We start from the raw sequence: 57,671 nt of genomic DNA, 5'->3' as shown, positions 1-57,671 counted from the left end.
GTACAACTTTCGCTGTGTTATCCCCCTGTAAGGGACAGGTTGCTCACGCGTTACTCACCCGTCCGCCGCTAGAACATTACATCTTCAAATTCATCCGAAGACTTCATATCTGTCGCAATGTCCCCGCTCGACTTGCATGTGTTAGGCACGCCGCCAGCGTTCGTCCTGAGCCAGGATCAAACTCTTCCGTTTAATCCTTAAACATCTTTCGATGTTAAACTCTTTGGAATCTTCGCTGTCTTTTTCCTTATTGCGCGTTATTATCTCTGTATCGTTTTCAAGGTTCGCTTCGCTCTTTTCTTGCGGTCTCCCGCAAGCGAGCTTGGATAGAATATCAAACGGCAAGGCCTTTGTCAAGCACTTTTTGGAGGTTTTTTTGAAAAAAATTAAGGCAAATCAACGCTTCCGGACGATGCGTGATTTGTCTTGGTGAATGTTCGTGTTTTTGGCCAAAACGACCGGCTTTCTTCCATTAATAATTCACTTGTTGTTCGGATACAATAGCGACCCCGTCACAGTTCCATCAGAACCGCCCGGCAGGGAGCGCCATCCGACCCTCCGAGATTCAGCGGAGCGGCATTCAGCAGGTAGATTCCCTCCTCCACTGCTCCCAGGCGGATCCCCTCCAGCAGGACAATCTCTGCGCCCAGCATAATCAGGTGCACGTTCATGGGTGCGTCCAGCGGCCCGACGGTCTGGGATTCATTGCCGAAGAGCAGGATGCCTGCCCCGGCAAAAACCTTCGCCGCTTCCTCCGTCATAACGGCCGGACCCTTCACCAGGATCCGCTTCGCAGCCTCCGCATCCAGGCTCCGGGCCTTCTGCAGGATCACTTCCGCGTCCGCCGCCGTAATGTCTCCCTGATGTTCCGTCACGTATGCCTTGCCGATGAACCGTTCCAGGTCCACCTGGTCAATGGTTTTGCCCTCATTCAGGAAATGATACGGGGCATCCACATGCGTCCCGTTATGCGCGCACATCTGAAAAGCCGTCAGGTTGCAGATGGCACCGTCCGCAATCCGGAGCTTGACCTGCCGTTCCGGAGACGGATCCCCGGGATATACGCAGCAGGTAAACAGTTCCTGGGTGATATCATAGATCTTCATCCGTATGTCTTCCTTCATATATAGAATAGTCGGTCCGCTTTCCCGTCCTTCTGAATTTCTCCGTACGCCCCGCGTTTCCCTTGTCCGGACAGAAAAACGCCCGCCGGAGCATCACTGCTCCGCACGGGCGTTTGTTTTCAGTTACGGGAATTGATCAGGCAGCGGCCTTCTTCTCCGCTCTTTTGCGCTGCAGCCTGGAGACCACGATGGCGCAGGAAGCATCGCCGGTGATGTTCACCACGGTACGGCCCATATCAAAGATTCGGTCCACACCGGCCACCAGCGCAATACCTTCCACCGGCAGGCCTACGGACTGAAGCACCATGGCCAGCATGACCATGCCGGCGCCGGGAACGCCCGCGGTGCCGATGGAGGCCAACGTCGCCGTCAGCACGATGGTCAGCATCTGGGAGAAAGTCAGGCTGATGCCAAAGCAGGAAGCGATGAACACCGCGCACACACCCTGGTAGATGGCGGTACCGTCCATGTTGATGGTTGCGCCCAGGGGCAGGACGAAGGAGGATACTTCCTTATCCGCACCCAGCTTCTCGCAGCACTCCATGTTCAGCGGGAGGGTACCCACAGAAGAAGCGGAAGAGAAAGCCATCATGATGGCAGGCAGCATGCCCTTGAAGAACTTCACCGGGCCGACGCCGCCCAAAGCCTTGACCGACGCGGAATAAACCACGACCGCATGAACAATGTAGCACAGATAAGCCACCAGCAGCACCTTCGCCAGGGAACCGAGCACCGCCGGACCGTTCTCGGCCACCACCGGGCAGAGCAGGCAGAACACACCAATCGGGGAAAGCTTCAGGATCATCTCCATGGCCTTCATGCAGATATCGTTGCACACATCCACAGCCTTGAACTCCATGTCAAAGCGGTGTCCGATCAGGATCAGCGCAAACCCGATAAACAGCGCGGACACAATGATCTGCAGCATGTTCGCGTCCACAAACGGTTTGATAAAGTTGGAGGGGAAGATGCCTACCAGCGTATCCATAAAATTGACGGATGTCGCCGCCGGCTCATAGGACAATTCAGCCGTGGACAGCACCGGGAAAATTCCTTTCAGCAGGTTGGCAAAGAGCAGGCCGATCGCCACCGCGAAGGCTGTGGTGCACAGGTAGTACAGCATGGTGCTTCCGCCGACTACGCCGACCTTTTTGATGTCCCGAATGGATACCACACCCGCCATGATGGAGAAGAAAACCAGCGGACAGACAATCCACTTGATCAGGTTCAGGAAAATCGTACCGAAGGGTTTGATGTAGGTCTTCGCAAAATCCGGATTACCCGTCAGTGCGATACCTGCGCCGATCGCCAGGATCAGCGCGATGAAAATCTGTGTGGATAGAGCCAGTTTCTTCCTTTTTTCCATGGGCAACTTCCTCCTGTGTATTTGGGAAACACAGATTCTTTTGCCCGTTTACCTGCCAGTGGCTTTTTCACCGTTCTCTTCGCACAGGTTTATTGCTTTAGCGTATTAAAGTTTTGAAACCTGCGGTTTGATCCCGACAAAAAACCATATGGCATCTGACGGACTTATTGAATCAGTTTTCCCTTTTATTTATCTGTTATCCGGGTCAACGCAGCCCGGATCAACAACCTCAGTAACTATAGCTCCCCCAAGACATATATCTCCATCATAAAGCACCGCGCTCTGGCCGGGAGTCACCGCCCGCTGGGGCACAAGGGAATGCAGCAGGAGCCTGCCCTCCCTCAGCGTGGCCTCCACCGGCTGATCCGGCTGGCGGTAACGGTAGCGGGCCGTACAGGTGATGGTTTCGCCTTCCTTCATCGGGGCTTCCCCGACCCAGGTCACATCTTCCGCAACGCTCTGCGTACTGTAAAGCATGGGATGATCTTCTCCCTGGGCTACCAGCAGCCGGTTCTTCTCCAGGTCCTTGCCGATGACAAACCAGCTGCGGCCGTCTCCCCGGCCGCCGATGCCCAGCCCGCGGCGCTGGCCGAGGGTATAGTACATCAGGCCGTCATGCCGTCCGACCACTTCGCCCTCCGGCGACACCATATCGCCGGGCTGCGCCGGAAGGTATTCTGAGAGGAACTTCTTGAAATTCCGTTCCCCGATAAAACACACGCCCGTGGAATCCTTCTTTTTACTGACCGGCAGGCCCCGATCCTCCGCGATCTTCCGCACCTGCTCCTTGGTCATGCCGCCCACCGGGAAAATGGCTTTCTTCAGTTGTTCCGCATGGACCATATAAAGGAAATAGCTCTGGTCCTTGTTGGGATCCGATCCCTTCAGCAGCTGCCCCGCTTCATTGGTGCGGACGAAGTGTCCGGTCGCCATGCGGGTTGCCCCCAGCGTCATGGCAAAATCCAGGAAAGCCCTGAACTTGATTTCCCGGTTGCACAGCACGTCCGGATTCGGCGTCCTGCCCGCCCGGTATTCCTTCAGGAAATAGGAAAAGACCCGGTCCCAGTATTCTTTGGCAAAGTTGACGCTGTAATACGGAATACCGATCAGGTCGCAGACATCCCGCACGTCCCGCCAGTCCTCTTCGGCTGTGCAGGTGCCGTTGATGTCCTCTTCCTCCCAGTTTTTCATAAAGACGCCCACAACATCGTAACCCTGCTCCTTCAGAAGCAGGGCCGCTACGGAGGAATCCACGCCTCCGCTCATGCCGACTACGATGCGTTCGCTCACTTTTCGTTCTCCATCAGACGGGTCAGTACCTTTTCCTGTATCTCCGCTGCAATTTCATCCCGGGATTTGGTCGCATCCACGACCACAAAGCGTTCCGGATCACGGGCAATCAGCTCATGATAGCCGTCCTCCACCCGGGCATGGAAGCTGTCCGCTTCCATTTCCATCCGGTCCGGCTCGCTGGCCGCGCAGCGGCGCCGCAGCGCCTCCCGGTGATTGATATCCAGGTATACCGTCAGGTCCGGCAGGGTATTCTCCACCGCCGGCGCGTTAATCTGCAGGATCTCATCGATTCCCAGCTGCCTTCCGCCGCCCTGGTAGGCCACGGAGGAATCCAGGAACCGGTCACAGAGCACCACTTTGCCTTCCGTCACCGCCGGAATGATTTTTTCCCGCACGTGCTGGGCACGGGAAGCCGCATAAAGCAGCGCTTCCGTGATATCCGTCATGCCGGTGTTCTCCCGATCCAGCAGGATATCCCGGATCTTTTCCCCGATGGGAGTTCCGCCGGGTTCCCGGGTATGCACCACTTCAAAGCCCCAGCGGTCCAGGGCATCGGAAAGCCGTTCAATCTGGGTTCCCTTGCCGCTGCCGTCCAGTCCTTCCACAGACAGGAAAGCGCCCCGCTCCGGCTTCGCGTCCGGACACAGAATGTCCAGGATTTCCGTCGGCGTATGCGCGATCTTTTCCGCGCCGGTTTCCAGCAGTTCCTGTTCGCTGCCGTAGCCGTAGGTGACCCCCAGGGTATGAACCCCGGCCGCTTTTCCGCCTTCCATATCAAAGCAGCGGTCGCCGATCATCCAGACCTCGCCGTGATTTTCCGGCAGGGCCTCCCGGATCAGGTGTTCCTTTTCCGCCCGGGCGTCTGTCGCGCAGACAACCGTGGAAAGGAAACGGTCAAAGCCAAAGTGCTCCAGGATTTTTCCTGTCGGATAGGCAGGTTTGCCGGTCACGACGCCCAGTTTGGCTCCCTGTTTCCAGAGAGTCCGGAGCATCGTCCGCACGCCGGGATACACCCGGTTTTCATACATGCCGACAGTGGTGTAGCGGGCACGGTAAATCCGCTGCGCCTCCTCCGCCTGTTCCTCGGTCATGCCCAGGAAGGTCCGGAAGGAATACAGAAGCGGCGGCCCGATAAACTTGCGCAGGGTCGCTGCATCCGGTTCCGGAAAGCCCATCTCCTTCACCGCGTGTTTCGCACAGTTCCAGATGCCTTCCTCTGACTGAGTCAGCGTTCCGTCCAGATCGAAAAGGATCCAGGTGTCTTTCAATTCACAATTCATAATTCACAATTCACAATTCTGTATGTCTGCAGAATCAAATGAATTATCATCCTTCAACTCGAATAACGTTCTCTACCTTGCAGATTTCGGGATTCAGCGCCTTCACCACACGCTGCACGGCCTTTTCGGGAGCCATATGAGTGATGATGATCAGGGTCGCCTTTCCATCCGGACCGGCATCCTTCTGCGTCATGGCGGAAACGGAAATCTCTTCCTTCGCCAGCAGGCCGGCCACTTCAGCCAGAACGCCGGGGGCATCCTTGGCCTTCATGCGGATGAAGTACTTGCTGTACCAGTCGTCCGCCACGGGCAGCGGATCCTTGCGCATCACAGGCATGGGATGCACCGCGTTCTGCGCAGCCTGGACAATGTCGCCCACGATAGCGCTGGCAGTCGGAGCGTCACCGGCGCCGCGGCCTTCCAGCATCATGTCCTTGAAGGAATGACCGTAGAGATAAACAGCGTTCAGGGAGCCGTCCACCCGGGCCAGCGGATGATCCGCGGGCAGGAAAGCCGGATGCACACGGGCTTCAATGGAATCGCCGTTGTCCTTGCCGATGGCCAGCAGCTTCAGCACATAGCCCATCTCCCGGCCGAAGGCGATATCTTCGGAATTGACCTTGGTGATACCCTCGCGGTACACATTCTCCACCAGCACCCGGCTGTGGAATGCCAGGGAACCCAGGATGCTCAGTTTGTAGGCCGCGTCATAGCCTTCCACGTCCGCCGTGGGGTTGGGCTCCGCCAGGCCCAGGCGCTGGGCATCCTTCAATACAGTTTCATATTCGGCGCCTTCCGCCGCCATCCGGGTCAGGATATAGTTGGTTGTGCCGTTCACAATACCCATCATCTGTTCGATGTGGTTTGCGATCAGGGGCGTCTGGATCGCGTTGATGATCGGGATCGCGCCGCCGACGCTGGCTTCATAGTACAGGCCGGCACCGGTCTTCTTCGCCATTTCCCGCAGTTCATCAAAATGAAGGGAAAGCGCCATCTTGTTCGCGGTGACAACGGACTTGCCGTTCTCCAGCGCGCGCAGCATCATGGAAGCCGCGGGCTGTTCTCCGCCCAGGAATTCGCAGACGATATCAATTTCCGGATCTTCCAGAATATCGTTCTTTTCTGTGGTCAGCACCTCATCCGGTACTTCCTTGCCCCTGTGGATTTTCTTGTCCAGCACGAGAGCCTTCTTCACCACGAGCTTCACGCCCGTACGCTTGCTGACTTCCCCGCCGAATTCCCGGATCAGGTCCCATACGCCTCCGCCGATGTTTCCCAGTCCAAGCAGTCCCAGCACAACCTCTTTCATTTTCCTTTATCTCCTTCCGTCTGATTCCGTTTCCGTCCGATTTCGTTCATAGATCAGCCGCAGTCCCTTCAGGGTCAGCAGGCCGTCCAGTTTGTCAATAACATTGCTTTCCTCGGCAATCATCAGCGCCATACCACCGGTGGCCACCACGTAGGCATCCTCGCCCAGTTCCTGCCGGATCTTGCGCACAATGTTGCGCACCAGGCCGACATAACCGTAATACATGCCGCTTTGCAGGTTGGTAAGGGTGGACCGTCCGATGACGTTTTCCGGCCGGTTCAGTTCGAACCGCGGCAGCTTCGCGGTGCCGGTAACCAGCGCCTCACTGCTCAGCTTGATACCGGGACAGATGGTACCGCCCAGGAACGAACCTTCCTGATCCACCACACCGAAGGTGGTGGCAGTGCCGAAGTCGATGAAAATGCATGGCCCCCCGTATTCGTCATACGCCGCGACAGCGTTGGCAATCCGGTCGCTGCCGAGCTCCCGGGGATTCTCATATTTGATGTTGATACCGGTTTTGACCCCGGGAGCCACGAACAGCGGTGTCTTGCCGATGTAGTTCAGCAGCATGTGCTCAATCGTGTAGTTGATTGTGGGCACCACGCTGGAAACCACAATGCCTTCCACCACATCCGGGGAGACGCCCTCATGGGCAAACATGGACATCAGGCGTACACCGTATTCGTCCGAAGTGGACGTAATATTGGTGGACATACGCCAGTACTTATACATTTCTTTCCCGTCGAACAGCGCGGTCTTGATATTGGTATTCCCGATGTCCATGGTCAGAATCATGACGGTTTTCTCCTTTTTAAAATCAGATCAGCCGTGCTTTTTTCAGCGCAACGCCCGCGGCGCCGGTAACCACAGCGGCTACGATCATTTCAACCACAGCGTTCACACCCACAGAAGCAACAAGGTAAGCCAGGACGCTTCTGCCGGCCATCGCGTTCTGCATATAGGCGGTCTGGCTGAACAGCAGTACCAGCAGCGTCATAAAGAAGATGGTATTGAAAAGCGCCGCCGCGAAACCGGTGGCCAGGCCCCGCACATACAGAGGAGCCTTCGTCCGGCTGATGCCCCGGTAAACCAGCGCGGCCAGGACGCCCACCAGCACCCGGGAAACAAACCGCTGGATGAACATCAGGCAGGCAAAGCCGAAACCGGGATTGGCAGTCACCAGGGCCACACCCATTCCGCTTACGCCGAAGATGCCGTAGCACTGCAGGAAGCTGATCAGTCCGAAAGCACCGCCGATGATCATGCCTCCGGGCAGCCCCATCGCCATGGCGGCAATGGCCACAGGAATCATGTTGAAGGTGATGGACAGACCCATGGGCATGGGAATGTTCACATAGGCCAGGACGATCAAAACCGCTACCAGCATAGCCAGCAGCGTCATCCTCGCCAGTTTCGTGCGCCTTGTTGTGTTTGTCATAAGAATACCTCCGTTCGGGTTCACTCAGGATACCCGTCGTAAAAATGTATTTCCGCGTTTTCCTGCGTCCGGTGCGTATGCTCCCGGCGCTCAACATATGCGGATGGATTCATTATACAATTTTTTGCCGGATTGTAAAGAAAAGAAGGACTGCCGATACATCAGCAGTCCATACACGCAGCCAGAATATTCCGGCATTTCCGGGTCACCGCGCCCGTTCCCATGTCTGTCACATTCTGGGCCAGGAGGAAGGTAATCCCCTGGTCCGGCAGGTTAGCGAAATAGGTGCCCAGCCAGCCGTCCCAGCCGTACTCGTTCTTAACGGTGAACATCGCCGCCCGGCCCGGATGGTCACAGACCCGCATGAGGCAGCTGTAATTGTATCCGCCCAGGCTGTCCCAGACGTCCTTCCGGACGCTTCCGGTCAGTTGCGGCGTTGTCATATACCGCACCGCCGCCTCGGAAAGGATCCGCCCGCCGGCCGCCTTGCCGCCGTTTATCAGCATATTGGCAAATGCCGCATAATCGTCCAGGGTGGAAACCAGTCCGGCGCCGCCGGACTCGAAAGCCGGTTCCCGGTCATACTGTCCCACAGCCAGGTGAAGGCTGCTGAAGGTTTCCAGGCTGCCGGGCACCCGCTTGTAACAGGTCACCAGCCGGTCCCGTTTTTCCTCCGGCACCCAGAAGGCCGTATCCTTCATCCCCAGGGGCTCAAAAAGCTCCTCCCGGAGGAATTCGCTGAAGCGCTTGCCGGAAGCCGCCTCAATCACCGCGCCCAGGATGTCCGCGCTGGTTCCGTAGCGCCAGCGGGTTCCGGGTTCAAAGGCCAGCGGCTGCTCTCCCAGTCTGTTGCAGAAATCCAGCGTGCTCATTCCGCCGCCGGCGAGAATCTGCGCATGGTTGTCATCAAAGATGCGGGCGGCATACTGTCCCGCCGGATCCGCATCCGGATAGCACAGGCCCGAGGTCATTCCCAGCAGGTCCAGGATCCACGGGCCGCGGATCGCCGGACGGATTGTTCCGTCCGCCTCCACCACCCGGGGATTGGCAAAGCCCGGCAGGTATTGTTCCACCGGCGCCATCAGGTCCAGGATACCCCGGTCCACAAGAATCATCGCAGCGGCCGCCGTCACAGGTTTGGACTGGCTGTACAGGCGGAAAATGGAATCCCGGCGCAGCTGTTTCCCGGCCGCAATATCCGCATATCCTTCCCGGGCATGGCAGAGTTCCTTGCCATTCTTCAAAACCAGCAGGCTGACGCCCGCCGCTTCATGGTTTTCCACAGCTTGCCGCAGGCAGGCGGACAGTCTTTCCTGTAAGCCCATCGTTCCATCCTCCTCATTCAACCGTTTATACCAGCAGCAGGAATCCCTGGGCCAGCGCTACCGCAACGCAGGCGGCCACAGCCACCGTCAGCAGGCTCCGTCCGCGCCAGGCCAGCAGCACTGCCACCGCAACGCCGCAGATGGCCGTGCGCATATCCCCCGTGGAATAAAACACATCCGGAAAAGTCATGGCCCCCAGCACCGCGTAAGGGATATAGGCCAGGAAGGACCGGACAAACCGGCTTTTAATCTCCCGGCGGAACACCGTCAGCGGCAGCATACGGATCAGGTAAGTCACACCGGCTGTAACAGCCAGGTAAGGCAGAAACATATTCCATTTCATGCGGCATCCTCCTCCGCCGGATACCGCCAGGCACCCAGTGCAGCCGCGGCTACGCCGCAGATAATAATCACAAACCCGGAGGAAACCGTATTCAGTCCGGGAATATAATGGAAGCAAAGGCTCAGCGCCACCGCCGCCAGCACCACAAAGCGCACCGGACGGCTCTTCCGTGCCGGAGGCAGGATAATGGCCAGGAACATGCCGTAGATGGCAATGCCCAGCGCCGTGCGGACAAACTCCGGCAGCAACGTTCCGGCAGCGGCACCCAGGAAGGTGCCCAGCGACCAGCCGATCCACGGGGTCAGCATCAGGCCGTAAAGATAATACTTGCCCACCTTTCCCGGCTGGGAAGAGGCGACCGCAAAAATCTCATCCGTATTGGCAAAAGAGAAAATCATGCGCTGGAGCGTACCCATGCTTCCGTCCAGCTTCCGGCTGAGGGACAGGCTCATCAGCGCGTAGCGCAGGTTGATCGTCAGCTGGGTCAGCGCCATCTCCGCCAGGGATGCGCCGCCCACCATCAGCGGTACCGCGGCAATCTGGCCCGCGCTGGTCACGTTGGTCATGGAAATCAGCACCGCCTGCAGCACAGTCAGCCCGTCGCTGACCGCTTTCATGCCAAAGGCAAAAGAAACACTCAGGTATCCCAGGGCAATCGGGATCCCTTGACGGATCCCCTGCCGGAAAACTTTATTCATGCATCCGCCCCCAGCCTGCGGATGCCGTCCTTAGTCACCACCGCATGGAAGTTGGGTACCCGGCCGCAGGGCTCCTGTGCGATCGTGATGGCAGCGCGGATAGCAGCTTCCGCCCGGTCCGCGTCCTCTTCACTGCGGGCATGCAGCACACACAGCGGCGTACCGGCATCCACCCGGTCGCCGATCCGCACCTGCAGCACAAAGCCTACGGAGTAATCCAGTTCATCGTCCACCTTCATCCGTCCGGCTCCCATTGCCTGGGCCGCAAGACCCAGCGCCATGGTATTCATCTGTGAAACCCAGCCGGATGTGCCGCAGGTCACAGGCCGGATTACCTTTGCCTGAGGCAGGCGGGTCACATCGTCGCAGACGGACGGATCGCCGCCCTGGGCCGCGATCATCTGCTTCAGCTTTTCCAGGCCGGCGCCGGAATCAATGGCCTGCTTCATCATGGCCTGTCCGGCTTCCGGCGTTTCCGCCTTTCCGGCCAGGTGCAGCATAAAGCCGCCCAGGGTCAGGGAAACCTCCAGCAGATCCCCGCCGGCACGGCCGGCCAGGATATCGATGGCTTCCTTCACTTCCAGTGCGTTGCCCACATGGGTGCCCAGCGGCTGGTCCATACCGCTGACAAGCGCCACGATGGGCTTTCCGGCCAGTTCGCCGACCCGCACCATGTTCTGCGCCAGCTTCAGGCTGTCCTCCAGGGTATGCATAATCGCGCCGGAACCGGTTTTCACGTCCAGCACGATGGCATCGGAGCCGGCAGCCAGCTTTTTGCTGAGAATGGAAGAAACAATCAGCGGCAGGGAGTCCACAGTAGACGTCACGTCCCGCAGGGCGTACAGGGTTTTGTCCGCGGGCGCCAGATGCCCGGTCTGGCCGACCACGGCCACGCCGATTTCCTTCACCTGGCGGATGAAATCCTCCACGGGCAGGGCAACGCTGAGTCCGGGAATGGACTCCAGCTTATCCAGCGTTCCGCCGGTATGGCCCAGGCCCCGGCCGCTCATCTTTGCCACGGGCGCGCCGCAGGCCGCCACCAGGGGTGCCAGCACCAGCGTGGTGGTATCACCTACACCGCCGGTGGAATGTTTATCCACCTTGATTCCGGGAATCCCGGACAGGTCGGCAATATCCCCGGAGTCGCGCATTGCCAGCGTAAGGTCCGTGGTCTCCTGGTCCGTCATCCCGTTCAGGCGGATGGCCATCAGCAGGGCTGAAAGCTGATAATCCGGTACGGATTTTTCCGCAGCCGCCTGCGCAAAGAAGGTGATCTCCTCCTTTGTCAGCTCCTGCCCGAACTTTTTCTTTTCAATGATTTCCAGCATCGTCATGCGAAAATCCCCCTTTGTTTTCCAGAGAAAGAACAAGCCGATACCCGGCTGCCCGGATATCGGCCTTCATGCCCACTCTCGGGCTGTATATATGCTCATAGCCATTCCAACATTCCGATATCAGGTCATCGGGTACATTGTCATGTTGAGCTATTCATTCTGAATTCTTAATTCTGAATTCTGAATTGACGAATAATGGATTTATTCGTCCTCCTCTTCTTCCGGCAGATCCGCGTTGTGGTACACGTTCTGCACGTCGTCGTTCTCCTCCAGCAGATCCAGCATCTTCTGGATCTTCAGGACGGTGTCCGGATCGGAAACGGCCACGGTGTTCTGCGGAATCTTGGCCACTTCAGCGGAAAGGAATGAAATTCCCTGCTTTTCCAGGTTCTCCCGGACGGTGCTGAAGTCGTTGGGGGCGGTCACGATCTCAAAGACATCGTCATCCACCTTCACGTCTTCCGCGCCGGCTTCCAGGGCGATCATCATCATCTCGTCCTCGTCGCTGCCGGGTTCCCGTTCCACCACGAGCACGCCGCGTTCGTCAAACATGAAACCAACGGAACCGGTGGTGCCCAGGTTTCCGCCATACTTGGCGAAGCAGTGACGCACATCGCTGGCGGTGCGGTTGCGGTTGTCGGAAATGCAGTCCACGATAACCGCGACGCCGCCGGGAGCATAGCCTTCGTAGGTGATCTCTTCGTACACCACGTTGCTCAGCTCACCGCTTGCCTTTTTGATGGAGCGCTGAATGTTATCATTAGGCATATTGTTGGCCTTCGCTTTGGCGATAATATCGCGCAGCTTGCCATTGGACTCCGGATTGGCGCCGCCTTCGCGAACCGCGATGGCGATTTCGCGGCCGATCTTTGTGAAAACCGCTCCGCGCTGCGCGTCTGCCTTGCCCTTTTTAGCCTGAATATTGTGCCACTTGGAATGCCCGGACATCGAATCCCTCCCAGAATCGTACCTCATGTCGGTAAAAAATACATAGCATTATAGCACCGGTGATATAAGCGAGTCAAGCATTACAAGGAAAAGGGGCTTTTCCGCCGCAAAAATGCAGCCTCCCGTATCACAGGAGGCTGCATGAATGACAGCATATTATCCGCGGCGAATGATACTGTGGCGTTCCGGTCCGACGGAAATCCAGCGGATCACGCATCCGACCGCATGCTCAAGCCGGTTGACATAAGCCTTTGCCTCTTCCGGCAGGTCCCACCAGTGACGGACGGTGGAAATATCGCACTTCCAGCCCTTCATGGTCTCATAAACCGGCTCGCAGTCATCCAGTGCGGCGGCAAAAGGCATATCCGTAATCACCTGACCGTTCAGCTTATAACCGACGCACAGCGGGATCTCGTCCAGGTCGCTGAGCATATCCAGCTTCGTCAGCGCCAGTTCCGTGGCCGCCTGAACTTCGGTACCGTACTTGCTTGCCACCAAGTCGATCGGCCCGATACGGACGGTACGTCCGCCTTCCGGTTCATCCTCGCCGCACATCTTGCGGAACGCATCACCCTTCTTGCCTGTATACTCGGTCACGAAAGGACCGTCGCCCAGGCAGGTGGCGTATGCTTTGATGACGCCGATCACCCGGTCAACCTCCACACCGGGAACCCCAGCGCCGATCGGCGCGTAGGAAGCCAGCGTACTGACCGACGTCGTGTAGGGATAGATACCGAAGTCAAGATCCCGCAGGGCGCCGAGCTGAGCCTCAAACAGGATGCGCTTGTGATCGCTTTCCGCTTTGATCAGGTAGTCCCGGGTATTCCTGATAAAGGGCTTGATCTGCTCACTGTATTTATTCAGCCAGGCCATCAGTTCCTTTTCGGAAGCCGGTTTGACGCCGTAAATCTTTTCCAGGGTCAGGTTCTTCCAGGCGCACAGCTCTTTCACATGCTTTTTCAGCCGTTCCGGATAGAATAATTCCCCGGCCAGGATCGTCTTCTTCTGGTTCTTGTCGGAGTAGAAGGGCGCGATACCCTGCTTGGTGGAGCCGTCGTGTTTATCCTTCAGCCGGGCTTCCTCCAGCACGTCAATCTCCCTGTGCCAGGGCAGCAGCAGGGACGCCCGCTCACTGATCATCAGGTTGTCGGGGGTAATCTCGATTCCCTTCTGATCCTCTATTTCCTTGATCAATGTTTCCGGATCCAGCGCAACACCGTTTCCCAGAATGTTGACCACGCCGGGGCGGCATACGCCGGAAGGCAGCAGGTGCAGGTCATATTTGCCGAATTGGTTGATAATTTTATGTCCTGCGTTGGCGCCGCCCTGGAACCTGACAACAATGTCGAAGGCCTCCGCCAGCAGGTCTACCATTCTGCCCTTTCCTTCGTCGCCCCAGTTGATGCCAACGAGTGCGGTACAAGCCATCGTATCATCTCCTCTCGGGTTTTTCCCGTCTGTTCCGGTTCGTATATGCATGCTCAGAAAGCATTTATTCCTGCATGCCCATTGTATCTTTCCGAACCGTACCTGTCAATGTATATAGCGTTCTCACGCTGACCGTCAAAGCACCTTTTTCAGGTATTCCCCGGTATAGGATCCCTTTACCGCAGCCACCTGTTCCGGAGTGCCTTCCGCCACGACGGTACCGCCGCCGCTGCCGCCTTCCGGACCCAGGTCAATGATATGATCCGATACCTTGATCACATCCAGGTTATGCTCGATGACCAGCACCGAGTTTCCGGCGTCCGTCAGCCGCTGAAGCACCTGGATCAGCCGGTCCACGTCCGCCATATGGAGGCCGGTGGTCGGCTCATCCAGCAGGTAAATGGTTTTACCGGTCGCCCTGCGGCTCAGCTCTGTCGCCAGCTTCACGCGCTGGGCTTCACCGCCGGAGAGCGTGGTGGAGGCCTGGCCCAGCTTCATGTAGCCAAGGCCCACGTCATACAGGGTTTCCAGCTTGCGGGTGATCTGGGGATGGTTTTCGAAGAAGCCGAGGGCTTCCTCCACCGTCATATCCAGCACTTCACTGATATTCTTTCCCTGCCAGGTGACTTCCAGGGTCTCCCGGTTATACCGGCGGCCGTGGCAGACGTCACAGGGAACATACAGATCCGGCAGGAAGTGCATCTCAATCCGCTTCATACCGTCTCCCTGGCAGGCCTCGCAGCGGCCGCCCTTGACGTTGAAGGAGAAACGGTTTTCCTTATAGCCCCTGGCCTTGGCTTCCGGGCTGAGGGCAAACAGCTTGCGGATCAGGTCAAACAGGCCGGTATAGGTGGCCGGATTGCTCCGGGGCGTCCGGCCGATGGGGCTCTGGTCGATCATGATGATCTTGTCCAGCAGCTCCAGGCCCTCCATGCTTTCGAAGCGGCCGGGACGCGTCTTGGCCCGGTTCAGCTTCCTGGCAAGGTTCTTATAGATAATCTCATTGACGAGGCTGCTCTTGCCGCTGCCGCTGACACCCGTCACGCAGGTGAGCACGCCCAGCGGAACCCGCACGTCAATATGCTTCAGGTTGTGTTCTTCCGCACCCCGGACCGTCAGCCAGCCCGTGGGCTTCCGCCGTTTCGTCGGTACCGGAATTACCTTTTTCCCGCTCAGGTACTGACCGGTCAGGCTTTCCGGGCAGGCGCGGATATCATCCGCCGTGCCTTCCGCCACAATATAGCCTCCGTGCAGTCCCGCGCCGGGACCCACGTCCACAATCCAGTCCGCGGCCAGCATGGTTTCCTCATCATGCTCAACCACAATCACGGTGTTGCCCAGGTCCCGCATCCTGCGGAGCGTCGCGATCAGTTTCGCGTTATCCCGCTGGTGCAGGCCGATGCTGGGTTCATCCAGAATATACATAACCCCCATCAGGGCGCTGCCGATCTGGGTCGCCAGGCGGATGCGCTGCGCTTCGCCGCCGGAAAGCGTACCCGCGCCGCGGCTGAGGGTCAGGTACTCCAGGCCCACGTCGCACAGGAAGCCCAGCCGGGCGTCAATCTCCTTCAGGATCTGTGCCGCAATAATCCGGTCATTCCCGCTCAGCTCCAGGTTCGCGAAGAACTCCCTGGCCTGCTGGATGCTCATATCGCTGACTTCCGGCAGGCTCTTTCCGCCCACGGTTACCGCCCGGGCTTCCGCCTTCAGGCGCTGCCCGCCGCATTCCGGACAGGTTTCCTCCGCCATGTATTCCTCATAGGCCTGCTTCATGGCGTCTGAGGTGGTTTCCTTGTAGCGCCGCTCAAGCGTGGGGATGATCCCCTCAAAGCTGGTGGTATATTCCCGCATGCCGCGGGCGCCTTCATAGGTAATGCTGATCTTTTCATCCCCGGTGCCGTACAGCAGGGCGTCCATGCCCTCGCCGTTGATCTCCTCCAGGGGCGTATCCAGCGTAAAGCCGTACTTCTTTCCCATGGCGCCGAAGTATTGAGCCGCAATGCCGTTATCTTCCGCGGCATTGAAACCCATCAGGTTCATGGCGCCTTCCCGCAGGGTCACCCGCTCATCCGGGAAAATCGCCTCCCGGCTGATCTTCATCCGGATGCCCAGGCCGCTGCAGGCCGGGCAGGCGCCGTACGGGCTGTTGAAGGAGAACATCCGGGGCTCCAGTTCCTCTATGGACACGCCGCAGTCCGGACAGGCATAGTTCATGCTGTACAGCGTTTCGCCCTTATCCATACAGTCGATGATCACCAGTCCAGCGCCCCGCACGGAAGCGGTTTCCACGTCCTCCGCCAGGCGGTGGCGGAACTCATCCGTATCCCGGCGGATCAGGCGGTCCACCACAATCTCAATGGTATGCTTTTTCTTTTTGTCCAGCTCCGGAGTGTCCTCCAGGTCATACATTTCCCCGTCAATCCGCACACGGACATAACCGCTCTTGCGGGCGGAAGAAAGCAGATCCTTATGCTCCCCCTTGCGTCCGCGGACCAGCGGGCTGAGCACCTGCATCCGGGTCCCCTCCGGCGCGGCGCAGACCGCGTCCACGATTTCATCCACAGACTGCTTCCGGATCTCCCGGCCGCAGACCGGGCAGTGCGGCACACCGATCCGCGCCCAGAGCAGGCGCAGATAGTCGTGCACCTCTGTCACGGTGCCAACCGTGGAACGGGGATTCCGCCCCGTTGTTTTCTGGTCAATGGAAATCGCCGGGCTCAGGCCTTCAATGGCGTCCACGTCCGGTTTGTCCATCTGGCCGAGGAACTGCCGGGCATAGCTGGTCAGGCTCTCCACATAGCGGCGCTGGCCTTCCGCGTATATCGTGTCGAAGGCCAGCGAGCTTTTGCCGCTGCCGCTCAGTCCCGTAATCACAGTCAGCTTATCTCTCGGTATTTGAAGAGAAATGTTCTTCAGGTTGTGCTCACGGGCACCCCTGATCTTCAGAAATTCATTCATGTTTCCCTGTTTCCTGTATATCTTTCAGTCCGTTTGTCCCCGCAGGGCTTACTCCTGTCCGGAGCTTTCCACGGCTTCCCTGTGATGTTTCATTTCTTCTGTATAGAACATCGCTTTGTTTCCGCCGGCATTCTTGGCGGTATACATGGCAATGTCCGCCGCGCGGTACAGATCGTCGTAGGATCGTTCAACCATATCCGTCATCACGATCCCGACGCTGGCTGCCACACGGACAGCGTTTTCACCGGAGCCCACCGTACGGCTGATCTTCTGCACCATCTGTTCGGAACGCTCCAGCACCCATTCCTTGCCGGGAGCGCTCTTCAGATAAATGACGAATTCGTCTCCGCCCAGACGGCTCAGCACGTCAGAGTTGCGGAACATCGCCTTCATATCCGCGGCCACTTCAATCAGTACCTTGTCGCCCATCTGATGGCCCAGCTTGTCATTCACGCTTTTGAAGCCATCCAGGTCCAGCAGCATCATCACGCCGTGTTCATCGGTCTTCAGATGCTCTTCGATCTCCTTCTGCGCTGCCACCCGGGCCGTCAGGCCGGTCAGCAGGTCTGTCTCGGCGGCGCGACGGCTTTCTTCCCTGCCGGTGATCAGCACCACCCTGGCCCGGTTCAGCGTATAGATCGTAATCAGGCTGATCACCAGATACAGGACGGTAAACGCACTGTGAAGCGAATCCTGGACGCCGGCCTGCGCCCGCCAGGAAATCTCCAGTGCGACATAGCCCACAAGCTGAAGCGCACCGATGCGCCAGGCATAGTCAAACATGAATCCGCCCACGATCAGGTGAATACCGATCCAGAAAACATCTGTATCATAACTGACCGCCGACCAGATTGCTGCCGCATACACCGTAATCCCCAGGAGATATCCCGTGATCAGCAGTGACGCGTTCGAGGAAGTTTTGCGGTAGGCACAGACCGCCGCGAGAATCCCGGCAAGCAGCACGCCCAGGAGGAAATACACACCGCCGTGAACCTGGTGGGTCGCATATCCGAAGAAGATCACCGGCGGTGCTCCGATAACAGCAATCGCGCTGATTACACGCAGAGAGCCCCGGTTACTTTTCCCTACAGCATCTGCGTATTTCCTGAATACGTCCAGCTGATATCCATACTGGTTCCAGAATTTCAGCCTTTCCCTCATTGCTGTACACTACCTTCCGGTCTCTCTGTGTCTTCTTATACCAACCTGAGTGCGGGCATGGCATTCAGATCCAGCCCCGCCAGTTCTCCGTTCCTCAGCCTGTAATATGCCGCGCTGCCAATCATGGCTCCGTTATCCGTGCACAGATGCAGCTCCGGCATGAACAGGGAAATCTTCAGATCCTCACACATGGCCGCGGCCATCCGCCGCAGCTCCCGGTTGGCTGATACGCCGCCTGCCAGCGCAAACCCGTTGTAGCCGTCCCGTCCCCGTTCCTCCAGGAGCAGCCTGGCCTTGGCCGTCAGTTCCCGGCAGACCGCCCGGCGGAAGCTGGCTGCCAGGTCCGCCTTCGGCAGGGTTTCTCCCCGCTGTTCCAGCGTATGCACCGTATTCATGAAGGCAGTCTTCAGTCCGCTGAAACTGTAGTCATACCGCCCGTCCGTTTTCGGACTGGGCAGGGTAAACGCTTCCGGATCGCCTTCTTCCGCCAGCTTGTCAATCCGCGGCCCGCCCGGATAAGGCAGTCCCAGCGCCCGGGCAGCCTTGTCAAAAGCCTCTCCCGCCGCGTCGTCCACCGTCTGGCCCAGCAGGCGGTAAGTTCCGTAATCCGATACCTCCACCAGATGGCTGTGACCGCCGGATACCACCAGGCACAGGAAAGGCGGTTCAAGGTCCGGATGGCTCAGGTAATTCGCGCTCACGTGACCTTCAATATGATTGACGCCCACCAGCGGTTTCCCCGCCGCAAAAGCCAGTCCCTTCATGCAGTTGACGCCGGTCAGCAGCGCGCCGACCAGTCCCGGTCCCTTTGTGACCGCCAGGGCGTCCACTTCCTGCAGGCTCATGCCTGCTTCCCGCAGTGCCTGGTCCACGACCCGGTCGCAGGCTTCCATATGGGCCCGGCTGGCAATCTCCGGCACCACACCGCCATAGAGTTCGTGCAGGTCGATCTGGCTGAACACCACATTGCTCAGGATCTTCCGGCCGTTCTCAATTACGGCTGCCGCGGTTTCATCGCAGCTGGTCTCCAGGGAGAGGATGCGGACGGTTTCCTTGTTCTTCAGCTCCTCAGCCTGCAGGCGCGATTTCAATTCATAATTCATCATTCACAATTCATAATGAGAATGCGTCTTTCTCATTATCTTTCCTCGTTCTCTATCCTAAACGCAATCATTGCTCTGGAGTTGTCCGTTTCCGTTATTACTTCTTATTTCTGCATGATGTATGCATTTTCCTGTACAAAAAAGCACAAATCCTGCAGCAAGAATCCAAATCATAATCCGGATACCCAGCGAAACAAAGAAATGGACCGGCATCAGCCGGATCAGCAGGTCCGTCCGTGGGTCCAGGAGCCAGCCCTCATTGGTAAAGGCCACCCGGTGGAACGTAATAAACAGGCCGTCAAAATTCACCAGCGCCCATACCGCGATACCGGCAACCAGCACCCCTGCCGCGCAAAGCCCTGTCAGCATTCCGCCGGCAAATGCTTTCCAACTCCGAAGCAGGATGCCGATGCCGGCCAGCAGCAGTGCCGCCGCACCGGTGATCCACCGCAGCGTTCCTGCCAGGCCGATCAGTCCCCGGCAGTCCGCCATATGGTCCGCTTCATGCGCCTGAAAGCCGATATATCCGCGGTCGTCCGCGTCCGTCCAGATATACTGGAAGTTCTCTTCCTGTCCGGTCAGGTAGGCGGCTGTCATCCGCCCGACTCCCGGGTATTCCTTCTCCGGAAGACCCGTTGTTTCCGGCGGCGCATGACGGAGCATCTCCCGCGAAAGCAGATCTCCGTCCCCGGCAATACCGTACACCGCTGCCGCCAGCGTAAACAGGATCACTGCCCATACAAGCAGGAATCCGCACAGCCGGGCGGCAGCGGTTTTCATGAATCCATGGTTCATTGGTTTGATTACTGCATCTTCAGGTATGCAGTGACAAAGCCTTCCAGGTTTCCGTTCATCACGTCGTCAATGTTGCCGCTCTCGTAGTTGGTGCGGTGATCCTTGACCATGGTATAGGGCTGGAATACGTAGGAGCGGATCTGGCTGCCCCATTCGATCTTCTTCATCTCGCCCTTGATGTCCGCCATCTGCTGTTCCTTTTCACGTTCCTTCAGTTCCAGCAGCTTGGCCTTCAGCATTTTCATACAGGTGGCACGGTTCTGCACCTGGTCACGTTCAGTCTGGCAGGCAACCACGATAGTCACGTCGTCCTTGACGTACGTCATACGAACAGCGGAACTGGTCTTGTTAACGTTCTGTCCGCCGGCGCCGGAAGAATGGTAGGTATCCACCCGCACATACTTCATATCAACCTTGATTTCGTCGCCGTCATCCTCAATCATCGGCGCCACGTCCAGGCTGGAGAAACTGGTATGCCGCCGGGCGTTGGCGTCGAAGGGGCTGATGCGCACCAGCCGGTGCACGCCCTTCTCTCCGCGGAGATAACCGTAGGCATGATCCCCGCTGACCTCAAAGGTCACGCTCTTGATGCCCGCCTCGTCTCCATCCAGCAGGTCCAGCAGCTTCACCTCAAAGCCCATCCGCTCACAATAGCGGGTGTACATCCGGTAAAGCATCTGGGTCCAGTCCTGGGCCTCGGTTCCGCCGGCTCCGGCGTGAAGGCTCAGCACGGCGTCATTGTCGTCATAGTCGCCCCGCATCAGGGTTTCCAGCTCCAGCGCGTCCGCCTTTTCCTTCAGGCTGGCCAGTTCCGTACCGATCTCCTGGACCATTTCCTCGTCGTTTTCTTCCTTGGCCAGCTCCATCATCGTATCGATATCATCGGCAGTGCTCAGCAGGCCTTCATAATGAGCCAGCTTGTTCTTCAGGTGGCCCAGCTTCTGGTTCACCCGGGTGGAGCGCTCTGTATCGTTCCAGAATTCCGGCTGGTTCATTTCCTCGGTCAGCTCATCGATCTGCTCTTTCATATGATCGATATGCAGCGCCTCTCCGGCAGCCAGGATGCTCTTCCGGATCCCCGTAATATCCTGTGCGTATTGTTCAAGTTCCAACATAATTTACACCTCCGGCAAAAATCAATTCATAATTCAGAATTCAGAATTCAGAATTATGAGTGTCTTTCCTGATAACAGCAGTTCCTGTCTACCTTCTTGTATTCCACATATGAATAATCCCCTGTTCTCCGTGTTTGTCCGGATATCGCACAATTCATTATGAATTATGAATTGTGAATTATGAATTCAAAATGAGGCGTCAGCCTTCATTTTTCAGCATGCAGCAGTTCTTGTACTTTTTGCCGCTGCCGCAGGGGCAGGGATCGTTCCGGCCGATCTTTTCAGAGGGCTTGACCCTTCTCGGCTGCCGGGGACCGTCGCCGGCCATCCGGGCTTCGGTGGGCTTTGCGGTCTGCACCCGTTCCGGCGTGACCTCCACCTTGGTCTGGTAGACCCGGCGAACCGTATCCTCCCGGATCAGGTGGTTCAGTTCCTCAAACATATGGCCGGATTCAATCTGGTATTCCGTAACGGGATTCTTGCCGCTGTACGCACGGTATCCGATACCGTCCCGCAGCTGATCCATGGCGTCGATATGATCCATCCAGCGGGTGTCCACGCTGCGCAGCAGCATAACCCGCTCCAGCTCACGCATATCCACATGGATGCTGTCCATGAGCTGCTCCCGCTCTTCATAGAACTTCCGGGCATCTTCCTTCAGGGCTTCGATGAAAGCATTCCGGTCTTCCTGCTCCATGGCAATGGCGCGGTTGGCTTCCAGCGCGCCGTGATGGCAGCACAGGTTTTCCAGGTAGTTGGTGGCTTCCTTCCACTCCCATTCAGCAGGTTCTTCCCCGTTCATCCAGCGTCCTGCCGCAAAGTCGATCACATGATCCGTCATGCGCTGGATGCTGTCCCGCACATTCTCGCCCATGAGCACCCGGCGGCGCTGTCCGTAGATGATTCCGCGCTGGCGGTTCATCACGTCGTCATACTCCAGCACGTGCTTACGGGTCTCATAGTTCCGGCTTTCAATCCGCTTCTGGGCGTTCTCAATCTGCTTGGTCAGCAGGCCGGCAGTCAGCGGTTCGTCATCCTTCAGCCCCAGCCGGTCCACCATGACGCCGATCCGTTCGCTGCCGAACAGGCGCATCAGGTCATCCTCCAGGCTGATAAAGAACTGGGTGGAACCCGGGTCGCCCTGACGGGCGCAGCGGCCGCGCAGCTGGTTGTCAATCCGGCGGCTTTCATGGCGTTCCGTACCAATGATATGCAGGCCGCCGGTCTGCAGCACCCGCTCGTGCTCCCGGTCCGTATCCACCTTGAAGCGCTCATAGTGCTCCTGATAGCGCTTCCGCGCTTCCAACACCTCGTCACTCACATGCTCGTTGTGGCCGACGGCTTCCTCGATGATCTCCTCGTCCACACCCTCCTGCCGGAGCGCGCGGCGGGCCAGGTAATCGGGGTTGCCGCCCAGGGAAATATCGGTACCGCGGCCGGCCATGTTGGTGGCGATGGTCACAGCGCCCCAGTGACCGGCCTGGGCCACGATTTCAGCTTCCTTGGCGTGGTTCTTCGCGTTCAGCACTTCATGGGGAATGCCCTTGCGCTTCAGCATGTCGCTGAGCAGTTCGCTGACTTCCACGCTGATGGTACCGACCAGCAGCGGTTGTCCCTTGGCGTGGTATTCCTCAATGCTCGCCACAACCGCGTTGTATTTTGCAGCCTTGTTCTTGTAGACCATGTCTTCCTGGTCCACACGGATATTCGGCCGGTTGGTGGGGATCTCCACAACATCCAGCGCGTAGATGCCCTGGAATTCCGTTTCTTCCGTCTTCGCCGTACCGGTCATACCGGACAGCTTCTTGTACATACGGAAATAGTTCTGGAAGGTGATGGTGGCCAGGGTCTTGCTTTCCCGCTCCACCTTCACATGCTCCTTGGCCTCAATGGCCTGGTGCAAACCCTCGGAGTAGCGGCGGCCGATCATCAGGCGGCCGGTGAATTCATCCACGATGATAACCTGGCCGTTCTGCACCACATAGTCCACATCCCGCTTCATCAGGTTATGGGCACGCAGGGCGCAGTGCACATGGTGGTTCAGCTCGCTGTTGTCCGGATCGTTGATGTTCTCGATGCCAAAGGCTTTTTCCACCTTCTGGGCGCCTTCATCCGTCAGGGTAACGACCTTTTTCTTTTCTTCCACTTCAAAGTGGACGCCGGGCTTCATGGTGCGGATGACCGCGTCCACCCGGTCATAGAGCTCCGTGCTCTTCTCACCCTGGCCGGAGATGATCAGCGGCGTACGGGCTTCATCGATCAGGATGGAGTCAACTTCGTCCACGATGGCGAAAGCGTGGCCCCGCTGCACCAGGTTGTCCTGGCGGATGACCATGTTGTCCCGCAGGTAGTCAAAGCCCAGCTCGTTATTCGTTCCGTAGGTAATATCGCAGGCATAGGCCGCACGGCGTTCTTCCGGCTCCAGGTCGTGCACGATCAGGCCGACGCTCAGGCCCAGGAAGCGGTACACCTTGCCCATCCACTCACTGTCGCGGCGGGCCAGGTAGTCGTTCACCGTCACCACATGGACGCCTTCGCCGCACAGGGCGTTCAGGTAAGCCGGCATGGTGGCCACCAGGGTTTTACCTTCACCGGTTTTCATTTCCGCGATCCGGCCCTGGTGCAGCACGATGCCGCCCAGCACCTGTACCCGGAAGGGGCGCATTCCCAGCACGCGGTCCGCAGCCTCGCGGACGGTGGCAAAAGCTTCCGGGAGAATGTCGTCTTCGGTTTCGCCGTTCTGCAGCCGCTGTCTGAATTCAGCGGTCTTCGCCTGCAGCTGTTCATCGGTCAGCGCGCGGTATTCCTCCTCCAGCGCCATGACCGCCTGTACGGGTTTTTCCAGTTTCTTTAACTGGGCATCGTTTCCCGATCCCATGATCTTCTTCAAAAAATCAAGCATTGATAACTCCTTCACTGCCCGTTCAAACGGGCAAAGCATTACAGGTTAGTATACCACCTCCAGCCCTTGTGACGCAAGCTTGTCCCACCGCATTTTCCCTGTTCCAGGGCGCACAAAAAAAGCCGGAGCCTTTTACAGCTCCGGCATGTTCAGCTTTTTATCCTTATTCCTGTTTGCGGCCCCGGCGGCGGCGTGTTCCAACCGCTTCTTCCGCGGCCTTTTTCACTTCCTCAACCGCTTCCTCAGCCGTTTCGGCAGCTGCTTCAGCCGTTTCAGCCACTGCTTCTTTTGCTTCTTCAGCCGCTTCCTCAACGGTTTCGGTTACGACTTCCGCCGCTTCCTCCGTCTTGTCGGAATACAGCTTGCGGAGGGTTTCGGCCATCAGCTCACTGCTCTGGACCGTGTTCTCCACTTCTTCCTTCGCCTCGGGCTTTTCCTCCTCGGCAGCAGGCTTTTCTTCTTCGGTTCCGCCGTTGGAGATCTCACTCCGCTTGCCGCGCTTCGGCGCCGTGCTGTAATCACGGTAGTTGGCGCCGTCCAGATGGTCCATGGCCTTCTTGGATTCGCTCCGGCTCTTACCGCGGCGAACCGCACCGATCAGCAGCAGGATCAGCAGGATACCGGCAACCGCCGCGAAGATCCACTTGGCTCCGTCAGCCAGCGTTTCCGCCTGGCCCAGCCATTCGGGTTCGGGCTGGTCGGTCGGCAGCGGCTCTTCCGCGGGCTTGGGCGGTGTCACCTGCGGCGGCTCGGTCGGCGCAGGCGTCTGCTCCACATAATTGATGACAATATCGTTGCTGTTGAAGGTCAGCACCTGGTCCAGCTGGTCCTTGCAGGAAGCAACAAACCGGAAGGTGCCGGAAGTCATTTTGTCAGTCAGGTTGGCGTCCACATCCCGGATAAAGGAGGCGCTCTGTCCGGCGGGAATGCTGGCAAAGCTGTAGAGCGTGACGTCTCCGGACTTGACGGAGATGTTCTTCACTTCCACGGCGCTGTCATTATGTACGGTCACGGAGAAACGGACGGTGCCGGGACGCTTGTAGATCACGTCGCGGTCAGCCTCAGCTTCCACCCTCAGGGCAATCAGCTGTGACGGATCCATGGCGGTAATCTTGATCCGGCCGGTGGCTGTTTCCACGCCCTTGCCGGTGCTCTCATCCGCCTTGACGGTGAACTGCAGCTCCTGGGTTTCGGTCACGGTCACTTCTTTTTCCAGGGTAAGGTCTTTGCCGGCCTTCACTTCCTGGTTTTCAAACACGGTGCCCAGGATCGGGTCCGTTACGGTCACGTTGGTAAAGTCCAGCGTGCCGGAATTCTTCAGCGTCAGGGTCAGCTTGACGGTATCGCCGGGCGCTCCGCCCTTCTTGTCCGCCTTCAGCGTGGCGGAAAGCTTCACTTCACCGTACTTGATCGTGGTGCTTTCAACCTTCTTGGTGTAGCTTTTGCCGCCGGCCTTGAAGGAGATAGTCGCCGCGCTGGTAATATCCTTTGTCCCCATGGTGGTGGTAAAGGTATAGTTTTCCGTCGCGCCGACAGCAATGGATGCGATGGTTCCGGACTTGGCGGAAACACCGGCATTCTCCTTGATGTTCACGGAGGTAACTTCCACGTCGCCGGAGTTGGTCACCTCATAGGTAACGCTGACTTCCTGTCCCTTCTGGGCGGTGGTGGGCGTAATCGTCCTCTTGACGGTAATCTGCGGATCAGTGCCGAGATTGGTTACGTCCTTGGAGAAATTCAGCTTGTGAGCCTTCAGGGTGGGTTCTCCGTCATCGCCGGCCGGGCCGTCATAGGCGGAATACCGTACGGAGAAGGTCACCTTGCCGGCGTCCAGCTCTTCCTGGGTCACATCCCAGTCGCCGGTCCAGCGCTTGCTCTTTCCGACAGAAAGCGTCGGGGAACCGAAGTCCTCGATCTTGCTGCCGTCCGGAAAATACAGCGTCACCGGGGCAGGCAGATCCCCGTCCCCGATATTGGTTACCGTGATGGAAACAGTGATTGTTTCCGGTCCGGATAATTTATATTTGCTGAATTCCATGGAGACCTTGATTGGTCTATCCGCTGCCAGCGCAACAGACGCGCAGAGTAAAACCAGCACGACCCCCAGCGCCAGTGCAAGGAATAAACGTTTCCTGTTCATATTGTCTCGGAGCGTAGAACTCCTTCCTCCTTCCCCCGCCGGAAAACCCGCCGGACGTGTCAATATGGATGGATACAGGATATCTACAATATTTTATCGGGAAAGCTCAGGACTGTCAAGAATACAAAGAACGAACAAAAAACAGGCTTTCTGTGCTTTACTCGCCAAAAATCTAGTGTATAATGTTCGATACAAAGTAAAGGCGCTTTGTTACATTAGTATATAAGGAGGAAACCCACATGAAGAAGCTTATCGCTATGGTCCTCGCCCTTATGCTGGCACTGTCTGTCTGCTCCGCCTTTGCTGAAGAGGCAGTCACCCTGAAGATTGCCCATATCGGACCGACCACCGGTGCCGCCGCCCTGTACGGCCTGGCCACCCAGCACGGTGCCGAAATCGCCGTGGATGAAATCAATGCCGCAGGCGGCAAATTCACCATTGAACTGATTAACGAAGATGATGAGCACAACGTTGAAAAGGTTATCAACGCCTACAACGCCGCGCTGGACGCTGGTGCTCAGATGATCCTGGGATCCACCACCTCCAAGCCCTGCGAAGCCGCCGGTGCCCAGGGATACACCGACCGTGTATTCTTCCTGACCCCCTCCGCTTCCTCCACCGCTGTTATCGAGGATAAGGACAACGTCTTCCAGGTTTGCTTCACCGACCCGAACCAGGGCTCCGCTTCCGCGCAGTACATTGCCGATCACAAGCTGGGCACCAAGGTCGCCGTGATCTACAACAACGCCGACGTATACTCCACCGGTATCCGCGACACCTTCGTGAAGACGGGCGCTGAGCTGGGTCTGGAAATCGTCAGCGAAGAAACCTTCACCGATGAAACCACGGACTTCACCGTTCAGGTTGGCAAGGCCCAGGAAGCCGGCGCTGAAATCGTCTTCCTGCCCATGTACTACACCCCCGCTTCCCTGATCCTGAAGACCGCTGCCGACAAGAACTACAAGCCGATCTTCTTCGGCGTGGACGGCATGGACGGCATCCTGAGCGTGGAAGGCTTCGACACCTCCCTGGCGGAAGGCGTCATGCTGCTGACCCCCTTCGTTGCCACCTCTGAAGACGAGAAGGTCAAGAGCTTCGTTGCCAAGTATCAGGAGAAGTTCAACGAGACCCCCATCCAGTTCGCGGCGGATGCTTATGACGGCATCTATATCCTGGTTGCTGCCGCTGAAAAAGCCGGCATCACCTCCGATATGGCTCCCGAAGATGCCTGCGACCTGCTGATTGAGGCTATGAAGGAAATCGAAGTTACCGGTCTGACCGGCACCATGACCTGGGACGAGTCCGGCGCTGTTACCAAGACGCCTATGGCTGCTACCATCGTCAACGGTGTGTACGTCTTCGAAGACTGATTCCCCGGTCACCTTTTCGCGAACCGGTCCTCTTCTGGACCGGTTTCGCTTGTTCTGGCCCATTCCGAAATCCGTATCTGAACCTTTTACCAGTACTCTTTCCTGAGAGGAAAATATCTGTATGATTTTTCTGGATAATCTGATTAACGGCCTCAGCCTGGGCAGCATCTATGCCATCATCGCCCTGGGCTATACCATGGTCTACGGCATCGCCAAGATGCTGAACTTCGCCCATGGCGATGTCATCATGGTCGGCGCCTATATCGCTTTCTGCGGCCTGCAGTACTGGGGCATCCCCCCGGTCCTCGCGTTCCTGCTGGCCATGCTGGTCTGCACCATCCTGGGCATCACCATCGAAGGGCTGGCTTACCGGCCCCTCCGCCAGGCTACGTCCCTGGCGGTGCTGATCACCGCCATCGGCATGAGCTACCTGCTGCAGAACATCGCGCTGATGATCTGGGGCGCCAACCCCAAGTCCTTCCCCACCACCTTCATCAACAGCACTTCGCTGCACCTGGGGAAGATCAACATTTCCTCCGCAACCCTGATCACCATCCTGGTCAGCATCGTCATCATGGTCTTGCTGACCCTGTTTACCTCCAAAACCAAGCTGGGCAAAGCCATGCGCTGTGTTTCGGAGGACCGGGGTGCGGCTGAACTGATGGGCATCAATGTGAACCGGACCATTTCCCTCACCTTTGCCATCGGTTCCGCGCTGGCTGCCATCGCCGGCATCCTGCTGTGCTCCTCCTATCCCATCCTGCAGCCCACCACCGGTTCCATGCCGGGTATCAAAGCCTTCACCGCCGCCGTATTCGGCGGAATCGGCTCCATCCCCGGCGCCATGCTGGGCGGCGTACTGCTTGGAATCATCGAGATTTTCGGCAAAGCCTATATTTCAACCGAGCTGGGAGACGCCATCGTCTTCGCCGTGCTGATCATCGTGCTGCTGTTCAAGCCGGCCGGACTGCTGGGCAAGCCCATGCGTGAGAAAGTGTGAGGTGAGGAAAATGACAAAAGCAAAACGCAAACGCCTCATCTACAACCTGATCACCTTCGCTCTGGTCATCGGTGCTTTCCTGATCCTCCAGAACATGATCGCCACCAAATCAATCAGCCGTTCCCTGAAGGGACAGCTGGTTCCGATCTGCTCCTGGATCGTGATGGCCGTTTCCCTGAACCTGGTCATCGGCTTCTCCGGAGAATTAAGCCTCGGCCATGCCGGCTTCATGAGCATCGGTGCCTATACGGGCGCCATCGTCAGCGGTTGGCTCCTGGCTGCCTTTGATATGCAGGATACCACCCTGCGGCTTGTTCTGGCCATTGTGGCCGGCGGCATCCTTGCCGGTATTTTCGGCGTGCTGATCGGCATTCCCGTTCTCCGGCTCCGGGGCGACTACCTGGCCATCGTTACCCTGGCCTTCGGTGAAATCATCCGGAACCTGGTGAACGTTCTGTATGTGGGGACTGCCGACGGGAAACTGCGGTTCTCCTTCCTGAACAAGAACCTGCCCGAGAACGTCACCATGCTGGTGGACGGCGCCAAGGGCGCGGTCAAGATCAAGCCGATTTCCACCTTCACCGTGGGCTTTGTCCTGATCATGATCACCCTGATTGTGGTGCTGAACCTGGTCAACTCCCGCGCCGGCCGTGCCATCCAGGCTACCCGGGACAACCGGATCGCCGCCGAATCCATGGGCGTTTCCGTGACCCGCTACAAGATGATGGCTTTCGTGACCGCGGCGGTGCTGGCCGGCATGGCAGGCGCCCTCTACGGACTGAACTCCTCCACCGTGGTTCCCACGCAGTTCACCTTCAACCAGTCCATCAACGTGCTGGTCTTCGTGGTGCTGGGCGGCCTGGGCAATGTACTGGGCTCCATCATCTCCGCCACCTTCCTGACCGTGCTGCCGGAAGTCCTGCGTGAGTTCGCGGATTACCGCATGCTGGTATACGCGGTGGTGCTGATCCTGGTGATGATCTTCACCAACAACCCGACCACCCGCGCGATCGCCAACCGGCTTTTCGCGCCGATCAAAAATCTGTTCCACGGAAAACACAAGGAATCCGTCGGAGGAGGTGACGCCAAATGACAGAGGTTAAGAGACATCGTTCCGATACCAAAATGGTTCCGGTTCCTTCTCATTCCATCGTTCCGGAGCGGGACATCAATGAGATCCCGGTGCTGGAAACCCGTCATCTGGGCATTGAGTTCGGCGGCCTGAAAGCCGTGGACGACTTCAACATCACCATCGGTAAAACCGAAATCGCCGGCCTGATCGGCCCCAACGGCGCTGGCAAGACCACGGTCTTCAACCTGCTGACCAAGGTGTACGAGCCCACCAGCGGCGCCGTGCTCATCGACGGCAAGGACCTGCACGGCATGAGCATCGTACAGGCTTCCCGGCTGGGCATCGCCCGTACCTTCCAGAACATCCGCCTGTTTGACAAGATGACTGTGGAAGAGAACGTGCGCATCGGCCTGCACAACCAGATCAAATATGATATGTTCAGCGGCATCCTGCGGCTGCCCCGTTACTGGAAGCAGGAAAAGCGCCAGCATGAGCGGGCCATGGAGCTGCTCGACATCTTCGGCATGCAGGACCTGGCGGATGAAGTATCCGGCAGCCTGCCCTACGGCGCCCAGCGCCGCCTGGAGATTGTCCGCGCCCTGGCCACAGACCCGAAGCTGCTGCTGCTGGACGAGCCTGCCGCGGGCATGAACCCCCATGAAACAGAAGAACTGATGGAGAATATCGCCAAGATCCGGGATCAGTTCCAGATCGCAATTCTCCTGATCGAGCATGACATGAGCCTGGTCATGGGCGTGTGCGAAGGCATCTGCGTCCTGAACTTCGGCAAGATCATCGCCAAAGGTACAGCCGATGAAATCCAGGCCAACCCGGACGTCATCGAAGCCTACCTGGGCAAAAAGAGGGAGGGCGGAAAATGAGCGAAATCAAAAATCAGGATCTGCCCCTGCTGAAGGTCAAGGACCTGCATGTATATTACGGCGCCATCCATGCGGTAAAGGGCATCAGCCTGGAAGTGCATGAGGGCGAAATCGTAACCCTGATTGGCGCCAACGGTGCCGGAAAGTCCACCACCCTGAATACCATTGCCGGACTGCTGAAACCCCGTCAGGGCTCCATTGTTCTGGGCGGCGTCCCCGTGGACGGCACCGGCGCCTCCAAAATGGTTTTCAAGGGCCTCAGCCTTTGTCCCGAAGGCCGGCGCATTTTCCAGCACATGACCGTACGGGAAAACCTGGAGATGGGCGCCTACAGCCGTCCCAATGAAGAAATCGAAGCCTCCCTGGAGGACGTGTTCCGCCGTTTCCCCCGCCTGAAAGAGCGGGAAAAGCAGATCGGCGGCACCCTGTCCGGCGGTGAGCAGCAGATGCTGGCCATGGCCCGCGCACTGATGAGCAAGCCGAAGCTGATGATGCTGGACGAGCCTTCCATGGGTCTCGCCCCGATCCTGGTGGACCAGATCTTCGATATCATCCAGGAGCTGCATGAATCCGGCGTAACCATCCTGCTGGTGGAACAGAACGCCCAGATGGCGCTTTCCGTGGCGGACCGCGCCTATGTGCTGGAGACCGGCCGGATCGCCATGTCCGGCGACGCCTCCGAACTCCTGCAGAACGACGACGTCCAGAAAGCTTACCTCGGAAACTGAAAAAAAGATACAGAAAGACCCTGCCGCGGCAGGGTCTTTTTATATGTCTTAGTTCTGCTCCGTATCATCCACAGGCGGAGCGTCAAACAGGGTATCCATGCTCAGCTGTCCGGGGGAATCCTCCGGGCCCGGATCCGGGGTATACCTCGGCCGGGAAACCGTGCGCCGTGTCCGCTGTTCCGCGGGAATCACCAGGGAGGACGGCAGCTTCACCTTCCGCTTCTTGCCCAGCTTTTCCCGGGTTATGCTCATCACATCATCCCAGATAAAGGGCGTGCAGGCCGCAGCGATCCGTACCCACCAAGCCGGCGCGTAATACAGGATCATACACTTCTCCGGCCACAGCTGCACCCGGGCAACATCCTTCCACGCCAGGTGCTTTTCACTCAGCTTCAGCACAAGGCCGCTGCTTCCCTGGGCAGCGTTCCGCATCTGCGCCGGGGAGCGCAGCCGGGCAATCAGCTTGACCGGCGTGGGATTGGGCAGGTAGTGGATTTCATGAATCCCGCGGTTGTCCGCCACAAAGTCCGCCAGCTCTTTTCCCTGCAGGAGCAGAGCAGCAAACACCAGCAGCACAATCGCCCCCAGTAGGCTCAGCAGCACTGCCGGAAAGCCGGAAACCAGCATCTTCTCAACCGCGGCGACGCCACCGGAGATCCCCTCCGCCGCCAGCACCAGCAGCAGGATAAACAGCGCCGCAGGCAGGAGCACCCGCATCAGCGCGTTCCAGCACATCCAGTCCTTCACCGGGGTACGCTCCACGCACCAGGCAGCATGAGCCGCGTTTTTCCCCAGGCGGCTGCCGCAGAAGGGGCAGATTTCCCCCGCGTCCACTTCCCTGGCGCATTTCTTGCAATAGGCTGTCAGTGCCATTCTTTCCTCTCCGTTCCGGTTGATACAGATATTGTATCCTTTCCCGGTACGGTTTTCAAGGCGAACAAAAACACATCTTCAGCCCGTGAAAAAACCGGCTGTACCGCAGCACAGCCGGTCGGATTCCCCAAAGAATACCTTCAGCGCTTTGTGTATTTAATTCCGTTCTCCTCACAGTACTGCATCGCGGCGGAACCGTCAGATACAACGCAGAGCAGCTCATCACAGCCGCCGAAAGCATCCCTTCCGATGGAAGCCAGGCTGTCCGGCAGGGAAAGAATGGACAGGCTTCCGCAATTGTAGAACGCCCTGCTGCCGATGCTTGTCAACCCTTCCGGAAGGACAACGGTTTTCAGGCTGGTGCAGCCGTTGAAGGTGCCGTTTTCAATTGCCGTCACCTTTTCCGGAATCACCACGGACTTCAGGCTTTTACAGCCATTGAACGCTCCGTTTTCCAAAGAAACCAGCTCTTCCGGCAGGACGACCGATTCCAGGGCAGAACAATCTTTGAAGGCCCTGTTTCCGACAACGGTCACACCCTTCGGAATTTCAATCTGTTTCAGGCTTGAGCAGCTGTTGAACATTTCCTGTCCAAGCTCCGTGATCCCCTTCGGAAGCACAATTTCCTCCAGGCCGGTACAGGCGGAGAACGCCCCGCCTTCCAGGGTAGTGACGCTGTCCGGAATGACGATGGACTTCAGGCTTTTGCAGCCGTTGAACACACCGGACTGGATTGTTTCCACGCCCTCCTCAAATGTAACGGAAGCCAGGCTGGTGCATTCCATAAAGGCATTCCACTCAATAGTCCGCAGGCTTGAGGGAAAAGTGACCTCTGTCAGGACAGGATTGTACGCAAAGCCGTAGAACCCAATTGTTGTCAGGGTTTCCGGAAGGTGGACGGCAGCAAGTGCATTCACCGAACTCAGTGCATCATCCGCAAGCGCAACTACGGTATATTCTCCCACCTTTTCCGGAATATCCAGGATATAAGGGTCTTTCCGCGAAACAAAGTAAACTCCAGACAGTACCGCCGTTTTATCGTCCCGCAGCGTGTAGACCAGCCCGTCCATCCGGCATTGCAGCGTCCCGTCTTCTTTCCGGATGGTTTGAATACCGTTCAGTTTAACCTCTGTCCCGGGCGTTTCTTCAGCGGTTTCCCGCTCTGCCCCTTCGGACAGGACTGTTTCCATCGGCTGCACCGTATAACGGCTGTCTGTACTGAGCCGGTCCGGCTGGCTGAACAGTTCCCATTTTTTGTTTCCCGCAAAAAACCACACGCACACCAGCACCACTGCTGCCGCCGCGATCACGGGAATCCGGAGCGGAATCCGTTTCCGTTCCGGCGTTTTTGTTTTTTCGATCTTCCGCTCTATCTCCGGAAGCACGGAAGGCTGCAAATCAATCCCGGAGAGGCACTGATCAAAGGTTTCACGGATCATCTGATCCCTTTTTTCTTCATTCTTCATAGGATGCTCCTTCTTCCAGATTCATCTTCATCCGGTCATAGGCCTGATGCAGTCTTTTGGAAACCGCCATCGGGGAAAGATGCAGCAGATCGGCAATTTCCTGGTTGCTGAAGCCCTGCTGGTACTTCAGCAGGATGACTTCACGGTTTTTGACCGGAAGCTTCATAATGGCAGTCATCAGGTCCATATGCACTACGTCAGGGGGCGGAACAGACAGCGGAAGGGAATCGGCTGAAACGGCCTGCCGGCCGATCCTGAACCAGGCGGACCGGCGGAAATCCTTACAGGTGTTGATCACAATCCGGGTCAGCCAGGTTTTTTCAGACGCGCCGCCCTGATAGGAATCCAGGAATCGGTAAGCCTTCAGGAAGCTTTCCTGAAGGGCGTCACGGGCCAGTTCCATATCCCGCAGGTATACGAAACACAGCTTCAGCATGTCTTTTTCATACAGAAGCACCAGGCTGCTCAGCCGTTCCCTGCGGGTGTCTTCCGCCTCCCTGAATTCCTGCATCCGTTCTCAACCTTCCCTTCATCATGATTAGACGAAGAAGCGGGCAAAAAATAAACTTTTCACATCCGTTTTATTGTAAGTAAAAATGCATTATCTGCCAACACCGGAAAAAAGCAGGTCTAATTTATTAAGTTTGTTTAAACAAACTTTTGTTAGATATTGCTATCTATGGTCAATTGTAGTAAAATGCACACGGCATCGGGGAGAATATCTGGTTCCCTCCTGATGTCCAGAGTGACAAAGAAAGGGATATCCATTATGAAACTGAACGCGCTGCACCCCGGCCAGTCCGCCGTTATCGAAGCCGTCGGCGGTGAAGGCGCCCTGCGCCAGCACTTCCTGGACATGGGCGTTATTCCCGGAACGGAAGTTACTGTTATCAAACTGGCTCCCATGGGAGACCCCATGGAGCTGCGGATCCACGGCTATGAGCTGACCCTCCGCCTTGCAGACGCGGAGCAGATAGAGATTTCCCCGGTCAGCCGGAAAGCCGCTGACGAGGAAAAGAAAGCCCAGCGTTCCCAGGAGCATCCCGGCCTGGGTGAAGAAGGCCGTTTCCATCCCCGGGGCAGCGGTGATCCGCTGCCGGACGGCACAAAGCTGACCTTTGCCCTGGTGGGCAACCAGAACAGCGGCAAAACCACCCTGTTCAACCAGCTGACCGGTTCCAACCAGCACGTGGGCAATTTCCCCGGTGTCACCGTGGACCGGAAAGACGGCGTGATCCGCGGTCACAGCGATACGCTGGTCACCGACCTCCCCGGCATCTACTCCATGTCCCCCTACTCCAGCGAGGAGCTGGTTTCCCGGGACTTTGTCCTCCGGGAGCATCCGAAAGCCATTATCAACATCGTGGACGCCACCAATATCGAGCGCAACCTGTACCTGACCATGCAGCTGCTGGAAATGAACATCCCGATGGTGGTTGCCCTGAATATGATGGACGAACTGCGGGGCAACGGCGGCACCGTAGACGTGAACGTCATGGAAGCCATGCTGGGCGTCCCGGTGGTACCGATTTCCGCCGCCAAGAACGAGGGCGTGGACGAACTGATCCGTCACGCGATCCACGTGGCAAAATATCAGGAAAAACCTGTGGAACAGGATTTCTGCGGCATTGAGGATCACGGCGGTGCCGTTCACCGCGCACTGCATGCCGTCAGCGTCCTGATCCAAGACCATGCGGAACGCGCCAGGCTGCCCGTCCGATTCTCCGCCAGCAAGCTGATCGTCGGCGACCCGCTGCTGGCAGACCAGCTGGAGCTGGATGAAAACGAGCGGGAAACCCTGGACCATCTCGTCCTGCAGATGGAAAAGGAGCGCGGCATGGACCGCAGCGCGTCCATAGCCGATATGCGGTTTGCCTTCATCCGGAAGGTTTGCGACGCTTCCGTCATCAAGCCGAAGGAAAGCAAGGAACGGATACGGAGCGAGAAAATCGACCGGATCCTGACCGGAAAGCATACCGCCATTCCCCTCTTCATCCTGATCATGGCATTGGTCTTTTTCCTGACCTTCTTCCTGATCGGCCCCTTCTTCCAGGACCTGCTCGAGGGCGGTATCGACATGCTGAAGACCGGCGTGCAGAAGGGCATGGAAGCCGTGAATGTCAACGACCGGATCCAGAGCCTGGTGCTGGACGGCATCTTTGAAGGCGTGGGTACTGTGGTCAGCTTCCTGCCGATCATCGTGATCCTGTTCTTCTTCCTGTCCCTGCTGGAGGACAGCGGCTATGTCGCCCGGGTTGCCTTTGTGATGGACAAACTGCTGCGGCGTATCGGCCTGTCCGGCCGGAGCATCGTACCGATGCTGATCGGCTTCGGCTGCACCGTGCCGGCTGTCATGTCCACCCGGACCCTGCCCAGCGACCGGGACCGCCGGATGACTATCCTGCTGACCCCCTTCATGTCCTGTACCGCCAAGATGCCGATCTACGGCTTCTTCGTCAGTGCCTTCTTCCCGCAGTACGGCTGGCTGATCATTACCGCCCTGTACCTGCTTGGCATCCTGACAGGTATTGCCGCGGCTTTCCTGTTCAAGAACACCCTGTTCAAGGGCGAAGCGGTTCCCTTTGTGATGGAGCTGCCGAACTACCGTTTCCCCAGTCCCCGGAATGTGGCCCAGCTGCTCTGGGAAAAGTCCAAGGATTTCCTGCACCGCGCCTTCTCCGTCATCCTGATCGCCACCATCGTCGTCTGGTTCCTGAAGAGCTTTGACTTCCGGCTGAACCTGGTGACCGATTCCCATGAAAGCATCCTGGCCGCCGTGGCCGGCCTGCTGGCACCGGTCATGGCTCCCGTGGGCCTCGGCGACTGGCGCATCGTCACCTCGCTGATCAGCGGTTTCATGGCTAAGGAAAGCGTGGTCTCCGTCATGGAAACCCTCTTCGGCGGCGGACTGGCCGCCCTCGGTTCCGTCACCGCCGCCTCCATGCTGGCCTTCAGTCTCCTGTATACCCCCTGCGTGGCTGCCATCGCCGCCATCCGCCGGGAACTGGGACGCAAGTGGGCGCTGGGCGTGGTCCTCTGGCAGTGCGCCATCGCCTGGGTCGCCGCCCTGATTATCCGGCTCATCGGACTGATTTTCTGAGGAGGTTCCCCCATGAATATCTGGGATATCCTGATTGTACTTATGATCGCCGGTATCGCAGCCTTCGCTTTTTACCGCACCCGGAAAAGAAAGGCAGAAGGAAAAAGCAGCTGCTGCGGTACCTGCGGCACCTGCGGCAGCTGCTCCCTGTGCAGCCAGTCTGACTGTTGCAGGAAAACAGAGCATTCATTATGAATTATGAATTGTGAATTATGAATTGAAAGCGGCGCTCCTTCCGGAGCGCCGCTTTCTTTTACTTCTTTGTCTCAATAGTCCAGATCTCGTACTGGTCTTCCACTTCCCGTTTCAGTTCGTCAATTCCGGCTTCCTTCAGGGCTTTCCGGAAAGCTTCAATACCCTTCTCCGGATCATCCGGATCCACCGCGCCGACCATCAGCGGAAGCTTGAACTCTTCCACAACCGCTTCCATCGCGTCCACGATCTCCTTCACCGGTTTCTTGTTGAACCGGAAACCGTAGGACGCCGTCTTCGGCGCGTCGTTTCCGTATTCTTGCAGCAGGATATTCTTGTCCGGTTTTTCTGACGTCAGCACATACTGGAGCGCGGTATCCCCGACAGTCCAGGCTCCGCCGTGCAGGCCGTACCAGTTGGCAGCCTCCACCAGCTCCACCTGCGTGTCATTCACTTTGATATAGTTGACGCCTTCCTGGCCGAAAAGCATCAGGTTTACCAGCGTCGCGTCGCTGTGCATCAGGTTCAGGTACTGCATGGCCACGTCCTTTTTCTTGCAGCTCTTCGGAATCGCGAACATGGAGCCGCCGGCCTGGCAGGTCACCTTGTACAGCTCCTGCAGCGTAATTTCCGTGCATTCAAACTCCGGCACGCCTGCCGCCTTGTTGGCCGCGTACATTTCCGTGGACTTGATGCCGTTTCCCTTCAGGGGCTGGGTAAACACCAGGAAATCTCCTGTACCGAAGATGCCGTTATAGTCATAAGTGGCAGCGTCCGGCGCGATATAGCCGAGCTGTGCCCACCGGTACATCAGGCGGATATGGGCTTCCTGCAGATCCGTTTCATAGATGCTGTAGACCGTCTCATCATACTTTCCGCTTTCGTCCATCGCGAACTTCATGGACAGCACGTCGCCGGGCAGGCCGATCCAGTCGTGGCCCCAGGGTTCATCAGACCAGCGGCCCTGTTCCATCAGATAGGGATATTTGTCCGGATACAGCGCCTTGTATTTTGCCAGATAGGGTTCCAGTTCCTCGGTCGTCCTGACCGGATCCTTGTCCGGATCCCAGCCAATCTGCGCCGCAGCCGTCTTGTTTACAATCAGTCCCGTGGGGACGCACAGTTCCTTGTTGGTGGGAATACCGTAGATCTGCCCGTTATACTTTACGCCCTCCAGGAAATCCGCCGGCAGGTTCGCCAGGATACCTGAGCCGAAATTGTCCAACAGGTCGCCCAGCGGCACCAGTTTCCGCTCCTGGATTTCCTGCACATAGCCTTCCCAGTCCGCGGTAAAGATCAGGTCGATCTTCTCATCATTCATCAGCGCGCCGATCGCCTGTTCCGTCCAGGCCGGATCCCAGGGAACCAGATGGAAGGAGACCTGCATATTGGCTGTCACCTGCCGGCTTTCATACAGCTCGGCCAGATATGCGTTGATGGCTTCTTCCACCCCGGCACGGATCGCCGGATCATCCTTATTCGCGATCCAGTAAATATCCAGCGTATAAGCCGTCTTCGCCGCTGCTGTGGATACGAGTCCGGCCAGCAGCGCAAGCATCAGCAGCAGTGCGATCAGTTTCCGCATCAATCTATCCCCCTCATCCGGTTATCAAAAAGCTTCCCCCGTCTGTGATCAGGGCTGCATTCTTTTTCATCTTACGTTATGGATACCTTACCACAAAACAGGGGCCTTCACAAGTCTTTCACGCCTGCTTTTCGGCCGTATACGGATATGGTATACTATCGGATGAATTGATTCGTTTTCCAATATGATCACCGACAGCGGCGGACGGCAGTCCCCCGCGGAAAGGATACCCTATGCGTTTAGGCGGAACAGTCTGCTGCGATCATCCGGCGGAATGGGAGGATAAACTGGTTCAGTCCGGTTTCCGGGCCATCACCGCGCCGTTCACCTGCGAAACTCCCCGGGAGGAAACCGAACGGCTCCTCCGCATCGTCGAAAAGCACGACGCGGCCATTGCGGAGGTAGGCGTCTGGCGGAATCCTTTTGATCCGGTCACCGGCCCGGCCAGCCTGGACTACGCCGTCCGCCAGCTTCAGCTGGCAGACAAATTCTCCATTCCCTGCTGCATCAACATCGCCGGTACGGAAAGTCCCTTCGGCTGGGATGCCGCGGATCCCGGCAACTTTTCGGAAGCCATGTACCGGAGGCTGGTTTCCTCCATTCGGGAAATCATCGACCGGGCCAACCCGAAAAAGGCCTTCTACTGCCTGGAGCCCATGCCGTGGATGATTCCCGACAGCCCGGAGGTTTACCTGCAGCTGATGCAGGACGTGGACCGGAAGCAGTTTGCGGTTCACATGGATTTTGTGAATATGATCAACTGTCCGCGACGTTTCCTGGACGCAGAAGGTTTTATTGAGGAATGCTTCAGCAAGCTGGGGCCGTATATCAAAAGCACCCACCTGAAGGATTCCCGGATGGATCCGATGCAGCTGACCACCGTGCTGAATGAATGCTCTCCCGGCGAGGGCTCCCTGGACTTTGTCCGGGTGCTGAAAATCATTGACCGGTACCTGCCCGCGGACGCTCCCGTCCTGCTGGAGCACATGACCACCTTTGAGGAATACCGCCGGGCCTATGACTATGTGGCCGGAAAAGCGGCGGAAGCCGGCGTCTGCATATAATCCAAACAATCAAAGCGCCTTCCCGGAATGTCCCCGGGAAGGCGCTTTCATATACATGGAATTTACAGGTTTTCGCCGTTGGTACGGATTGTTTCCCCATACCAGGCGAGACTGTCCTTGGGAATGCGTTTGCCGGTAGGATAATCCACATACACCAGGCCGAAGCGTTCGGAATAGCCCCTGGCCCACTCAAAGTTATCCATCAGACTCCAGCAGAAATAGCCCCGGATATCCACCCCGTCCTCTGAGGCGCGCCGAAGCTCCCGGAGATACCGGTGAAGGTAATCAATCCGGTGCGGATCATGCACTTTGCCGTCCAGCATCACGCTGTCGTGGCTGGACATACCGTTCTCGCTGATCAGGAAAGGCACATGGTACCGTTCCCACAGGTAACGCGGTCCCCAGTACAGGGCCCGGGGGGTAACCGGCCAGCCGCACGCGGTCCTGGGATGTCCTGCCGGATAAGGCACGGTTTCCCATCCATCCTCATTTTCTGCCGCGCGGACTTCCCGGCCCTCATAGATATTCTGGGCATAGAAATCCAGCGGCTGGCAGATCACCTTCATATCCTCCTGCCAGCCTTCCGGCAGGTACTGTCCGTACAGTTTCAGGCCGTCCTCCGGATAGGTTCCGAGGATCACGGGATCACTGAACCAGGCCACAGAGAAAGAGGGGCTGTCCTTTTCCACCGCAAAATAGGCCTTCCGCGCCGCTTCCACATCCGCGGGATTCTGTTCATCCTTCGGCATCACGGAAGCGCCGCAGGGCGCGTAACCGATGCGGACGTCCTTCACCTTTTCCCGCAGCACCTGGCAGGCCCGGCCATGGCTTTTCAGCAGATTATGGCAGGCCGTCACCTGCTCCTTCAGGCCCAGCTTCAGGCCCGGCGCGAATCCGCCCGTCATATAGCCCAGGCCGATAATGCACTGGGGCTCATTGATTGTAAAGAAATCCTTCACCCGGTCGCCGAAGCGCTCCGCCAGCACGCCGGTGTATTCCGCAAACCACTCCGGCATCTGTTCGCTCACCCAGCCGCCCTTCCGTTCCAGGCAGGCAGGAAGATCCCAATGATACAGCGTCATCCAGGGCCGGATGCCATACTCCAGCAGGCAGTCAATCAGGGTATTGTAAAACGCAACGCCCGCTTCGTTTACCCTGCCGGTTCCCTCCGGCAGGATCCGCGGCCAGGAAACGGAAAAGCGATAGTTTTTGATGCCGTATTCCGCCATCAGGGCTACATCTTCCCTGAACCGGTGATAGTGGTCACAGGCTGTTTTACCGTTGGAATGATCGCTGATCGCACCGGGCTGTTCGCAGAACTCGTCCCAGATACTCGGGGTTTTCCCGTCTTCATCCCATGCGCCTTCGATCTGAAAAGAGGCAGTCGCGGTGCCCCAGAGAAAATTCTTCGGAAAGCTCATTCGCGTAGTCTCCTTTTCGACGTATTGTATCCATTGTAACGTTTGCACTTTTCTTTTTCAAGTGACTATCTCACATTCTTTTTCATGTTGCGCAATCCTTTTCATTTTCATTCGGTTTTGCGTTTCATTTTTTGCATTTCAGCACTGCAAAAAGCACCCGCCGAAACCGGCGGGTGGATTGTGTGATGTTCCCTTGTCTCTGAAAAGCTTATCCTTTGCTCAGGATCACCCGTGCTTCATAGGGCTGCAGCTTTCCGGCCTGATGCGTCGGATAATTGGAAATCAGTTCCTGGCCGGACAATTCCTCCGTCAGCGGACAGGAAACCGTCCGCTCGGTCCAGTTCAGCAGCACCGTCAGCCGGACGTCGTCCAGTACACGCGCGTAGGCATATACCTCCGGATCCTCCTCCAGCATGGGCACAAACTCACCGTATACGATCACCGGATACTGATGCCGCAGTTCAATCAGCTTCCGGTAATAATGATACACACTGTCCGGATCGTTGACTTCCCGCTCGGCATTGATGATCGGATAGTTGCCGGTCACAGGCAGCCAGGGGGTCCCGGTCGTGAAGCCCGCATGCTTCTCCGCGTTCCACTGCATGGGCGTCCGGGCGTTATCCCGGGCAATGCGGGCAAACCAGCGCATCATGTCCTGGCCGTCCACCAGACCGGATTCCACCCACTGATGCCAGGCGTTATGAACTTCCACATCCTCATACTGGTCCAAGCGGGTAAAGTAGGCGTTGGTCATGCCCAGTTCCTCTCCCTGGTATACATAGGGCGTACCGCGCATCATATGGATCATGGTGGCCAGCATCTTGGCGCTGACCGCCCGGAAAAGCTCGCTGTCGTTGCCGTACCGGCTGACCTGCCGGGGCTGGTCATGATTTCCCAGGTATACCGTGTTCCAGGCCCTGCCCTGCAGGCCGGTCTGCCAGCGGTTGAAAGCCGCCCGGACGTCCTTCAGCGGCGCACCGTGATCGCTCCATTTGCCCAGTTCCGTGCCGTCGTTCAGTCCGTCATTATGCTCAAAGGAAAAGATCATGTCCAGCTCGGAGCCGTCCTCATTGGCATACCGGATCGCGCCTTCCACGGTGCCGCCGGCCTCGCCGACCGTCAGCAGGTTATACTTGTCCAGCACCTCCCGGCGCATCTCCCGGAGGTAGCGGTGGGTGGTTTCCGTATGCTGGCAGGAAGGTTCAAAGCTGCCGTACAGCGCTCCGGGCGCTACCGGACCGTCCTCGAAGTTTTCCTTGCCGATCATGCTGATCACGTCCATGCGCCAGCCGTCCACACCCTTGTCGCACCACCAGCGCATCATGTCAAACACGCCTTCCCGGACCTTGGGATTGGCCCAGTTCAGGTCCGGCTGTTCCTTTGTGAACAGGTGCAGGTAATACTGACCGCTGGCCTCGTCCTTTTCCCAGGCCGACCCGGAAAAACAGGATCCCCAGTTGTTGGGCGGTCCGCCGTTTTTCCCGTCCTGCCAGATGTAGTAGTCCCTGTAGGGATTGTCCTTTCCCTTCCGGCTTTCCACAAACCAGGCATGCTCATCCGAGGAATGGTTGGCCACCAGGTCCATCACCAGCTTCATGCCCCGCGCGTGGATTCCTTCCAGCATCCGGTCGAAATCCTCCATCGTGCCGAATTCCTTCATGATGGCCCGGTAGTCGGAAATATCATACCCGTTGTCATGGTTCGGGGAAGCGTATACCGGGGAAACCCAGATGACGTCAATCCCCAGGTTCTTCAGGTAGTCCAGGTGCGCCGTGATTCCGTTCAGGTCGCCGATTCCGTCGCCGTTGGAATCCGCGAAGCTCCGGGGATAGATCTGATAGACCACCGCTTCCTTCCACCAGACGCGTTTTTCATTGTTCATAGCTGGTCACCTCATTGCTGTCAGTGTGAAAAACGGCAGGCTGAACACTCAGCCCGCCGAAGAAGACCGGAGATTACTTGATGGAGCCGTCCACCATGCCCTGCACAATATACTTCTGGGCGAAGAGGTACAGGATCACGATCGGCAGCATGGCCAGCAGCGTCGACGTCATGATCAGGTGCCACTGTTTCACGTAGGCGCCGTTGAATCCCTGTACCGCCAGGGGGATGGTCCGGATGTTGCCGCTGGCACCCAGCACCAGCAGCGGCAGCAGGTAGTCGTTCCAGATCCACAGGCCGTTGAGCACCAGCACGGTCACGAACACAGGCTGGAGCAGCGGAAGCACGATCCGGAAGAAGGTTCCCGCCCGGGAGCAGCCGTCGATGTCGGCCGCCTCTTCCAGTTCCAGCGGCACACCCTTGATGAAACCGTGGAAGATGAAGATCGACATGGCTTCGCCGAATCCCAGGTAGGCGAAGATGATACCCTGATAGGAGCGGAGCATCGGAATACCCAGGAAATCGCCCACGCTCTTGAACCAGGTCAGCAGGGGGAACATAACCACCTGGAACGGAATAACCATGGCCGCCACATAGCTCATGAAGAGCAGGTTGGACCACTTGGTCTTGTTCCGCACCAGCACCCATGCCGCCATGGAGGAGAAAATGGAGATCACCGCGAGGGAAATCACCGTGATGATCACAGAATCCCGCAGGGCGGACAGGAAGTTGAAGTTCGGGTTGTTCCAGATCTCCGCGACGTTCCGTCCAAGCTGGGCAACATCCGTCGGAACGCCGACCGGCGCGTTGATAATGTCCTGGTTCGTCCGCATGGAGTTGAACACCACGATGACGAAGGGCATCATGAAGAGGATAAAGAGGATCAGGGTCACAATTTCAAGCGCGATCCTGCGGCCGTTATGGGGTTTATAACCCGCCATCCTCTCGATGGGGGCAGCAGCCTGCTTTGCCATTATGCCTCCACCTCCTTGCTCTTGTTCCAGGTGACCTGGATCACAGAGAAGATCGTCAGCACAATGAAGAAGATCACAGCCTTGGCCTGGCCCTGCGCCATGTTGTTATACTTGAACGCAGTGTTGTAGATGTTCAGCGCCAGCAGCTCGGAGGCCTGCACCGGTTTCATCATGAAGATGGACACCGGGCCGCCGTTTGTCAGGGCCACGTTCACGTCGTACATCTTGAAGGAGTTGGTCAGGGTCAGGAACAGGGAGATGGTGAACGCGTTCGCCATCAGCGGAATCTGGATCTTCCCCACCCTTGTCCAGTACCGTGCGCCATCCACTTCCGCCGCTTCCATAACCGACTTGGAGATTCCCTGGATGGAAGCCACATAGATCAGCATGATATAGCCGGCGTACTGCCAGGTGTTCACCGTAACCAGGGTAATCATGACCGTATCCTTGTTGGATATCAGGGATTTACTCAGCGTCGGCAGCCCCAGCGTCTGTCCGACGGAGGGCAGGATGTTGGAGAAAATGAACTGCCATACCAGGCCGAGCACGATACCGCCGATCAGGTTCGGTACGAAGAAGCCCGCCCGGTAAACGTTCCGACCCCGGATCTCACTTGTCACCAGCAGGGAGATAAGGAACGCCACCACATTCACCGTAATGATGTTCAGCACCGTGAAGAGCAGCGTCACCAGGAAGGAATGGAGAAAACCAGGATCCTGGAAGATCGCCTTATAGTTTTCAAATCCGACAACCCGGTTCACCGCGCCGGTGCCCTGCCAGTCGGTAAAGGAATAATAGATACCGAAAATGAAGGGAATGATGATCACCATCAGAAAGGCGATCAGCGTGGGAAGCAGGAACAGGAATTCTGTCAGCTTCCGTTTTTGTCTGCTGGTCATGGAATCCCTCCCGTATTATGAATAATGGATAAGCAGCTTATCCGCCGTCAGGATGCTGCTGAAAAAAGGGATGGCCCGGAAAACCTCCGGAACCATCCCCGGGGAAAGATTCTGGATTACTTGGCGATGCCCGCGATCGCTTCCTTCATCATAGCCTCGAAGGTGTCCACGTCAATCGCGCCGGAAGCCAGCAGCTCATAGATCTGGCCCAGGGTGCCCATGCCGAAGCCGTCGGGCAGTTTGTACTGCTGCCAGTCATAGGTCTTGCCGGCCGCGTTCCATTCCATGACGGACTTGGACAGCGGAGCGGAGGGAGCCAGGGTAATATTGGTGAAGGCAGGCACCATGGCCGCTTTGTTCACCATGTAGTCAGCGCCCTCTTCGGAGGTGGCCAGGAAGTTCAGGTAAGCCAGGGCTTCATCCTTGTTTCCGTTCTCGTTGATCACATACCAGGAAGGCGGATTGACCAGGATGCCGTCGGTTTCCTCATGCAGGAAAGCGTGAGGCGCGTAGGCGATTTCGAAATCGGGATTCAGCGCTACCAGGGACGGATCCATCCAGTTGCCCTGATGATAGAAGGCAGCCTTGCCGTTGGCGAAAGCGGCCAGCTGGCTGTCCTGGGTGCCGTTCAGCAGCATGTCGGGATCGCTGTACTTGAAGATCAGCGCCACATACTGGCAGTACTGATGGAACCGTTCCTCATCCACCTTGCCTTCCAGCACCTGGTCGATGTAGGTGGTGTCATTCCGTTCATTGCCCACGGTCAGGTAGACGTTGAAGTTGTGCAGGCCGGTTACCCAGGTCATGCCGGTGGTGGTGCCGGCCACCATGGAAACGACCATGTCCAGACCCAGTTCAGCCTTCATGCTGTCCAGCTTCTCAAAGGCGGCAGCATAGGCATCATAGGTGGTCAGGGTAGCGGGATCGATGCCGGCCTTGTCCAGGATGCTCTTGTTGTAAGCCAGTCCGTAGCCTTCAACAGCCACCGGGAAGCCCACAGCCTTGCCGTCCACCATGTAGGCGGCAGCGGTGTACTGGGTCCATTCCGCACCGGTCTGATCCGCGATCTTGTCCTTCCACAGCTCATAGCTGCTGGGGCCTTCGATGACGAAGATGTCAGGCTCCCGGCCGGACTGCATTTCAGCCTTCAGCACGGTGTTGTAGTCGGAGGATCCGCCGCCGGTGATAACCTTCACCGGAACGCCGGTCTTCTCTTCATACAGCTTGGCAAAGTCTTCCATCTGGGAGGTGATTTCCACCTTGTTCTGGACGATTACGATATCGGCCAGCGCAGAAACGGCAGTCATCATCAGTGCCAGTGTCAGCACGATAGCAATCAGTTTCTTCATGGGATAAAACCCTCCTTCATTATTTGACAGTCAATGACTGCCTGTTAAAACGGATCTCCGCCGTTTTAATCTCCTTTTCAAATATTGTGATTTTTTTGTGTTGTTTTTGTATTGTTTGTTATTAATGGTTGTTGAAAACGTTCCCGATGACATGTTGATTCTATCTGAATGATCAATTCTTGTCAATAGAATTTGGCCAATTAATCCTGTACATTTTTATCCGTCCCTCCCCACCCGGTCAGGAATCTTTTCTTTCCGCGTCTTCGCCTTTTCAGGCAACAAAAAAACAAACCCCTGTTTCCAGAGGTTTGTCACAGATCTTGTCGGATAAAACCGCTTCTTTGTCAGCCTTTGACCGCGCCTGCGATAAAACTTTCCTGAATCCGCTTGCTCAGGAAGATGTAAACCAGCAGCGTCGGCAGCGTGGCGATTGACAAAGCGGCACCAATGGGGCCCCACTTAGTGGAGTACTGGCCGACCAGGCCCTGTACACCGACGGGCAGGGTCTTGAATGCTTCCTTGCTGTTGAAGACCGTCGCGAACATCAGCTCGTTCCAGCACTGCAGGAAGGTATAAATACCAACCGTCGCAACAGCGGGAACCATCAGGGGCGCAATCACCTTGCCGAAAATACCCCATACGCCGCAGCCGTCCAGGAAGGCGGCCTCATCCAGGTCATAGGGGATATCTCCCATGAAACCGGTACAGATCAGGATACCCATGGCCAGCGAGAAGGCTGAATACGGGATGATCAGGGCGGCATAGGAATTCAGCATGTGAGCCTTGCCCAGCACCACATACAGCGGAACGATGGCAGCGTGGATCGGGATCGTCAGTCCAAGCATGAAGAACTTGTTCATTGACTCCCGGCCCTTCCAGACCATTCGTGTCATGGCGTAGGTTGCCATGGCGGACGCGACAAGCGTAATGACAATCGTCGCAACAGCGATGGTAAAGCTGTTCAGGAAGTACCGGCCCATGTTACCGGTGGTGGTCAGCGCCTGGGTATAGTTGTCCCACACCCATTCCTGGGGAATACCGATAACATTCGCACCGAAGATTTCGGCATTGTTCTTCAGGGAGAAGGTAAGCATCCAGTAAACCGGGAAAATGCAGGTCAGCGCCCAGATGATCAGGATAACATAAACCAGCACCTTGGATACGGTAAGTTTATTACCGGCTGTACTTGCACGTCCGATTCTGGGTTCAGAAACTGTACTCATACGACCTTCTCCTTTCTGAACGCCATGTTAATCAGCACCGCAAAGAAGAAGCACAGGATGATCAGCATCACAGCGATCGTACTGCCCATGCCGTAGCGGTTGCGCAGGAACAGCAGGTTGATCATCAGGGTACTCGGCACTTCCGTCGCGTGAACCGGACCGCCGTTCGTCAGAACGTAGATCAGGTCAAACGACTTCAATGAACCCGTAACCGCGAAAATCACGCTGATCCGCAGGATGGGCTTGATATACGGAATAACAATATAGCGGTTCAGCTGCCACTCCGTACAGCCATCCAGCATACCGGCTTCCCGCAGCTCCGGCGGAACGCTCTTGATACCCGCATACATCAGCAGCATATGATAACCCACATACTGCCACAGTACCGGCACAAAAGCCGCGCCAAGGGCAACGTTCTTATCTCCAAGCCATATTCGCGTCCAGCTGTCCAACCCCAGCGCTCGCAGCGCCACGTTCAGCACGCCGTATTCCGGGTTATAAATCTTCAGCCACAGCTGACCGATAACCACGGTAGAAATCAGAACCGGCATAAAGTAAATGGAAAGGAAAGCCCGCTCTCCACGGATTCCCTTGGCAATTTTCAATGCCAGCCACAGCGCGAAAGGCAGCTGGATGAAGGTTGAGAAAGCCGCCAGCAGCAAGGCGTTCTTCAGTGCCCTCACAAAGCTGATGGAATTGCTCGTAAACAATTCCACATAGTTCTTGAAACCGATAAATTCCGGCGTTTTCAGGCCGTTCCAGTTCATGAAGCTGTAGTAGGCTGACATCGCGATTGGCGCAATCAGCACAGCGACAAAGAGGAACAGCGCTGGCAGCAGGAACAGCAGGATATTAACCTTATAACCAAGCGTTCTTCTCATATCTGATTCCCTTCAGAAAAGAAGGAGACGGCCCCTTCCGGGGTGGAACCCCTCGTGGGACCGTCTCCCAAGTTTCTATGACTTTTGCTTTCGCTTATTCAGCTACCGGGAAAGCTTCGGCCAGGCCATCAGCGAAGCCCTGGGCATCGATGTCACCGGCGAACAGCTGGGCGATGAAGTCCAGATAGGTGTTCGCAGCGTCAGCGCTCAGGAAGTTGTCGCCGAAGAGGACCAGTCCGGTGGACTTGCCCAGCATGTCAGCAACCTGATTGCTCAGCTTGTTGCAGGAAGAGGTGTCATAGTTCACGGCCCAGGCAGGCAGACCGGCACCGTTCAGGTTGCCTTCGCGAGCGATGATACGGCCCAGGTCGAAAGCGATCTTGGCGCACAGCTCAGGATCCTTGGCGGTAGCGGTAACAGCCAGCGTGTCGTTGGGGCCGCCGACGAACTGATACAGATCAGCGCCTTCAGCAACAGTGGGGAACGCGAGGGCAGCCACTTCGAAGTTGGCAGCCTTGGCGATGTCGCCGCAGTTCCAGGAACCATTCTGATAGAAAGCGGTCTTGCCAGCGATGAAGTTCTGCTTCACTTCTTCGTTGCCCAGAGCGGCAGCGTTGGGATCGAAGTATTCCTTCAGCTGTTCGAAAGCTTTCATGGCTGTAACAACGCCTTCCTGATTCCAGGCGGCCTTGCCTTCGTAGCAAGCCTTCAGGCCATCAGCGCCGATGGTCTTGACCAGGAGGGGCTCGGTGTACTCGGACAGGCACCAGTTTTCCTTACCGGCAACGCCGAAGGGAACAATACCAGCTTCCTTCAGCTTGGCGCACAGTTCCATCAGGCCTTCGAAGGTCTCGGGAACAGCGTCATAACCAACGGACTTGATCAGGTCCATGTTGGCGAACAGGGTAACAACGTTCATGGTGAGCGGCACACCATAGTGCTCGCCATTGTAGGTGGTGTTGGCCAGCATGGTGTCGGTCAGCTCTTCCTTGTACTCGGGCAGGATGCCATCGAGGTTGTAAACACGACCGGCATCAACGAAATCGCCCAGGAAGGACATGGACCAGGTGAAGAAGATGTCCGGCAGATCTTCGCCAGCGGACATAGCAGCCTTGATCTTGGTCTTGTAAGCTTCGTTTTCGGTAGCTTCCATCACGAGTTCATAATCTTCGTTGGTCTTGTTGAACTCTTCGATAGCGGCCAGGTAGGCAGCACGGTTGGCATCGCCTTCAACAGCGATGGACCACAGGGTCAGCTGAGTCTTCTCTGCGAACGCGGCGGTCACAGACAGAAGCAGAGCCAGGGCCAGAACCAGGGAAAGGGCCTTTTTCATAACGGGTATCCTCCTTTTTATTTCGCGGCATTGCCGCATATTCTCCAACAGCGATTCCTCACTGTTATCGACAATATTGGGTAATCATCGTTACCATTTCTCAAGCGAGAAACAGTATAACCCCCTTCTTTTTTTTTTGCAACCACAAAATGTTGATTTTGTGGGCATTCTCCCCCTTTTTGACCATGTTTCGGGAGTTTACGGTATCGTTATCACCCTTTGTAAACCAACGTTTGTTAATTGTGTGATTTTTTTGCAAAATTGTGTGTTTTTTTTTGGTTTTGTATTGTTTTGATCCCTGAAATCCGTTGACAGCACAGAAAATCCCGGAGTTGTACACTCCGGGATTCTGCCCGAACCACAATATATTGTATTCCTTTCAGCACGGGTTTTTCCTCATGAGCCGCCCGTTCCTCTCCGCAGGAGGCCTGTTTAGCGGATATCATACGCGCTTCGGACGGATATCTTCTCCGCCTTTCCGCGCACCACGCCGATTTTCCGGACGCCCGCGTTCATATCAAAGAAATTATCCTCCAGCACAACGTCCGGGCCGCACTGGATTTCAACGCTCCGGGCATAGGCCTTTGCACTGACGACAATCTCCTTCCCTTCCAGGTGCGCTTCCAGCTCCGGATCCGCAAACCGGAAGTGTTTCGGCGCACAGAAGAGCACCGTTCCTCCGCCTGCAGGCATACCGTTTTCTCCTTCCAGGGTATAGGCGAAATAACAGTCATGCACATCCCGGTCGCTGAAATCCAGTTTGTCCAGCCAGAGGGCCGACAGCGGCGGAACCTTCACCGGGAAACATCCTTCCTGAAGCACGGACGCGTCCGGGGCCCGTAGGCTCCAGCAAACCCGTCCGCTGAATTCCTCCCGGGTTTCATTGGAAACATTCAGGCGGGCCGATTTTTTCAGCGGACGCCAGGGCTCCGCGTTCACATTGGTTTCCTGGGTCAGCGTACCCTCTTCCTCACAGGAAACCAGCACTGGCGCAAAGAAACGCTTCTCATAATAATGCAGCGCTTTCCAGCGTCCGTAATAGTCAATACTCGCCCAGCTGGTTACCGGCCAGCAGTCATTCAGCTGCCATACCAGCGCCCCCATGCAGTGTCCCCGATGCCTCCGCCAGTGTTCAACGCCGTACTGCATAGCCTGGGCCTGCAGCAGCTGTGACGCGTAAACAAACAGGTCAAAGGAAGAAGGATAGAGGTAAGTCTGGGACAGGTACTCCGCAATTTTACCGTTGGCGCTCGCGTTCCGCTGATGCTTTTCCATTATATAGGAAAAAACATTCCGGTCCTCCGGCCGCGTAAAGCTCTCAATGGTTGCCATACAGGGAAAAGACTGGAAACCGAACTCACTCGTATAACGGAAGAGATGGTTCCGGTAATCCGTAAACGGCTTCAGACCATGCCAGACTGCCCAGTAATGGCAGTCGCCGCGGTTCTCGTCCCCGGGGTCGTCAAAGCTTCCTCCCGAAGAGGGACTGGACGGCCAGTAAAATGTTTCCGGATCCTCCTCCTTCACAATCTTCGGCAGGATATATTCATACAGTTTGATATAATCCGCAATCAGCCTCTGTTCCTTAACCCAGATCCCCATCGGCACAAAGGATTCAATCTCATTATTGCCGCACCACAGGGCCAGGGAGGCATGGTGCCGCAGCCGCCGGATATTGTCCCGGAACTCCGCGCAGATGTTTTCCTCAAAAGCTTCCGTCAGGTCGTAGGCCGCGCAGGCAAACATGAAATCCTGCCAGACCAGCAGGCCCAGTTCATCGCACAGGTCATAGAAAAAGTCATCCGGATAATAGCCGCCGCCCCAGACGCGGATCGTGTTCATATTGGCTGCCCTCGCGTCCTCCAGCAGGCGGCGTGTGCGCTCCCGGTTCACCCGGGGCAGCAGGTTATCCTCCGGGATATAGTCCGCACCCATGGCAAAGATATCCACCCCGTTCACACAGTGGCAGAAGCTTTCTCCCCATTCATCCTTTTCCCGGCGGATCGTCAGCGTGCGCAGGCCGATCCGTCCTGTCCAGATGTCCAGGATCTCTTTTTCGTCCAACAGCGTCACCTCCACGGAATAGAGCGGCTGCCCGCCGTAGCCGGCCGGCCACCAGAGCTGCGGATTTTCAATCGTCAGAACACTGTCCGCCCCTTCCGCGGAAACCGTCCGGCCGTCCGGTGTTTTTACGGCAACGGCAATCCTGACTGCCCCGTCCGTAACCCGGTCTGTGCGGGACTTCACCTTCAGGGTGACCCGGCCCGGTTCATGGTCCTGGCTGATATACACATCCCTCAGCCTTGCCTTGTTCACGCCTGTCAGCCCGATATCCCGCCAGATCCCGGCATCAGGCAGGTGGGGACCCCAGTCCCAGCCGAACATGCAATGCGCTTTTCGCAGATACGGAAAGCCCCGCATCGCATCAGAGGATCCCTCCAGCGGCTTCTTTTCATAGGCCTCCCGGATATATTTCGTGGGCGAAGCCAAAGTGACCCGGATGCTGTTGGTTCCTTCCTTCAGCAGCGCCTTCACATCAAATTCCCAGGTCCGGTGCATGTTATCCGCTTTCCCGGCCGGCTTCCCATTGATATCAACCGACGCCAGCGTATCCAGTCCGTCGCAGCGAAGAATCACAGAGTCGCAGTCCAGCAATTCCGCAGAAACGTTAAAATCACGGCTGTAGATAAAATCACATTCCATGATCTTCAGCGCTTCATCCTCATTGTCCCGGTCAAACGGATCCTGAATTAATCCTGCCGTCAGCAGGTCATGATAAACCGATCCGGGAACAACCGCCTTTGTTTCGGGGAACCGGCTTCCCGGAATGGAAAGCAGCCATTCTCCGTTCAGTGACAACTTCTTCATAGAGTCTCCTCCTGTTTGTCAGATCTTTTGTTTGTGGGGTATGAGCCCGGATGCCACGCGTCGGCGCCTTCCCCGTCCCGGCCATCCTGTTCCGGTATGCCGTCCGCCGCTTTCATCGCTTTTGCATAATACCGGCGGCGATATTCAGCCGGCGTAATCCCGGCAGCGTTCCGGAAGCAGCGGATAAAATAGCTCTGGCTGCTGAAAGCCAGGATCTCGCTGATTTCGGTGGATGTGTAATCCGAATAGCGCAGCATATTCCGCGCCGTCTCTATCCGGCGGCGGAGCACATAGTCGGAAAAGGTGCTTCCGGTCTCCCGGTGAAACAACGCGGAAAAATAGCCGGGACTCAGGTTTACATGTTCCGCCACGTCATCGATGCGAAGCGGCAGGTGCAGATTTGATTCAATATAGCTGATTCCCTCCGCCACCGCGCGGGTATATACCGTTTCCGTCTTCAGTCCCGCCATTTTCGTTGTGAAGAACGTGTACATTTCCCGGTGCAGTTCCATGACTTCCTCTTCCGTCCGGCACTGATCCAGTTTCCGGATATACATATCACTGGCGTTATAGGCTGTTTCCGAATCCATGCCGCCTTCAATGGCAAACCGGGTTGCCAGGGTGATATTGGCCACAAACAAATACTGCGCATTCCTCAGAGAATCTGTACTCAGTTCCGCGCCCATGGCCCGTCTCATCATTCGCTGGCTTTCCTCCACAGCCTCCGGCTCACCGCTTTGCATCATCAGATACTGCCTGACTTCCTCATCATATCCGTGATGCCGGAACTCATTTTCCCGGTTGACATAGGCTATATAGGCCAGCTGCTTTTCCGGATCAGGGATTTTCTTCATTTCCTTTCACCGCTCCCTCTGCCGCGCTGTATCCCGTCTCATACACCGTTCCGTCCTGGCACCGATAGGGTTCCGGCCCCCTGATATCATCCTCGCCGTGTCTTTCCACTGCCGCCATGGATTCCGGCAGGTTATAGGGAAGCCTTCCCCCTGCCTTCCGCCTGCCGAACAGGATATCCATCAGCACCGGAATGCCGGTATTAAAATATACCAGGATACTGTCCGCATACTGTTCCCATTCTACAGGCACCGTCGGATTATGCATGCGCACGCAGGCTACGACCGGCTTGCTGCCCATCCGTTCCCGGGCATTCCGCAGGTTGTCCAGGTCACCCTCGTTGCAGCAGCGGTTCTGTTTGCCCCGGTAGCTCCGGTTGAAAAAGCCTTCCCGGAAATCCCCACCCGCAATACTCTCCGCCCGTGCTTCCGCCGCCCTGTACGGCCGGTATTGCAGCATCAGAGGCCGGTAGCCGTTTCCGCCCCCGGCCCGGTCTTCCGGATCATAGGGATCGGACAGCGGGCTTTCCATAAAAACGATCGCAGCGTCTGCTTCCTCCGGCGTGTCCGCCCGGAGGCACCAGGAACCGCAGTCCGTTCCGGACAGCGGATCCGTTATCGTCTCCGGCGTCATGCGGCGCACAAAATCCTTGTGGGCCAGAACCGTCCGCCGGGGAATCCATACCCGGATTCCCTCCCGTAAAGGCAGCGCACCCCTGCGCAGCAGCACAACGCTGCGCGCCTGGGCCGCCAAGCCCTCTTTCACAAATGCGGCACAGCCGACAATACGCTCGCTTTTCTCCGGATCCAGATAGGGATTCTCAAACAGCCCTACCCGGAACATTCCGGTCAGCAGCCGCCGGGCACTGAGCCGCATCCGCCTGTCCATGAACTCCGCGCCGTACCGTTCCTCACCGATCTTCCAGGCTTCCAGCACCGGTTCCGCCCGGTTGTTGCCGCCAAACTGGTCAACCCCGTTGAGGATAATTTTCAGGTGGCGCTCAGCCTCAGTCATTTCATTCGCGCCGTAACACCTGCTTCCGAAGCTGTCTATCGCAGGATCCGGATCTCCGGTAATTCCCCAGTCTGTGCAGACCACGCCGTCGTAGGCGTATTTTCCCCGGAGCAGTTCTTTCAGGATATATTCGTTATAACTGTTTCCGGTTTTTTCATGCCCCTCCAGCCAGCTGACCGTATAGTAAGGCATCACCGCGCCGGCTGACCCGGTGGGGCCGTCCAGCCGGAACGCGCCTTCTGTAAAGGGACGCAGGTGCTGTTCAAACTGCCCTGCGGGATAAACCGCGAAACAGCCATAGGGATAATGTGCATCTCTGCCTCCTTCTCCGGTGCCGCCGCCCGGCCAGTGCTTGACCATGGTGATCACACTGTCCATTCCCCAGCCATCCGGGCTGCCTTCCGTTGTCTGCATCCCGTCACAATATGCCTTCACCAGCGGAATAACCTTCTCCGGATCGCTGCCCAGCGTATCCTCCAGGCGCATCCACCGAGGTTCCGTGGACAGGTCAATCTGCGGTCCAAGCGCCGTGGTAATCCCCAGTGCACGGTATTCCTTCGCCGCCACCCGGGCAAAGCGCCTCACCAGCTCAGGATCCCCCGCTGCCGCCATGCCGATGCCCTCCGGCCACTTGCTCACATCGCTGCCGGCGGTACGGAATTCCGCATCGGAAGCCGCGGCACCGTGCCGCGGATCGGTGGAAATATTCACAGGAATCCCCCAGGGCTCCGCTTCGCAAACCGCCTGCAGATGATTGCTCCACCGGGCTGAAACCCGGGCGTTCTTTACCTTCATCTGCAGCACATGCCGGATATGGTCCTGTTTCAGGAACCGCAGCTGCCCGTCCGTCAGGGCAGCTTCATCATGCTTTTCCGGATCAAAGGGTTCACCGCCGTAAGTGTCGCTGAAAGGTCCCGTTCCGATAAAAGGAACAAGCTGATGGGAGGAATAAAGCATCAGGCCGGCAATCTCTTCCCGGCTCAGTCGTTCCGCCAGGTCTGCCGCACGGGTTTCCGGAGGCAGCCGCCAGTCCTCGTAAGGCAGGAGCCGGCCGGTCCGTGCCAGGTCCTTGAACGCGTATCCGCCCTCTTCCAGAATCTGCACATCCCCGGCAATACCGAGATCCCTGCCTCCCGGATTATGGATCAGCACCCCGTAGGGACGTTCCTCTTTCGTCCAGCTCATCCGCTTTTCTCCTTCCGAGTTGTATCATTCTGGCAAAACAATATGGATCATTATGCCAAATCATATTGTTATTTATATGATCATTTTACTGTTTTTTCCGTCTCTGTGTCTGTTATGATGGCAACACTGACAGGGCAGCCGCCCGGTCAGCAGGAAAACCAACCCAAAGGAGGAAAACAGATTGATGATGTACAGCAACAATGTGTTCATGAATATTGCCACCCTGATGGCTGAGGATACAGGCGCTTCCGAGCTTCGCAATCCGATGAACAGCGGTATGACGGCGACCGGCTGGCTGAGCCGGCTCTTCAGCCGGAAGAACAGAAAGCACTGATCTCCCGGAAGGGAAACAGACCGGCTTTGAATCGGGGCAGCGGATCATCCGCTGCCCCTTTTTTCATCCCGGTTCCGTTCATTCATTGATCTTACGCAGCAGTTCAGCCATGGTCTCCTCCGTGATCATCCCTCCGCCGAAACTGAGGGCGCCGCGGATCGGCATATAATTCATCATGGCCGCGTTCATATCTTCCGAGATTGCTTCACCGGCAGCTTCGGAAGCTGCTTCCTGATCCGACCCGAAGGCTGCGAAGGCCTTCTTGATAAACGCACCCATCACTTCCCGGCCCTTCGGGTCCGCCAGGATATCCATATAAATGCTGTCCAGATCAAAGTGTTTCGGCAGGACAGTCGTGGATTCCACCTTTACCGTTGCCTTCAGCGGCAGGTTTGCCACGCTGTCGCCCACTTCCACAGAAAAGTCCCCGGTCTCCACATACCAGTCATGGATCTGCGTATTCCAGTACGCAAAGGCCCGCTTGCCGAGCGTAAAGGATACCTCCCGGCTTTCCCCGGGCTGAAGTTCAACCTTCCGGAACGCCCGGAGTTCACGGACCGGACGGACCGCGTTCACAAAGCCTTCCGTGTCGCCCACATACAGCTGAACCACCGTTTTTCCTGCCCGTTTGCCGGTGTTTTTCACGGTCACTGTCGCGATTACCGTATCCGTATCCTTAATGGCCTCCGCGCTCAGCTTCAGATTGCTGTACTCAAAAGTGGTGTAGCTCAGGCCGTGGCCAAACGGGAACAGCACATCCATTTTCTTTTTATCATAATACCGGTAACCCACAAAAATACCTTCCCGGTACTCCGTTCCGCGGGGTTCGCCGCCAAAGAACAGGTAGCTCGGATTGTCTTCCAGCTTGATCGGGAAACTTTCCGGCAGATGGCCGCTTGGGTTCACGTCGCCGAAGAGTACCTTCACTTCCGCCAGTCCCACCGCCTGTCCGCCCAGGTAAGCTTCCAGCACAGCCTTCACCTTGCCGATCCAGGGCATTTCCACCGGAGAACCATTGTGCAGGACCACCACAGTATTGGGATTTGCCTCTGCCACCGCTTCAATCAGGCGGTTCTGGCTCTCAGGCATACGCATGTGAGTCCGGTCATAGCCTTCGGATTCATACGCGTCCGGCAGGCCGGCAAAAACAACTGCCGTTTGGGCCTTCCTGGCCGCAGCAACCGCTTCGGCAATCATTTCCGCCGGGGCGTCATCTGCAGCCACGTCATAGCCCCTGGCATAGATCACCTTCAGTCCCTGCGCCGCGTCAACAGCGCTGGTTGTCCGGAAGCTGTTGATGTGACTGCTGCCGCCGCCCTGGAAACGGGGCTTTGCGGCAAATTCACCGATGAAGGCAACTTCATCTTCCTTGTCCAGTGGCAGGATGCCGTCCTCATTTTTCAGCAGGACCATGCACTCCGCCGCAACTTCTGCGGACTGCAGATGCTGGGCTTCCTTGTCCCAGGGCGTATCCGGTTTCGCGTTTTCCAGGTACCGGTATACAATGTTCAGGATCCGCTCACAGGCCTGGTCCACCAGCTTTTCATCCAGTTTCCCGGCCCTGACGGCTTCCACGACCTTCCGGTCGTTGATCCCTCCGGAAGAAGGCATCTCCAGGTCCAGTCCCGCAGCCACACCGGCCACCCGGTCGCTCACCGCGCCCCAGTCGCTGACCACATAGCCTTCAAATCCCCACTCCTTCCGGAGCACATCCGTCAGCAGCCAGGGATTCTCTGAAGCATACACTCCGTTGATCCGGTTGTAGGAACACATGACCGTCCAAGGCTGGGCTTCCTTCACCGCCATCTCAAAGGCAGGGAAATAAATCTCCCGGATCGTCCGCTCGTCACAGTCGGAGGAACTGCTCATCCGCCGGTGCTCCTGGTTGTTCAGGGCAAAATGCTTGATACTGGTGCCTACATTTTTACTCTGAATTCCCTTGATCAGGGCGGTAGCCATCACACCGGTCAGATAGGGATCCTCGGAGAAATACTCAAAATTCCGGCCGCACAGCGGACTGCGCTTGATGTTCACCGCCGGTCCCAGGAGGACGCTCAGTTTTT

Annotated in this window: 45 protein-coding genes and 1 rRNA gene (2 of these 46 cut by a window edge); 9 read left to right on the top strand and 37 right to left on the bottom strand. The window is 57.1% G+C overall.

Annotated features, from left to right (window positions below; all coding sequences use genetic code 11):
• From JRC49_08600 to JRC49_08500, 21 genes are all read right to left on the bottom strand, one after another.
• Positions 1–192: ribosomal RNA gene (locus JRC49_08600) — 16S ribosomal RNA — on the bottom strand; it reaches 1,355 nt to the left of the window's first position.
• Positions 193–512: 320 nt separating this feature from the next.
• Positions 513–1,106 carry a cyclase family protein gene (locus JRC49_08595; GenBank protein ID QTE69869.1) on the bottom strand — a complete coding sequence of 198 codons (594 nt, stop codon included), beginning with the start codon at positions 1,104–1,106 and terminating at the stop codon, positions 513–515.
• A gap of 154 nt (positions 1,107–1,260) precedes the next feature.
• Positions 1,261–2,490: a dicarboxylate/amino acid:cation symporter gene (locus tag JRC49_08590; GenBank protein QTE69868.1), complete on the bottom strand. Its 1,230-nt coding sequence runs from the start codon at positions 2,488–2,490 to the stop codon at positions 1,261–1,263.
• Positions 2,491–2,679: 189 nt separating this feature from the next.
• Entirely contained in the window at positions 2,680–3,780 is a 1,101-nt protein-coding gene (gene mnmA / locus JRC49_08585; protein ID QTE69867.1) for a tRNA 2-thiouridine(34) synthase MnmA, read from the bottom strand.
• On the bottom strand, positions 3,777–5,063 hold the full coding sequence (locus JRC49_08580) for a dTMP kinase (GenBank protein ID QTE69866.1): 1,287 nt from the start codon (positions 5,061–5,063) through the stop codon (positions 3,777–3,779). The genes mnmA and JRC49_08580 overlap by 4 nt, the downstream gene beginning before the upstream one ends.
• A 46-nt stretch (positions 5,064–5,109) precedes the next feature.
• Positions 5,110–6,372, bottom strand: a complete 1,263-nt coding sequence (locus JRC49_08575; GenBank protein QTE69865.1) for a homoserine dehydrogenase — start codon at positions 6,370–6,372, stop codon at positions 5,110–5,112.
• Between the two features lie 6 nt (positions 6,373–6,378).
• Positions 6,379–7,170, bottom strand: coding sequence for a type III pantothenate kinase (locus JRC49_08570; protein ID QTE69864.1), 792 nt, complete (start codon positions 7,168–7,170; stop codon positions 6,379–6,381).
• Positions 7,171–7,192: 22 nt separating this feature from the next.
• Positions 7,193–7,777, bottom strand: coding sequence for an ECF transporter S component (locus JRC49_08565; GenBank protein ID QTE72851.1), 585 nt, complete (start codon positions 7,775–7,777; stop codon positions 7,193–7,195).
• 197 nt (positions 7,778–7,974) lie between these two features.
• Positions 7,975–9,138, bottom strand: coding sequence for a beta-lactamase family protein (locus JRC49_08560; GenBank protein QTE69863.1), 1,164 nt, complete (start codon positions 9,136–9,138; stop codon positions 7,975–7,977).
• Positions 9,139–9,163: 25 nt separating this feature from the next.
• Positions 9,164–9,481 carry an AzlD domain-containing protein gene (locus JRC49_08555; GenBank protein ID QTE69862.1) on the bottom strand — a complete coding sequence of 106 codons (318 nt, stop codon included), beginning with the start codon at positions 9,479–9,481 and terminating at the stop codon, positions 9,164–9,166.
• Positions 9,478–10,179, bottom strand: a complete 702-nt coding sequence (locus JRC49_08550; GenBank protein QTE69861.1) for an AzlC family ABC transporter permease — start codon at positions 10,177–10,179, stop codon at positions 9,478–9,480. Before JRC49_08550 ends, JRC49_08555 begins: the two co-directional genes overlap by 4 nt.
• Positions 10,176–11,507 carry a thymidine phosphorylase gene (locus tag JRC49_08545; protein QTE72850.1) on the bottom strand — a complete coding sequence of 444 codons (1,332 nt, stop codon included), beginning with the start codon at positions 11,505–11,507 and terminating at the stop codon, positions 10,176–10,178. The genes JRC49_08550 and JRC49_08545 overlap by 4 nt, the downstream gene beginning before the upstream one ends.
• Positions 11,508–11,714: 207 nt before the next feature.
• A complete protein-coding gene (locus JRC49_08540) occupies positions 11,715–12,461 on the bottom strand; it encodes a YebC/PmpR family DNA-binding transcriptional regulator (protein ID QTE69860.1) in 747 nt (248 codons plus the stop codon).
• 156 nt (positions 12,462–12,617) lie between these two features.
• Positions 12,618–13,889 (bottom strand): adenylosuccinate synthase, encoded by a 1,272-nt coding sequence (locus tag JRC49_08535; GenBank protein QTE69859.1) that lies wholly within the window; start codon positions 13,887–13,889, stop codon positions 12,618–12,620.
• A 135-nt stretch (positions 13,890–14,024) separates the two neighbouring features.
• The gene (gene uvrA / locus JRC49_08530; GenBank protein QTE69858.1) at positions 14,025–16,847 is read right to left on the bottom strand and encodes an excinuclease ABC subunit UvrA; all 2,823 of its coding nucleotides are present in this window, start codon (positions 16,845–16,847) and stop codon (positions 14,025–14,027) included.
• Positions 16,848–16,895: 48 nt separating this feature from the next.
• Entirely contained in the window at positions 16,896–18,008 is a 1,113-nt protein-coding gene (locus JRC49_08525; GenBank protein QTE69857.1) for a diguanylate cyclase, read from the bottom strand.
• 35 nt (positions 18,009–18,043) lie between these two features.
• Entirely contained in the window at positions 18,044–19,111 is a 1,068-nt protein-coding gene (gene tsaD / locus JRC49_08520; protein ID QTE69856.1) for a tRNA (adenosine(37)-N6)-threonylcarbamoyltransferase complex transferase subunit TsaD, read from the bottom strand.
• A gap of 57 nt (positions 19,112–19,168) precedes the next feature.
• A complete protein-coding gene (locus tag JRC49_08515; GenBank protein QTE69855.1) occupies positions 19,169–19,891 on the bottom strand; it encodes a DUF1461 domain-containing protein in 723 nt (240 codons plus the stop codon).
• A 23-nt stretch (positions 19,892–19,914) separates the two neighbouring features.
• Positions 19,915–21,021: a peptide chain release factor 2 gene (gene prfB / locus JRC49_08510; GenBank protein QTE69854.1), complete on the bottom strand. Its 1,107-nt coding sequence runs from the start codon at positions 21,019–21,021 to the stop codon at positions 19,915–19,917.
• Positions 21,022–21,220: 199 nt separating this feature from the next.
• On the bottom strand, positions 21,221–23,923 hold the full coding sequence (gene secA / locus JRC49_08505; GenBank protein QTE69853.1) for a preprotein translocase subunit SecA: 2,703 nt from the start codon (positions 23,921–23,923) through the stop codon (positions 21,221–21,223).
• Between the two features lie 163 nt (positions 23,924–24,086).
• Positions 24,087–26,063 (bottom strand): hypothetical protein, encoded by a 1,977-nt coding sequence (locus JRC49_08500; protein QTE69852.1) that lies wholly within the window; start codon positions 26,061–26,063, stop codon positions 24,087–24,089.
• Positions 26,064–26,302: 239 nt separating this feature from the next.
• Here JRC49_08500 and JRC49_08495 point away from each other — a divergent pair, with 239 nt between their 5' ends.
• The 5 genes from JRC49_08495 to JRC49_08475 all read left to right on the top strand — a co-directional run bounded on the left by JRC49_08495 (position 26,303) and on the right by JRC49_08475 (position 31,114).
• Entirely contained in the window at positions 26,303–27,433 is a 1,131-nt protein-coding gene (locus JRC49_08495) for an ABC transporter substrate-binding protein (protein QTE69851.1), read from the top strand.
• A gap of 121 nt (positions 27,434–27,554) precedes the next feature.
• The gene (locus tag JRC49_08490; GenBank protein QTE69850.1) at positions 27,555–28,433 is read left to right on the top strand and encodes a branched-chain amino acid ABC transporter permease; all 879 of its coding nucleotides are present in this window, start codon (positions 27,555–27,557) and stop codon (positions 28,431–28,433) included.
• A 10-nt stretch (positions 28,434–28,443) separates the two neighbouring features.
• Positions 28,444–29,526, top strand: coding sequence for a branched-chain amino acid ABC transporter permease (locus JRC49_08485; protein QTE69849.1), 1,083 nt, complete (start codon positions 28,444–28,446; stop codon positions 29,524–29,526).
• Positions 29,523–30,386: an ABC transporter ATP-binding protein gene (locus tag JRC49_08480; GenBank protein ID QTE69848.1), complete on the top strand. Its 864-nt coding sequence runs from the start codon at positions 29,523–29,525 to the stop codon at positions 30,384–30,386. The genes JRC49_08485 and JRC49_08480 overlap by 4 nt, the downstream gene beginning before the upstream one ends.
• A 26-nt stretch (positions 30,387–30,412) precedes the next feature.
• Positions 30,413–31,114: an ABC transporter ATP-binding protein gene (locus JRC49_08475; protein ID QTE72849.1), complete on the top strand. Its 702-nt coding sequence runs from the start codon at positions 30,413–30,415 to the stop codon at positions 31,112–31,114.
• Between the two features lie 48 nt (positions 31,115–31,162).
• Here JRC49_08475 and JRC49_08470 read toward each other — a convergent pair whose 3' ends face one another.
• The 3 genes from JRC49_08470 to JRC49_08460 form a co-directional block, all read right to left on the bottom strand.
• Entirely contained in the window at positions 31,163–31,987 is an 825-nt protein-coding gene (locus tag JRC49_08470; protein QTE69847.1) for a hypothetical protein, read from the bottom strand.
• 140 nt (positions 31,988–32,127) lie between these two features.
• Positions 32,128–33,453 carry a leucine-rich repeat domain-containing protein gene (locus JRC49_08465; GenBank protein QTE69846.1) on the bottom strand — a complete coding sequence of 442 codons (1,326 nt, stop codon included), beginning with the start codon at positions 33,451–33,453 and terminating at the stop codon, positions 32,128–32,130.
• The gene (locus tag JRC49_08460; GenBank protein ID QTE69845.1) at positions 33,443–33,964 is read right to left on the bottom strand and encodes a sigma-70 family RNA polymerase sigma factor; all 522 of its coding nucleotides are present in this window, start codon (positions 33,962–33,964) and stop codon (positions 33,443–33,445) included. Before JRC49_08460 ends, JRC49_08465 begins: the two co-directional genes overlap by 11 nt.
• Before the next feature lie 258 nt (positions 33,965–34,222).
• Here JRC49_08460 and feoB point away from each other — a divergent pair, with 258 nt between their 5' ends.
• Positions 34,223–36,553, top strand: coding sequence for a ferrous iron transport protein B (feoB, locus tag JRC49_08455; protein QTE72848.1), 2,331 nt, complete (start codon positions 34,223–34,225; stop codon positions 36,551–36,553).
• Between the two features lie 12 nt (positions 36,554–36,565).
• Positions 36,566–36,748, top strand: coding sequence for a FeoB-associated Cys-rich membrane protein (locus JRC49_08450; GenBank protein ID QTE69844.1), 183 nt, complete (start codon positions 36,566–36,568; stop codon positions 36,746–36,748).
• Between the two features lie 58 nt (positions 36,749–36,806).
• On the opposite strand, the gene JRC49_08445 is transcribed toward JRC49_08450, so the two are convergent.
• Positions 36,807–38,330 carry an ABC transporter substrate-binding protein gene (locus JRC49_08445; protein ID QTE69843.1) on the bottom strand — a complete coding sequence of 508 codons (1,524 nt, stop codon included), beginning with the start codon at positions 38,328–38,330 and terminating at the stop codon, positions 36,807–36,809.
• A gap of 233 nt (positions 38,331–38,563) precedes the next feature.
• On the opposite strand from JRC49_08445, the gene JRC49_08440 reads away from it, so the two are divergent.
• Entirely contained in the window at positions 38,564–39,394 is an 831-nt protein-coding gene (locus tag JRC49_08440; protein QTE69842.1) for a sugar phosphate isomerase/epimerase, read from the top strand.
• Between the two features lie 62 nt (positions 39,395–39,456).
• Here JRC49_08440 and JRC49_08435 read toward each other — a convergent pair whose 3' ends face one another.
• The 11 genes from JRC49_08435 to JRC49_08385 form a co-directional block, all read right to left on the bottom strand.
• Positions 39,457–40,815 carry a beta-glucosidase gene (locus tag JRC49_08435; protein ID QTE69841.1) on the bottom strand — a complete coding sequence of 453 codons (1,359 nt, stop codon included), beginning with the start codon at positions 40,813–40,815 and terminating at the stop codon, positions 39,457–39,459.
• Between the two features lie 208 nt (positions 40,816–41,023).
• Positions 41,024–42,697 carry an alpha-glucosidase gene (locus tag JRC49_08430; GenBank protein QTE69840.1) on the bottom strand — a complete coding sequence of 558 codons (1,674 nt, stop codon included), beginning with the start codon at positions 42,695–42,697 and terminating at the stop codon, positions 41,024–41,026.
• 73 nt (positions 42,698–42,770) lie between these two features.
• Positions 42,771–43,637 carry a carbohydrate ABC transporter permease gene (locus JRC49_08425; GenBank protein ID QTE72847.1) on the bottom strand — a complete coding sequence of 289 codons (867 nt, stop codon included), beginning with the start codon at positions 43,635–43,637 and terminating at the stop codon, positions 42,771–42,773.
• Positions 43,638–43,669: 32 nt separating this feature from the next.
• Complete coding sequence (locus JRC49_08420) at positions 43,670–44,569, bottom strand: sugar ABC transporter permease (GenBank protein QTE69839.1); 900 nt, start codon at positions 44,567–44,569, stop codon at positions 43,670–43,672.
• A 116-nt stretch (positions 44,570–44,685) separates the two neighbouring features.
• On the bottom strand, positions 44,686–45,918 hold the full coding sequence (locus JRC49_08415) for an extracellular solute-binding protein (GenBank protein QTE69838.1): 1,233 nt from the start codon (positions 45,916–45,918) through the stop codon (positions 44,686–44,688).
• 344 nt (positions 45,919–46,262) lie between these two features.
• Positions 46,263–47,141, bottom strand: coding sequence for a carbohydrate ABC transporter permease (locus JRC49_08410; protein ID QTE69837.1), 879 nt, complete (start codon positions 47,139–47,141; stop codon positions 46,263–46,265).
• The gene (locus JRC49_08405) at positions 47,138–48,022 is read right to left on the bottom strand and encodes a sugar ABC transporter permease (GenBank protein QTE69836.1); all 885 of its coding nucleotides are present in this window, start codon (positions 48,020–48,022) and stop codon (positions 47,138–47,140) included. The genes JRC49_08410 and JRC49_08405 overlap by 4 nt, the downstream gene beginning before the upstream one ends.
• A gap of 94 nt (positions 48,023–48,116) precedes the next feature.
• Positions 48,117–49,355: an extracellular solute-binding protein gene (locus JRC49_08400; protein ID QTE69835.1), complete on the bottom strand. Its 1,239-nt coding sequence runs from the start codon at positions 49,353–49,355 to the stop codon at positions 48,117–48,119.
• A gap of 432 nt (positions 49,356–49,787) precedes the next feature.
• Positions 49,788–52,223, bottom strand: coding sequence for a glycoside hydrolase family 2 protein (locus tag JRC49_08395; GenBank protein QTE69834.1), 2,436 nt, complete (start codon positions 52,221–52,223; stop codon positions 49,788–49,790).
• Positions 52,220–53,077 carry a helix-turn-helix domain-containing protein gene (locus JRC49_08390; protein QTE69833.1) on the bottom strand — a complete coding sequence of 286 codons (858 nt, stop codon included), beginning with the start codon at positions 53,075–53,077 and terminating at the stop codon, positions 52,220–52,222. The genes JRC49_08395 and JRC49_08390 overlap by 4 nt, the downstream gene beginning before the upstream one ends.
• Positions 53,061–55,274: a glycoside hydrolase family 3 protein gene (locus tag JRC49_08385; GenBank protein ID QTE69832.1), complete on the bottom strand. Its 2,214-nt coding sequence runs from the start codon at positions 55,272–55,274 to the stop codon at positions 53,061–53,063. The genes JRC49_08390 and JRC49_08385 overlap by 17 nt, the downstream gene beginning before the upstream one ends.
• A 184-nt stretch (positions 55,275–55,458) precedes the next feature.
• Here JRC49_08385 and JRC49_08380 point away from each other — a divergent pair, with 184 nt between their 5' ends.
• A complete protein-coding gene (locus JRC49_08380) occupies positions 55,459–55,608 on the top strand; it encodes a hypothetical protein (GenBank protein ID QTE69831.1) in 150 nt (49 codons plus the stop codon).
• A 78-nt stretch (positions 55,609–55,686) separates the two neighbouring features.
• Here the strand turns inward: JRC49_08380 and JRC49_08375 are convergent, their stop codons facing one another.
• Positions 55,687–57,671, bottom strand: partial view of a glycoside hydrolase family 3 C-terminal domain-containing protein gene (locus tag JRC49_08375; protein ID QTE69830.1) — the 3' portion only. It continues 298 nt past the right edge of the window; only the last 1,985 of its 2,283 coding nucleotides appear in the window; its start codon lies off the right edge, out of view — the gene reads right to left on this strand; the stop codon is at positions 55,687–55,689.

The organism is Clostridiales bacterium FE2011 (assembly GCA_017569305.1).
GTDB lineage: Bacteria > Bacillota > Clostridia > Christensenellales > Aristaeellaceae > Aristaeella.
This window is presented reverse-complemented; position numbering and strand designations above follow the sequence as displayed.

Coding starts and splice junctions, on each gene's coding strand:
- JRC49_08550 (QTE69861.1), bottom strand. CDS start 10,179: ATGAATAAAGTTTTCCGGCAGGGGATCCGTCAAGGGATCCCGATTGCC.
- JRC49_08430 (QTE69840.1), bottom strand. CDS start 42,697: ATGAACAATGAAAAACGCGTCTGGTGGAAGGAAGCGGTGGTCTATCAG.
- JRC49_08540 (QTE69860.1), bottom strand. CDS start 12,461: ATGTCCGGGCATTCCAAGTGGCACAATATTCAGGCTAAAAAGGGCAAG.
- JRC49_08400 (QTE69835.1), bottom strand. CDS start 49,355: ATGAAAAAGGCCCTTTCCCTGGTTCTGGCCCTGGCTCTGCTTCTGTCT.
- JRC49_08405 (QTE69836.1), bottom strand. CDS start 48,022: ATGAGAAGAACGCTTGGTTATAAGGTTAATATCCTGCTGTTCCTGCTG.
- JRC49_08390 (QTE69833.1), bottom strand. CDS start 53,077: ATGAAGAAAATCCCTGATCCGGAAAAGCAGCTGGCCTATATAGCCTAT.
- JRC49_08385 (QTE69832.1), bottom strand. CDS start 55,274: ATGAGCTGGACGAAAGAGGAACGTCCCTACGGGGTGCTGATCCATAAT.
- secA (QTE69853.1), bottom strand. CDS start 23,923: ATGCTTGATTTTTTGAAGAAGATCATGGGATCGGGAAACGATGCCCAG.
- JRC49_08595 (QTE69869.1), bottom strand. CDS start 1,106: ATGAAGATCTATGATATCACCCAGGAACTGTTTACCTGCTGCGTATAT.
- JRC49_08515 (QTE69855.1), bottom strand. CDS start 19,891: ATGAAAACCGCTGCCGCCCGGCTGTGCGGATTCCTGCTTGTATGGGCA.
- JRC49_08580 (QTE69866.1), bottom strand. CDS start 5,063: ATGAATTGTGAATTGAAAGACACCTGGATCCTTTTCGATCTGGACGGA.
- JRC49_08435 (QTE69841.1), bottom strand. CDS start 40,815: ATGAGCTTTCCGAAGAATTTTCTCTGGGGCACCGCGACTGCCTCTTTT.
- JRC49_08410 (QTE69837.1), bottom strand. CDS start 47,141: ATGAGTACAGTTTCTGAACCCAGAATCGGACGTGCAAGTACAGCCGGT.
- tsaD (QTE69856.1), bottom strand. CDS start 19,111: ATGAATTATGAATTGAAATCGCGCCTGCAGGCTGAGGAGCTGAAGAAC.
- JRC49_08565 (QTE72851.1), bottom strand. CDS start 7,777: ATGACGCTGCTGGCTATGCTGGTAGCGGTTTTGATCGTCCTGGCCTAT.
- JRC49_08415 (QTE69838.1), bottom strand. CDS start 45,918: ATGAAGAAACTGATTGCTATCGTGCTGACACTGGCACTGATGATGACT.
- JRC49_08380 (QTE69831.1), top strand. CDS start 55,459: ATGATGTACAGCAACAATGTGTTCATGAATATTGCCACCCTGATGGCT.
- JRC49_08470 (QTE69847.1), bottom strand. CDS start 31,987: ATGGCACTGACAGCCTATTGCAAGAAATGCGCCAGGGAAGTGGACGCG.
- JRC49_08555 (QTE69862.1), bottom strand. CDS start 9,481: ATGAAATGGAATATGTTTCTGCCTTACCTGGCTGTTACAGCCGGTGTG.
- JRC49_08575 (QTE69865.1), bottom strand. CDS start 6,372: ATGAAAGAGGTTGTGCTGGGACTGCTTGGACTGGGAAACATCGGCGGA.
- uvrA (QTE69858.1), bottom strand. CDS start 16,847: ATGAATGAATTTCTGAAGATCAGGGGTGCCCGTGAGCACAACCTGAAG.
- JRC49_08500 (QTE69852.1), bottom strand. CDS start 26,063: ATGAACAGGAAACGTTTATTCCTTGCACTGGCGCTGGGGGTCGTGCTG.
- JRC49_08465 (QTE69846.1), bottom strand. CDS start 33,453: ATGAAGAATGAAGAAAAAAGGGATCAGATGATCCGTGAAACCTTTGAT.
- JRC49_08570 (QTE69864.1), bottom strand. CDS start 7,170: ATGATTCTGACCATGGACATCGGGAATACCAATATCAAGACCGCGCTG.
- JRC49_08440 (QTE69842.1), top strand. CDS start 38,564: ATGCGTTTAGGCGGAACAGTCTGCTGCGATCATCCGGCGGAATGGGAG.
- JRC49_08525 (QTE69857.1), bottom strand. CDS start 18,008: ATGAGGGAAAGGCTGAAATTCTGGAACCAGTATGGATATCAGCTGGAC.
- prfB (QTE69854.1), bottom strand. CDS start 21,021: ATGTTGGAACTTGAACAATACGCACAGGATATTACGGGGATCCGGAAG.
- JRC49_08545 (QTE72850.1), bottom strand. CDS start 11,507: ATGCTGGAAATCATTGAAAAGAAAAAGTTCGGGCAGGAGCTGACAAAG.
- JRC49_08490 (QTE69850.1), top strand. CDS start 27,555: ATGATTTTTCTGGATAATCTGATTAACGGCCTCAGCCTGGGCAGCATC.
- JRC49_08560 (QTE69863.1), bottom strand. CDS start 9,138: ATGGGCTTACAGGAAAGACTGTCCGCCTGCCTGCGGCAAGCTGTGGAA.
- JRC49_08425 (QTE72847.1), bottom strand. CDS start 43,637: ATGGCGGGTTATAAACCCCATAACGGCCGCAGGATCGCGCTTGAAATT.
- JRC49_08460 (QTE69845.1), bottom strand. CDS start 33,964: ATGCAGGAATTCAGGGAGGCGGAAGACACCCGCAGGGAACGGCTGAGC.
- JRC49_08590 (QTE69868.1), bottom strand. CDS start 2,490: ATGGAAAAAAGGAAGAAACTGGCTCTATCCACACAGATTTTCATCGCG.
- feoB (QTE72848.1), top strand. CDS start 34,223: ATGAAACTGAACGCGCTGCACCCCGGCCAGTCCGCCGTTATCGAAGCC.
- JRC49_08485 (QTE69849.1), top strand. CDS start 28,444: ATGACAAAAGCAAAACGCAAACGCCTCATCTACAACCTGATCACCTTC.
- JRC49_08495 (QTE69851.1), top strand. CDS start 26,303: ATGAAGAAGCTTATCGCTATGGTCCTCGCCCTTATGCTGGCACTGTCT.
- JRC49_08535 (QTE69859.1), bottom strand. CDS start 13,889: ATGGCTTGTACCGCACTCGTTGGCATCAACTGGGGCGACGAAGGAAAG.
- JRC49_08445 (QTE69843.1), bottom strand. CDS start 38,330: ATGCGGAAACTGATCGCACTGCTGCTGATGCTTGCGCTGCTGGCCGGA.
- JRC49_08420 (QTE69839.1), bottom strand. CDS start 44,569: ATGACCAGCAGACAAAAACGGAAGCTGACAGAATTCCTGTTCCTGCTT.
- JRC49_08480 (QTE69848.1), top strand. CDS start 29,523: ATGACAGAGGTTAAGAGACATCGTTCCGATACCAAAATGGTTCCGGTT.
- JRC49_08395 (QTE69834.1), bottom strand. CDS start 52,223: ATGAAGAAGTTGTCACTGAACGGAGAATGGCTGCTTTCCATTCCGGGA.
- JRC49_08450 (QTE69844.1), top strand. CDS start 36,566: ATGAATATCTGGGATATCCTGATTGTACTTATGATCGCCGGTATCGCA.